The 57,671-nt window shown below is 57.7% G+C and carries 45 protein-coding genes and 3 tRNA genes (2 of these 48 cut by a window edge); 37 read left to right on the top strand and 11 right to left on the bottom strand.

Annotated elements, in window-relative coordinates; translation table 11 throughout:
• The 7 genes from clpP to CKO36_RS01975 form a co-directional block, all read left to right on the top strand.
• Positions 1-493, top strand: partial view of an ATP-dependent Clp endopeptidase proteolytic subunit ClpP gene (gene clpP, locus CKO36_RS02005; protein ID WP_200279804.1) — the 3' portion only. The gene continues 143 nt to the left of window position 1, outside the view; 493 of the gene's 636 nt are visible here — the last part of the coding sequence; the start codon falls outside the window, past its left edge; its stop codon occupies positions 491-493.
• Positions 494-767: 274 nt separating this feature from the next.
• Entirely contained in the window at positions 768-2,045 is a 1,278-nt protein-coding gene (clpX, locus tag CKO36_RS02000) for an ATP-dependent Clp protease ATP-binding subunit ClpX (RefSeq protein WP_200279801.1), read from the top strand.
• A gap of 187 nt (positions 2,046-2,232) precedes the next feature.
• Complete coding sequence (gene lon, locus CKO36_RS01995; RefSeq protein ID WP_200279798.1) at positions 2,233-4,695, top strand: endopeptidase La; 2,463 nt, start codon at positions 2,233-2,235, stop codon at positions 4,693-4,695.
• 379 nt (positions 4,696-5,074) lie between these two features.
• On the top strand, positions 5,075-5,347 hold the full coding sequence (locus CKO36_RS01990; RefSeq protein ID WP_200279795.1) for an HU family DNA-binding protein: 273 nt from the start codon (positions 5,075-5,077) through the stop codon (positions 5,345-5,347).
• 60 nt (positions 5,348-5,407) lie between these two features.
• A tRNA-Val gene (locus tag CKO36_RS01985) sits at positions 5,408-5,483 on the top strand.
• A 139-nt stretch (positions 5,484-5,622) separates the two neighbouring features.
• Positions 5,623-5,699, top strand: a tRNA-Asp gene (locus CKO36_RS01980).
• Positions 5,700-5,920: 221 nt separating this feature from the next.
• Positions 5,921-7,858: a SurA N-terminal domain-containing protein gene (locus tag CKO36_RS01975; protein WP_200279792.1), complete on the top strand. Its 1,938-nt coding sequence runs from the start codon at positions 5,921-5,923 to the stop codon at positions 7,856-7,858.
• Positions 7,859-7,863: 5 nt separating this feature from the next.
• On the opposite strand, the gene CKO36_RS01970 is transcribed toward CKO36_RS01975, so the two are convergent.
• Positions 7,864-8,640 (bottom strand): enoyl-ACP reductase FabI, encoded by a 777-nt coding sequence (locus CKO36_RS01970; protein WP_200279789.1) that lies wholly within the window; start codon positions 8,638-8,640, stop codon positions 7,864-7,866.
• Positions 8,641-8,820: 180 nt separating this feature from the next.
• On the opposite strand from CKO36_RS01970, the gene CKO36_RS01965 reads away from it, so the two are divergent.
• The 4 genes from CKO36_RS01965 (at position 8,821) to CKO36_RS01950 (ending at position 15,714) form a co-directional block, all read left to right on the top strand.
• Positions 8,821-10,956: an ABC transporter substrate-binding protein gene (locus CKO36_RS01965; protein WP_200279787.1), complete on the top strand. Its 2,136-nt coding sequence runs from the start codon at positions 8,821-8,823 to the stop codon at positions 10,954-10,956.
• On the top strand, positions 10,953-11,930 hold the full coding sequence (locus CKO36_RS01960; protein WP_200279784.1) for an ABC transporter permease: 978 nt from the start codon (positions 10,953-10,955) through the stop codon (positions 11,928-11,930). The genes CKO36_RS01965 and CKO36_RS01960 overlap by 4 nt, the downstream gene beginning before the upstream one ends.
• A 49-nt stretch (positions 11,931-11,979) precedes the next feature.
• Positions 11,980-13,404 (top strand): ABC transporter permease, encoded by a 1,425-nt coding sequence (locus tag CKO36_RS01955; protein WP_200279783.1) that lies wholly within the window; start codon positions 11,980-11,982, stop codon positions 13,402-13,404.
• Positions 13,405-13,560: 156 nt separating this feature from the next.
• Positions 13,561-15,714 carry an ABC transporter ATP-binding protein gene (locus CKO36_RS01950; RefSeq protein WP_200279782.1) on the top strand — a complete coding sequence of 718 codons (2,154 nt, stop codon included), beginning with the start codon at positions 13,561-13,563 and terminating at the stop codon, positions 15,712-15,714.
• 76 nt (positions 15,715-15,790) lie between these two features.
• On the opposite strand, the gene CKO36_RS01945 is transcribed toward CKO36_RS01950, so the two are convergent.
• Positions 15,791-16,060, bottom strand: a complete 270-nt coding sequence (locus CKO36_RS01945; RefSeq protein WP_200279781.1) for a hypothetical protein — start codon at positions 16,058-16,060, stop codon at positions 15,791-15,793.
• Between the two features lie 171 nt (positions 16,061-16,231).
• Between CKO36_RS01945 and CKO36_RS01940 the strand changes: the two genes are divergently transcribed.
• The gene (locus CKO36_RS01940) at positions 16,232-18,466 is read left to right on the top strand and encodes an HAD-IIB family hydrolase (protein ID WP_242469328.1); all 2,235 of its coding nucleotides are present in this window, start codon (positions 16,232-16,234) and stop codon (positions 18,464-18,466) included.
• Between the two features lie 54 nt (positions 18,467-18,520).
• Complete coding sequence (locus CKO36_RS01935; RefSeq protein ID WP_200279780.1) at positions 18,521-20,104, top strand: sodium:solute symporter family transporter; 1,584 nt, start codon at positions 18,521-18,523, stop codon at positions 20,102-20,104.
• Here CKO36_RS01935 and uvrA read toward each other — a convergent pair.
• Positions 20,101-22,959: an excinuclease ABC subunit UvrA gene (gene uvrA / locus CKO36_RS01930; RefSeq protein WP_200279779.1), complete on the bottom strand. Its 2,859-nt coding sequence runs from the start codon at positions 22,957-22,959 to the stop codon at positions 20,101-20,103. The genes CKO36_RS01935 and uvrA overlap by 4 nt on opposite strands.
• Positions 22,960-23,121: 162 nt before the next feature.
• On the opposite strand from uvrA, the gene CKO36_RS01925 reads away from it, so the two are divergent.
• From CKO36_RS01925 to CKO36_RS01910, 4 genes are all read left to right on the top strand, one after another.
• A complete protein-coding gene (locus CKO36_RS01925; protein ID WP_200279776.1) occupies positions 23,122-23,835 on the top strand; it encodes an SDR family oxidoreductase in 714 nt (237 codons plus the stop codon).
• Positions 23,836-23,940: 105 nt separating this feature from the next.
• Positions 23,941-24,015 (top strand) — tRNA-Val (locus tag CKO36_RS01920).
• 29 nt (positions 24,016-24,044) lie between these two features.
• On the top strand, positions 24,045-25,577 hold the full coding sequence (locus tag CKO36_RS01915; protein ID WP_200279772.1) for a glucosyltransferase domain-containing protein: 1,533 nt from the start codon (positions 24,045-24,047) through the stop codon (positions 25,575-25,577).
• A gap of 162 nt (positions 25,578-25,739) precedes the next feature.
• The gene (locus tag CKO36_RS01910) at positions 25,740-26,558 is read left to right on the top strand and encodes a ParA family protein (protein WP_200279769.1); all 819 of its coding nucleotides are present in this window, start codon (positions 25,740-25,742) and stop codon (positions 26,556-26,558) included.
• A 19-nt stretch (positions 26,559-26,577) separates the two neighbouring features.
• Here CKO36_RS01910 and CKO36_RS01905 read toward each other — a convergent pair whose 3' ends face one another.
• Entirely contained in the window at positions 26,578-27,501 is a 924-nt protein-coding gene (locus CKO36_RS01905; protein WP_200279767.1) for a chemotaxis protein, read from the bottom strand.
• A gap of 144 nt (positions 27,502-27,645) precedes the next feature.
• On the opposite strand from CKO36_RS01905, the gene gspG reads away from it, so the two are divergent.
• The 11 genes from gspG to CKO36_RS01850 all read left to right on the top strand — a co-directional run bounded on the left by gspG (position 27,646) and on the right by CKO36_RS01850 (position 36,979).
• Positions 27,646-28,083: a type II secretion system major pseudopilin GspG gene (gspG, locus tag CKO36_RS01900; RefSeq protein WP_200279766.1), complete on the top strand. Its 438-nt coding sequence runs from the start codon at positions 27,646-27,648 to the stop codon at positions 28,081-28,083.
• Positions 28,084-28,100: 17 nt separating this feature from the next.
• A complete protein-coding gene (locus tag CKO36_RS01895; protein WP_200279764.1) occupies positions 28,101-28,571 on the top strand; it encodes a GspH/FimT family pseudopilin in 471 nt (156 codons plus the stop codon).
• Between the two features lies 1 nt (position 28,572).
• Positions 28,573-28,986, top strand: a complete 414-nt coding sequence (locus CKO36_RS01890; protein ID WP_200279762.1) for a type IV pilus modification PilV family protein — start codon at positions 28,573-28,575, stop codon at positions 28,984-28,986.
• Between the two features lie 26 nt (positions 28,987-29,012).
• Positions 29,013-29,771 carry a prepilin-type N-terminal cleavage/methylation domain-containing protein gene (locus CKO36_RS01885; protein WP_338053402.1) on the top strand — a complete coding sequence of 253 codons (759 nt, stop codon included), beginning with the start codon at positions 29,013-29,015 and terminating at the stop codon, positions 29,769-29,771.
• Positions 29,772-29,878: 107 nt separating this feature from the next.
• A complete protein-coding gene (locus CKO36_RS01880; RefSeq protein ID WP_200279760.1) occupies positions 29,879-30,763 on the top strand; it encodes a type II secretion system minor pseudopilin in 885 nt (294 codons plus the stop codon).
• Between the two features lie 56 nt (positions 30,764-30,819).
• Complete coding sequence (locus CKO36_RS01875) at positions 30,820-31,920, top strand: PilN domain-containing protein (RefSeq protein ID WP_200279758.1); 1,101 nt, start codon at positions 30,820-30,822, stop codon at positions 31,918-31,920.
• On the top strand, positions 31,917-32,537 hold the full coding sequence (gene gspM, locus CKO36_RS01870; RefSeq protein ID WP_200279756.1) for a type II secretion system protein GspM: 621 nt from the start codon (positions 31,917-31,919) through the stop codon (positions 32,535-32,537). Before CKO36_RS01875 ends, gspM begins: the two co-directional genes overlap by 4 nt.
• Positions 32,538-32,580: 43 nt before the next feature.
• Complete coding sequence (locus tag CKO36_RS01865) at positions 32,581-33,252, top strand: hypothetical protein (RefSeq protein WP_200279754.1); 672 nt, start codon at positions 32,581-32,583, stop codon at positions 33,250-33,252.
• Positions 33,253-33,748: 496 nt separating this feature from the next.
• Positions 33,749-34,465 (top strand): hypothetical protein, encoded by a 717-nt coding sequence (locus CKO36_RS01860; RefSeq protein WP_200279751.1) that lies wholly within the window; start codon positions 33,749-33,751, stop codon positions 34,463-34,465.
• Between the two features lie 50 nt (positions 34,466-34,515).
• On the top strand, positions 34,516-36,198 hold the full coding sequence (locus CKO36_RS01855) for a hypothetical protein (protein WP_200279747.1): 1,683 nt from the start codon (positions 34,516-34,518) through the stop codon (positions 36,196-36,198).
• A gap of 76 nt (positions 36,199-36,274) precedes the next feature.
• Entirely contained in the window at positions 36,275-36,979 is a 705-nt protein-coding gene (locus tag CKO36_RS01850) for a sulfotransferase domain-containing protein (protein ID WP_200279744.1), read from the top strand.
• 24 nt (positions 36,980-37,003) lie between these two features.
• Here the strand turns inward: CKO36_RS01850 and CKO36_RS01845 are convergent, their stop codons facing one another.
• Positions 37,004-38,770 carry a hypothetical protein gene (locus CKO36_RS01845; protein ID WP_200279741.1) on the bottom strand — a complete coding sequence of 589 codons (1,767 nt, stop codon included), beginning with the start codon at positions 38,768-38,770 and terminating at the stop codon, positions 37,004-37,006.
• Positions 38,771-39,016: 246 nt separating this feature from the next.
• On the opposite strand from CKO36_RS01845, the gene CKO36_RS01840 reads away from it, so the two are divergent.
• Positions 39,017-41,236 (top strand): STT3 domain-containing protein, encoded by a 2,220-nt coding sequence (locus CKO36_RS01840; protein ID WP_200279739.1) that lies wholly within the window; start codon positions 39,017-39,019, stop codon positions 41,234-41,236.
• A 116-nt stretch (positions 41,237-41,352) separates the two neighbouring features.
• Here the strand turns inward: CKO36_RS01840 and CKO36_RS01835 are convergent, their stop codons facing one another.
• On the bottom strand, positions 41,353-41,892 hold the full coding sequence (locus CKO36_RS01835; protein ID WP_200279736.1) for a retropepsin-like aspartic protease family protein: 540 nt from the start codon (positions 41,890-41,892) through the stop codon (positions 41,353-41,355).
• A 210-nt stretch (positions 41,893-42,102) separates the two neighbouring features.
• Here CKO36_RS01835 and CKO36_RS01830 point away from each other — a divergent pair, with 210 nt between their 5' ends.
• The 3 genes from CKO36_RS01830 (at position 42,103) to CKO36_RS20230 (ending at position 45,835) form a co-directional block, all read left to right on the top strand.
• A complete protein-coding gene (locus tag CKO36_RS01830) occupies positions 42,103-43,329 on the top strand; it encodes a response regulator (protein ID WP_200279733.1) in 1,227 nt (408 codons plus the stop codon).
• A complete protein-coding gene (locus CKO36_RS01825) occupies positions 43,326-44,021 on the top strand; it encodes a sensor histidine kinase (RefSeq protein WP_200279730.1) in 696 nt (231 codons plus the stop codon). The genes CKO36_RS01830 and CKO36_RS01825 overlap by 4 nt, the downstream gene beginning before the upstream one ends.
• A 188-nt stretch (positions 44,022-44,209) precedes the next feature.
• Positions 44,210-45,835, top strand: a complete 1,626-nt coding sequence (locus CKO36_RS20230; RefSeq protein WP_200279727.1) for a diguanylate cyclase domain-containing protein — start codon at positions 44,210-44,212, stop codon at positions 45,833-45,835.
• Between the two features lie 23 nt (positions 45,836-45,858).
• Here CKO36_RS20230 and CKO36_RS01815 read toward each other — a convergent pair whose 3' ends face one another.
• The 5 genes from CKO36_RS01815 to tsaA all read right to left on the bottom strand — a co-directional run bounded on the left by CKO36_RS01815 (position 45,859) and on the right by tsaA (position 51,283).
• A complete protein-coding gene (locus tag CKO36_RS01815) occupies positions 45,859-46,959 on the bottom strand; it encodes a PAS domain-containing sensor histidine kinase (protein WP_200279724.1) in 1,101 nt (366 codons plus the stop codon).
• A 12-nt stretch (positions 46,960-46,971) separates the two neighbouring features.
• Positions 46,972-48,720 (bottom strand): SpoIIE family protein phosphatase, encoded by a 1,749-nt coding sequence (locus tag CKO36_RS01810; protein ID WP_200279721.1) that lies wholly within the window; start codon positions 48,718-48,720, stop codon positions 46,972-46,974.
• A gap of 39 nt (positions 48,721-48,759) precedes the next feature.
• Positions 48,760-49,065 (bottom strand): STAS domain-containing protein, encoded by a 306-nt coding sequence (locus CKO36_RS01805; protein WP_200279718.1) that lies wholly within the window; start codon positions 49,063-49,065, stop codon positions 48,760-48,762.
• A gap of 112 nt (positions 49,066-49,177) precedes the next feature.
• The gene (locus CKO36_RS20055) at positions 49,178-50,419 is read right to left on the bottom strand and encodes a methyl-accepting chemotaxis protein (protein WP_275957804.1); all 1,242 of its coding nucleotides are present in this window, start codon (positions 50,417-50,419) and stop codon (positions 49,178-49,180) included.
• Between the two features lie 36 nt (positions 50,420-50,455).
• Positions 50,456-51,283 (bottom strand): tRNA (N6-threonylcarbamoyladenosine(37)-N6)-methyltransferase TrmO, encoded by an 828-nt coding sequence (tsaA, locus tag CKO36_RS01795; RefSeq protein WP_200279712.1) that lies wholly within the window; start codon positions 51,281-51,283, stop codon positions 50,456-50,458.
• Positions 51,284-51,453: 170 nt separating this feature from the next.
• On the opposite strand from tsaA, the gene purL reads away from it, so the two are divergent.
• The 5 genes in view from purL to ftsX are tightly spaced (at most 30 nt apart) and all read left to right on the top strand, a layout consistent with a single transcriptional unit that may run on beyond the window.
• A complete protein-coding gene (gene purL / locus CKO36_RS01790; RefSeq protein WP_200279709.1) occupies positions 51,454-55,398 on the top strand; it encodes a phosphoribosylformylglycinamidine synthase in 3,945 nt (1,314 codons plus the stop codon).
• Between the two features lie 30 nt (positions 55,399-55,428).
• Positions 55,429-55,566: a hypothetical protein gene (locus CKO36_RS01785; protein ID WP_200279861.1), complete on the top strand. Its 138-nt coding sequence runs from the start codon at positions 55,429-55,431 to the stop codon at positions 55,564-55,566.
• Entirely contained in the window at positions 55,517-56,887 is a 1,371-nt protein-coding gene (ftsY, locus tag CKO36_RS01780; protein WP_200279706.1) for a signal recognition particle-docking protein FtsY, read from the top strand. The genes CKO36_RS01785 and ftsY overlap by 50 nt, the downstream gene beginning before the upstream one ends.
• 30 nt (positions 56,888-56,917) lie before the next feature.
• Entirely contained in the window at positions 56,918-57,586 is a 669-nt protein-coding gene (ftsE, locus tag CKO36_RS01775; RefSeq protein ID WP_200279703.1) for a cell division ATP-binding protein FtsE, read from the top strand.
• Positions 57,587-57,592: 6 nt separating this feature from the next.
• Positions 57,593-57,671, top strand: the beginning of a protein-coding gene (gene ftsX / locus CKO36_RS01770; protein WP_200279700.1) for a permease-like cell division protein FtsX. The gene runs 893 nt beyond the window's last position; 79 of the gene's 972 nt are visible here — the first part of the coding sequence; it begins with the start codon at positions 57,593-57,595; the stop codon falls past the right edge of the window.

Genomic DNA, 57,671 nt, shown 5'->3' with positions numbered 1-57,671 from the left:
TGACCACACCGCCAATCTGGTGGTGGCGCAGATGCTGTTCCTGGAGTCCGAGAACCCGGACAAGGACATTCATTTTTACATCAACTCGCCCGGTGGCTCGGTAACGGCCGGGCTGGCAATCTATGACACCATGTGCTTTATCCGCCCGGATGTCAGCACCATGTGCGTGGGCCAGGCGGCGAGCATGGGGGCCTTGCTGCTCGCCGGTGGTACGGCGGGCAAGCGTGTCTGTTTGCCGCATTCACGCATGATGATCCATCAGCCCTTAGGTGGTTTTCAGGGCCAGGCCAGCGACATCGATATTCACGCACGCGAGATTCTTAAGATCCGTGAGCAACTCAATCACATTCTGTCTCAGCATACCGGGCAGCCGATTGAGAAAATCGCTGAGGATACCGAGCGCGACAGGTTCATGAGCGCTGCAGAGGCAGCTGAGTACGGGCTCATCGACAAGGTGATCGACAAGCGCGAGGCAGCGGCAGAGAAGTCTTGAGTTACCGGGCGGTTTTCCCTATATCCTAAAACCTGTGGGGCATTGGTCGCGCGCCGTTCAACACTGCGGCCGGGTCGATGGCTTGGTTATTGGCTGGCAAGTCGTTATGATGACACGCCTGTGCTGAATTTCGCGCGCTCACCCCAACGGCGCGCTGAGGGTCAGCGTGCCGAGGGCGCGAACGCCCGCGCCAGCATTTTAGCCTGCGGACCGGGGCTTTTCACGAAGTTCATCGGGTCGAGGGCACCATTGGTTGGAGACGGTTTTTAAGCTTATGAGCGGAAACAGCCACGGCAAGCATGACGACGGAAAACTTCTCTACTGCTCCTTTTGCGGGAAAAGTCAGCACGAGGTTCGCAAACTCATCGCCGGTCCCTCGGTCTTTATCTGCGATGAGTGTGTTGATCTCTGTAATGACATCATCCGCGAGGAAATGCAGGAGACAGCGGACGAGGCTGCGAGCAAGCTGCCCAAGCCGCGCGAGATTAACGACAGCCTCGATCAGCATGTGATCGGCCAGGAATTTGCCAAAAAAGTGCTCTCGGTAGCGGTGTATAACCACTACAAACGCATGGAGCTGTCCGGCGGCAAGGATGAGGTGGAGATCGCCAAGAGCAATATCCTGTTGATTGGCCCGACCGGCTCCGGCAAAACCCTGCTGGCCGAGACCCTGGCCAGGCTGCTCAATGTCCCCTTTACCATCGCCGATGCCACCACCCTGACCGAGGCCGGCTATGTGGGCGAGGATGTTGAGAATATCATTCAGAAACTGCTGCAGAAGTGCGACTACGATGTCGAAAAGGCGCAGACCGGCATTGTTTACATCGACGAAATCGACAAGATTTCCCGCAAAGCCGATAACCCTTCCATCACTCGCGATGTTTCCGGCGAGGGTGTACAGCAGGCGCTGCTGAAGCTCATTGAGGGCACTATCGCCTCGGTGCCGCCGCAGGGTGGGCGCAAGCATCCGCAACAGGAATTTTTGCAGGTCGATACCTCCAATATCCTGTTTATTGTCGGTGGCGCCTTTGCCGGCCTCGATCGCATTATCCGCAATCGCTCCAAGACTGGCGGCATCGGTTTCTCCGCTGAGGTGCACAGTCAGGATGATGATCGGCAGATGACTGAACTGCTCAACCTGGTGGAGCCTGAGGATTTGATCCGCTACGGACTGATCCCGGAATTCGTCGGCCGGTTGCCGGTGATGGCGACCCTGGAAGAGCTCGACGAAGAGGCCTTGGTGCGTATCCTGACCGAACCCAAGCACTCGCTGTACAGACAGTACAAGCGCCTGTTTGAGATGGAAGGCGTGGACCTGGAGTTGCGTGAGGATGCCCTGCGTGCCATTGCGCTCAAGGCGATGGAGCGCAAGACCGGTGCACGGGGACTGCGCACCATCATGGAACAGGTGCTGCTCGATACCATGTACGATCTGCCGTCCATGGATAACGTGCGCAAAATCACCGTGGATCGCTCGGTGATTGTGGGCGAGAATCCCCCCTTCATCCTCTACGAAGGCGGTGAACCCACGCAAATGGCGGCCGGTGATTGATCTTCCCCGGGATGACCCCCACTGGATAGGCATCCAGACGCTCTCCTGACAGCCCCTTAGCAGTGGCTGTCGCGCGGCGGGCCCGTGGTCACTGGCCAGTCGCCAGCAAAGAACCCCCCAGGCCGGCTGGTCTGGGGGTAATCCCGGCCTGCTTCCCACGGCGAACACAACAGCGAGAACCACTCCGATGGCGAAGACTCCTGCTCCCCCCAAATACTCGACCCAGGTTCCCTTGGATGTGGCGGTGCTGCCATTGCGCGATGTCGTGGTGTACCCGCATATGGTAATTCCGCTCTTTGTTGGGCGCGAAAAATCCATTACCGCGCTCGATGCGGCCATGACCAGTGACAAGCAAATCCTGCTGGTGGCGCAAAAACATGCGAATGTCGATGATCCAGGGGTCAAGGATCTGTATCGCATTGGCACCTTGGCCAACATCCTGCAACTGCTAAAATTGCCCGATGGCACGGTGAAGGTTTTGGTGGAAGGCAACCACCGCGCCGAGGCCACCAAATATGTCAGCACCGACGATTACTTCGGCGCCGTGGCCATGCCTTTGCTGGAGCCGCTCGAAGCCGATGAGCGTGAGCAGGAAGTGCTAATGCGCTCGGCGGTGTCGCTGTTTGACCAGTATGTCAAGCTCAATAAAAAGGTGCCGCCCGAGGTTCTGACCTCGCTGGCCAGCATTGATGAGCCCGGTCGCCTGGCTGACACCATGGCGGCGCATATGGCGCTCAAGCTTGATGAGAAGCAGCGCGTGCTGGAGATGGTCAACATCCAGGAACGCCTTGAGCATCTGATGGGCCTGATGGATGCCGAAAACGACATCCTGCAGATGGAGAAGCGGATTCGCGGCCGGGTGAAAAAGCAGATGGAGCGCAATCAGCGCGAGTACTATCTGAATGAGCAGATGAAGGCGATTCAGAAGGAACTCGGCGATCTGGAAGACGCGCCCAACGAGCTGGAAGATCTCGGTAATCGTATCAACGCTGCCGGTATGCCCAAGGATGTGCATGAGAAAGCGCTGGGCGAACTCAACAAGCTCAAGTTGATGGCGCCGATGTCAGCTGAGGCCACCGTGGTGCGCAACTATATCGACACCCTGGTGTCGGTGCCATGGAAAAAGCGCACCCGCATTCGCAATGATATTCGCGTGGCGGAATCGGTGCTGGATGCTGATCACTTTGGCCTTGAGAAAGTCAAGGAACGCATTCTCGAATATCTGGCTGTGCAGCAGCGCGTGCGCAAGCTCAAGGGACCGATTCTGTGCCTGGTGGGACCGCCTGGCGTGGGCAAGACTTCACTTGGGCAGTCCATCGCCCGGGCGACCAATCGAAAATTCGTGCGCATGTCTCTGGGAGGGGTGCGTGATGAGGCGGAAATTCGCGGGCACCGGCGCACTTACATCGGCGCCTTGCCTGGCAAGATTATTCAGAACCTGGCCAAGGTTGGTTCGCGCAATGCCTTTTTCCTGCTCGATGAAATCGACAAGATGGCGATGGATTTTCGCGGCGATCCGGCCTCGGCGCTGCTGGAAGTGCTCGACCCGGAGCAGAACCACACGTTTAACGACCATTATCTGGAAGTCGATTTTGACCTCTCCGAGGTGATGTTCGTCGCCACCGCCAATACACTCAACATTCCTCCGGCACTGCTCGATCGCATGGAGGTCATTCGTCTGTCGGGCTACACCGAGGATGAAAAAATCAACATCGCCGAGCGTTATCTGATTCCCAAGCAGATGAAGAATAACGGCCTCAAAGACACCGAGCTGTCGATTCGCGAGGCTTCGGTGCGGGATACGGTGCGCTATTACACCCGTGAGGCCGGGGTGCGCAATCTGGAACGCGAGCTGTCCAAGCTGTGTCGCAAGGTTGTGAAAGAAGTGCTGCTTAAAAAGCGCGATTCTGCCGTTGTCATCACGCCCAAGAGCCTGGAGAAATACCTGGGCGTGCAACGCTTCCGCTTCGGGCGCGCCGATGAGCATGACCGCATCGGTCAGGTGACCGGCCTGGCTTGGACTGAGGTCGGTGGCGAGCTGTTACGCATCGAAGCCGCTCTGGTGCCGGGCAAAGGCAAGTTCAGCTATACCGGCCAGCTCGGCGATGTCATGCAGGAGTCGATTCAGGCCGCGCTCACCGTGGTGCGCAGCCGTGCCGAATCACTGGGTATCAAGGAGGATTTCCATGAGAAATTCGACTTGCACATCCATGTGCCGGAGGGTGCCACCCCCAAGGACGGCCCCAGCGCAGGCGTTGCAATGTGTACTTCCATGGTGTCGGCACTCACCAAAGTGGCGGTACGCTCATCAGTGGCTATGACAGGAGAAATCACCCTGCGCGGCGAGGTGCTACCAATCGGTGGATTGAAGGAAAAGCTGCTAGCAGCGCATCGCGGCGGTATTGAGTTGGTGCTCATCCCGCATGAGAACGAGCGTGACTTAGTGGAGATTCCCAAGAACATCAAGCAGCATCTCGAAATCCGCCCGGTGCGCTGGATCGATGAGGTCTTTGAGCATGCGCTGATTGAGACGCCACGCCCGACGCTGAGTCATGATGGCGTCGCCAAGAGCGAGCAGCAAGAGGCGGAAACGCCGCCGCCATCGGCGGACGATAAGCGCCGGTCAGATGGCGCCCGCACGCGACATTAGTCATCAGGCGCCCGGCGGGCGAAGCTTGAAGCCTCCTGAATGCATTCATAAAAGCCGCCGCTGTGGTTCATTTTCTGTGCGGGGGCGGTGCGTCCGGAACGGAATGAGCACACGCGGCTTTTGCGACGGATGCCACATAACGACTTTTTTTCATCAGTTATTGCCCCGCTTGCGGCTTGACAGCTTGCGGTGAACTCTACAACAATCGCCACCTTCAGTCGGGCGGCGCGCTTCGGATCGCCCGGCTCAACCGGCCGTCCTGGCGGGCTGGCAGCTTTACCCTCTGACGCTGAGACTGCAGTCGTGCAAGCGACCTGGTCTGAGGGGGTGTTGCAGCGGCGAGAGGGGCTACGGAAATGGCAACAGTAACGGGGGAAGCATGAATAAATCTGAACTAGTCGATACCATGGCCGAAGCAGCAGATATTCCCAAAACAGCGGCGGCCAAGGCGCTGGATGGGTTGATTGATGCGATCACAGACACTCTGAAGAAGGGTGAGACTGTATCCATCATTGGGTTTGGAAACTTTACCGTGAAGGAGCGTGCCGCCAGAACCGGGCGCAACCCCCAGACCGGAGATAGCATTCAGATCGCCGCATCGAAATCGCCCTCATTTAAGGCTGGCAAAGCACTCAAGGATGCGATAAAATAACTGTCTTTGCAGAGCAGCCTTAACTGAAGCAATTCAGAGCCTCTGCAAGCCCATGCGATCGGGTGCTTAGCTCAGCTGGGAGAGCATCGCCCTTACAAGGCGAGGGTCGCAGGTTCGATCCCTGCAGCACCCACCACATATTCGGTTATTTGTGCAGTGGCTGGCTTTTGCTAACAAAATTTTTGTGGTAAACTGGTTCAGTTGATTGTGAAAATACTTGGCTAAAGCCAAGCAGCACTAAACCAAGTTAAAAAGTTTCGGTTTAACAAGTTTTAGGAGTGGTAGTTCAGTCGGTTAGAATACCGGCCTGTCACGCCGGGGGTCGCGGGTTCGAGTCCCGTCCACTCCGCCAAATAGAAACGCGCTACTATAAGCGCACAGGCCAACCCTGATTCACTCTCATGATTCAGCGCGGCTCTCGACGAAAAAATTGCGGGGTATCCTTCATCGGGTACCCCGTTTTTGTGTCAGCTGTTTTTGTCTCCGGCGTGCCATCCGCTCACGCCGTCCAGTACAGCCCCTTTATCCTACGCGCTGTGCCAACAGCGCCCCGCACGAGCTAAACATCACGCCATGCTTCTTGAGATTCGTGAACGCGCTCAGGGCTGGATGGCTTGGGCCATCGTGATCCTGATCAGTATCCCCTTCGCGCTGTGGGGAATTCAATCCTACCTGGGCGGCGGCGGCGAGCCGGTGGTGGCCAGCGTCAATGGCGCCGAGATCACCGAGGCCCAGCTGAATCAAAATGTCCAACGCACCCGCATGGATATGCGCGCGCGCCTCGGCGATGCCTATGACCCGGCACTTTTTGAAGGAACCGGCCTGCGCGAGCGGGTGCTGAATCAAATGATCGAGGCGCAGGTGATGCTTGATGCTTCACAGCGCCTGGGACTGCGGGTGGCGGATGCGGTGCTGCGCTCAGCCATTGCCCAGGAGCCGGCCTTTCAGAAAGACGGCCGCTTTGACAAGGCCACCTATGCGCAAGTCCTGCAATACCAGGGGCTGACGCCGGCCATGTTCGAACAGAGCCTGCGCCGCCGCTTGTTGGACACGCAACTGGAGCGGGTGGTGCAGAGTACCGCCTTTGCCACTCAAACCGAGGTCAAGCAAAGCCTGCGCCTGATGCATCAGCAGCGCGACATCCGCTACATCAAGCTTCCCCACAGCGATTTTGCACCCAGCGAGCCGCCAGATGAGGACGCCCTGCACGCCTACTATGAGCAGCACCCGGATGACTTTAAGTCACCCGAGCAGGTCAAACTGAGCTATATCCTGCTGTCACCGGAAACGCTGGGTGCGGATCAGCCGGTCAGCGCAGCGGATCTGCACGCGCTTTATGAGGAACGCACCGAGACACTCAAAACCCCCGAGCAACGCACGCTGCGCCACATCCTGATTGCACTGCCAGCCGATGCCGATGAGGCCGCCATTGCCAAGGCCCGCGAGCAGGCGGCTGAAGTTCGTGAGCGCCTGCTGGCGGGTGAGGATTTTGCCACCCTGGCGGGCGAAGTCTCGGATGACCCGCTCTCGGCTGATCAAGGTGGTGATCTGGGCCAGATCGAGCGGGGTATGCTTGATCCCATTGTTGAGCAGGCCGCCTTTAGTCTGGACGTCAATGAGCTGAGCGAGCCGGTCCGCAGCCGTTTCGGCTATCACCTGCTGGAGGTGACCGCCATTGAGCCCAGCCAGGTGCCACCCTTTGACGAGGTGGCCGATGAGCTGCGCAAAGAATTACAGAGTCGCTCCGCCGAGGGCGCTTTTTACGACTATGCCGAGCGTTTGGCGACCCTGAGTTACGAGGTGCCTGACAGTCTGGTACCGGCCGCCGAGGAGCTGGGCCTGACTGTGCAGCAGAGCGACTGGCTGGATCGCAGCGGTGGCGAGGGGATCTTTGCCAATCCCAAGGTGATGACAGCCGCCTTCAGTGATGATGTGCTGAATCTGGGCAACAACAGCGAGCTGCTCGAACCCGATCCCCAGCAGCTACAAGCCCTGGTGCTGCGTATTGATGGGCATCGCCCGGAAGCCCTGCGTCCTTTTGAAGAAGTACGCGATGACATCGTCACCATCCTGAGCACACGCCAGGCGGCTGAGGCCGCGTTGGAAGCGGCCCAAACCCTGGCCGAGCGCCTGCGCCAGGAGACCACTCCAGTAGCGGAAGCCGTCGAGGTGGCCGGCACCAGCTATACGGTTGAGGCTCCCGGCCTGCTTGAGCGTCAGTCGAGTGAAGTTCCCAGTCCGGTGCTGCGTGAAGCCTTTCTGCTGCCGCGTCCGATGGATGAGCAGCCAAGCATTGGCACCCTGGCCGATGGTGCCGGGGATGCCTTTGTGATCCTCGTCTCTGCCGTGCAGGACGGCCAGGATGAGGCTTTAGGGGCTGAGGTCAGCGCCGCTGAGTCGCGCGCACTCGCACAAAGGATCGGTCGTGCCGATTTCAGCCATTTCGTGAGCGGACTCGAAGCCAGCGCCAAGATCGAACGCAAGGCGCTGGCGTCTGAGTCCGCCGATTGATGGCCTCAGCCTAAGCCCAGGATGTGGTAGCCGGTATCGACGTAAAGCACGTCGCCGGTGATACCGGAGGCCAGATCCGAGCACAGGAAAGCTGCGGCATTGCCGACTTCCTCAATGGTGACATTGCGCCGCAGCGGCGTGCGTTCCTCGACCTGTTTGAGCATGGAGCGAAAGTCTGCGATACCGGCGGCGGCGAGGGTGCGAATCGGCCCGGCGGAGACGGCATTGACGCGGATGCCCTCGGGGCCAAGCGAGGCGGCCAGATAACGCACATTGGCCTCCAAGCTGGCCTTGGCCACCCCCATGACGTTGTAATTCGGCACCGCGCGCACCGCCCCCAGGTAGCTCATGGTGACCAGGGCGCCTTGGCGCCCAGCCATCAGTGGCCGGCCAGCCTTGGCCAGCGCCGCCAAGCTATAGGCGCTGATGTCATGAGCGGTGCTGAAGCCTTCCCGGGTCACGGCATCGATGTAGTTGCCTTCCAGCTCTGCCTTGGGCGCAAAGGCAATGGAATGCACGATGCCATCAAACCCATCCCAATGGCCGGCCAGCTGTTCGAAGCAGCGATCAATCTCCGCATCGTTGGCCACATCCAGCGGCAGCACGATGGATGACTCGCATTGCGCGGCCAGATCGGCCACCCGGCTGTGTAGTTTCTCGCCCTGGTAGCTGAAGGCCAGCTGGGCGCCCTCGCGGTGCATGGCCTGAGCCACGCCCCAGGCGATGGAGCGGTTGCTGGCAACGCCGGTGATCAAAAAGCGCTTATCGGCTAAAAATCCCATAATCTTGTGTCTCTGATTCTCTGCTGTGCGGTGGTTGAGGTTCAGCGCTGGTCAGTTCGCCTCAGTGATGCGATCATTGGGCGCGTGAAACCAATCCCTCACATTACCCAAAGTCCGTCGCGGAGAAAAGCGCCAGCACGGAAATCACTGGCTGGTGCACTCAGGTTGCCGGTGCTGCTGATGTCGCTCAGTCTCGGGCTAAGCGGCTGCGGTGATGGTGCCTGGAACAATCCCTATCCGGCCAGCGAGGCGCGCGCGAAGACCGTCTACAGCGCCTTCACCGAGCAGCCTAAGCATCTCGATCCGGTGCGCGCTTACAGCAGCAATGAGTATGCCTTCATTGGGCAGGTCTATGAGCCGCCGCTGCAATACCATTTTCTCAAGCGCCCCTATACTCTGGTGCCGCTAACCAGCACCGCCATGCCTGAGGTGCGCTATTTCGATGCCGAGGGTGCGCCGCTGCCCGATTCGGCCCCGGCGGATCAGATTGCCTTGAGCGAGTATCGGATTCGGCTGCGCCCTGGTATCCATTACCAGCCGCATCCGGCCCTGGCGCGTGATGCCACCGGGGCGTCGTATCTCTACCATCACCTGACGCCGGCTGATCTGCGTGGCATTGAGGATCTCGGCGATTTCGCCCAGCAGGGCACCCGTGAGCTGATTGCCGAGGATTATGTCTACCAGATCAAGCGTCTGGCCGCACCCTGGTTGCATTCACCCATCGCCGGACTGATGAAAAAGCATCTTCTGGATTTCGCTGAGCTGAGCGAGCGTCTGGCAGAGGCGGCGCCGGCGCCGGTCGATGGCGTCCGGCCTTTTGTTGATCTGCGCACGGTGCCTTTTCGCGGCGCCGAGGTGCTCGACCGCTACAGTTACCGCATTCACATCAAGGGGCGTTATCCGCAATTTCAGTACTGGCTGGCGATGCTGTTTTTCAGTCCCATGCCCTGGGAGGCCGAGGCCTTTTATGCCCAGCCGGGGCTGTCGGAGCGCAACATCACCCTGGACTGGTATCCGCTTGGCACCGGTGCCTTTATGCTGAGCGAAAACAATCCCAATTTGCGCATGGTGTTGGAGCGTAATCCGCACTTTCATGGGGAAACCTACCCGAGCGAGGGTATGGCGCAGGATCGCGCTGCCGGTCTGCTGGAGGATGCCGGACAACCGCTGCCGCTGATTGACAAGGCCATCTACGCCCTGGAAAAGGAAAGCATTCCCTACTGGAATAAGTTTTTGCAGGGTTACTACGACAGCTCTGGCATTGCTTCAGATGCCTTTGATCAGGCGATTCAGTTCAGCGCCGCCGGTGATGCGGAATTGACCGAGCCTCTGCGCGAACAGGGCATCCGCCTCGCCACGGCGGTCAATACCAGCATCTGGTACATGGGTTTCAATATGCTCGACCCGATCCTCGGTGGCGATTCAGAACGCGCACGCCTGTTGCGCCGCGCTATTACCATCGCAGTCGATTTCGGTGAATACATTTCCATTTTCGCCAATGGGCGAGCGCTCCAGGCCCAGGGGATGATTCCGCCGGGTATTTTTGGCTACCAAGAGGGGCGCGCGGGACTGAATCCCTACATCTTTGATTGGCACCAGGGACGGGCTGAGCGCAAATCCATTGCGGCGGCCCGCGCGCTGCTGGCCGAGGCGGGTTATCCTGACGGACGCGATCCCGACACCGGCCGCCCGTTGACGCTCTACTACGAGGCCATGGATGCTGGCCCGGATGGCAAGGCGCGGCTGAACTGGATGCGCAAGCAGTTCAACAAGTTGGGCATTGAGCTGGTGGTGCGCGCGACGGATTACAATCGCTTTCAGGACAAAATGCGCGAGGGCACCGGGCAAATCTTCATGTGGGGCTGGAACGCCGATTATCCGGATCCGGAGAATTTCTTCTTTCTGCTCTATGGTCCCAATGCCAAGGTGGATGGCGGCGAGAACGCCTTTAATTATCGCAATCCCGACTTTGACCGCCTGTTTGAGCGCATGCGGGTGATGGACGATGGCCCGGAGCGGCAAGCGCTGATCGACGCGATGACCGAGATACTGCGTCGCGATGGGCCGGTGGCTTTTGGCTTTTTCCCCAAGGCCTACAGCCTGTATCACCAGTGGGTCGGCAATGTGAAGCCGAATCTGATGGCGAACAACACCCTGAAATACCGCCGCCTGGATCCGCAGCAGCGCGCCGAGCAGCGTGTGGCCTGGAATCCGCCCGTACTTTGGCCGCTGGGCCTGCTGGTCCTGCTGTTGCTGCTGGGGGCGCTGCCGGCTTGGCAGATGGCGCGCCGGCGCGAACGGAGCCGCGCGCTATGATGGCTTACATGCTACGGCGGGTGGCCTATGCGCTGCCGATTCTGATTGGGGTGAATCTCATCACCTTCGCGCTCTTTTTCGTCGTCAACTCACCCGATGATATGGCACGCATGCAGCTTGGCGACAAGCGGGTGACCGAAGAGGCGATTGATACCTGGAAGGCCGAGCATGGCTATGATCAGCCCTTGTTCATCAATGCTCAGGCGGGCGGTTTGGGCGTGCTGACCCAGACGATTTTTTTCCAGAAGTCGCTCAAGCTGTTTGCGTTCGATTTTGGCGCCTCTGACAGTGGGCGCGACATCGGCAATGATATTGCCCAGCGCATGTGGCCGAGCCTGGCCATCGCGGTGCCGGTGCTGCTGCTGGGGTTGGCGCTGAATATCAGCTATGCGCTGATGATTATCTTTTTTCGTGCCACCTATGTTGATGTTGGCAGCGTGGTGCTGCTGGTGGCCATGATGTCCATCTCCAGCCTGTTCTATATCATCGGTGGGCAGTTTCTGATCGGCAAGCTGCTGCATCTGGTGCCCATCTCCGGCTATGACACTGGGTTTGAGGCAATTAAGTTTTTGATCCTGCCGGTCATTGTCAGCGTCATCGCCGGTATTGGAACCGGCACCCGGCTGTATCGCACCTTTTTTCTCGAAGAGATCAATCGTGACTATGTTCGCACCGCGCGTGCCAAGGGGCTGCCGGAGCGGGTGGTGCTGTTTCGTCATGTGTTGCGCAATGCGCTCATCCCGATTCTGACCGGCGTGGTCGCGGTGCTGCCGCTGCTGTTCATGGGCGCGCTCATTACTGAGTCCTTCTTTGGCGTGCCGGGGCTGGGCAGCTACACCATTGATGCCATCAGTCGCCAGGATTTTGCCATTGTGCGTGCCATGGTGTTCTTGGGTTCCGTGCTCTATATTCTGGGACTGATATTGACGGACATCTCCTATACGCTGGTTGACCCGCGGGTGCGGTTGTCATGACGGCGATGGCTGTGGGCTGGGTGTGGTTGGTCGGAGGAGGGCGCTGGTCATGCTAGTGGTGCTCTGGACCGATGCGCTGATCTTTGTGCTGATCGCGGTGGTGCTGGGCTTTGCCTTCCATGCGACGCGGCATCCGCATCTGCGCGTGCCCTGGCAGCAGGTGGGACGCTCGCGGGTCGCGGCAGGCGCCCTGGTGGTGCTGAGTGTCTATGTGGCAATCGGGTTGCTGGATTCGGTGCATTTTCATCCGCGTCTGGAGGCTCAAACGCCTGCGGTAGGGGAGGCGAGCCAAGAGACGCCGACGTATTCAACTCAGGTGATCTCGCTGCTTGATCTGTGGCTGCAACCGCTGCGCGAGCAGGAGGAAAAAACCTTCTCGGCGCCTTTTGCGACTCATCTGTTCGTGAAAGAGGCAATGGAGCAGCCGGATGGCTCTGTGATCCGTGCCTATCCCAGACTTGAGCATGGCGGCGCCCATCTGACTGATCCCGCACGGGACCGTGCGCCTGATATTCTGCTATCCACGTTGCTGGGGTTGGTGCAGGGGCTGATTGCCTGGACGGGCTTTCTGCTGATGGTGCTGGGCCTCAGCGCTTGGCGTGCGCGCGAATCCTTTGCGCAACGCGTGTTGCAGCTGCGCCAGGAGCCGACCCAGGCGGCGTGGCGGGTTGCCGTCTGGACTCTGTTGGTGATGCTGGTGCTTGGCTTTATTGCCGCTGAGCTGGCGGTGAAATATCACATCCTGGGGACTGACAAGGTCGGTGAGGATGTGTTTTATCAAAGTCTGAAAAGCATTCGCACCGGGCTGGTGATCGGCACCCTTACCACGCTGGTGATGCTGCCGGCGGCGGTGATTCTGGGCATTATGGCGGGCTATTTTCGTGGCCTGACCGATGACATTATTCAGTACCTTTACACCACGCTGAATTCCATCCCCGGCGTGCTGTTGATCGCGGCGGCGATTCTGATGCTCCAAGTGTATATGGCCAACCATGGCGATGAGTTCAACAGTCTGGTCGAGCGTGCGGATCTGCGGCTGCTGTTTTTGTGCATTATCCTGGGGGTGACCAGTTGGACCGGGCTGTGCCGGCTGCTGCGTGGCGAGTCACTTAAGCTGCGCGAGGCCGACTATGTGCAGGCGGCGATTGCCTTGGGTGTGCGCCATTCGCGCCTGATTGCCCGTCATATTCTGCCCAATGTGCTGCATATCGTAATGATTACCCTGGTGCTCGACTTCAGCGGCCTGGTGCTCGCTGAGGCGGTGCTGTCCTATGTCAACATCGGCGTTGATCCGACCATGAACAGCTGGGGCAATATGATCAACAGTGCTCGCTTGGAGTTGGCGCGCGATCCCATCGTTTGGTGGTCACTGGCGGCAGCCTTTGGATTTATGTTTACGCTGGTGCTGGCGGCCAATCTGCTGGCTGATGTGGTGCGGGATGCGTTTGATCCACGCTTGAGGGGGACGGCATGAGTGGGTTGGTGGTTGCGTTTGATGGCGGAGGGGCTTCCGGCTCCGGGCCGGGTTACACTCCCGGGGGGCGCCGTGAATACGTCCCTGTAGGCTTGCGATCGCATCCCTGCGATCGAACACCCCCGAGTGCGCAACCCGGCCCGGAGCTCGACACTGATGGTTGAGCAGGCTGGGGCTGAACGGGGCGTGGCTGGGCCGGAGGCTGGGGCTGCTGGGGCTGCTGGGGCTGCTGGGGCTGCTGGGGCTGCTGGGGCTGTGCTGGAGGTGCGTGGGTTGCGTACTCAGCTGGGTGGTGCGGCGCGGCCAGTGACGGTGGTCGATGGCATTGATCTGCGCATTGCCCCGGGTGAGACTCTGGCGTTACTGGGGGAGTCTGGCTGCGGTAAGTCGATGACGGCGCTGTCGCTGATGCGCCTGTTGCCGCTGGGCGGGCGTATTGTTGCGGGTTCGGTGTGTTTGGGCGGGCATGAGTTGCTGAGTCTGCCGGAGCGCGAGATGCGCATGTTGCGCGGCGGGCGCATGGCGATGATCTTTCAGGAGCCCCAGACCTCGCTGAATCCGGTGATGCGCATTGGCGCTCAGGTGGCCGAGGCGGTGCGCGTACATGAAGACATGGACCGCACGCGCGCCTCTGCATGGGTCGCGGATCGGGTGCAGGAACTGCTGCGCGCGGTGGGGATTCCCGATCCAGAGCGCCGTGCCGAGGACTATCCGCATCAGCTCTCCGGCGGCATGAAACAGCGGGTGATGATTGCCATTGCGCTGGCTGGCAATCCCCGTCTGCTGATCGCCGATGAGCCTACGACGGCACTTGATGTGACCATTCAGGCACAGGTGTTGCAGTTACTCAAGCGTGTGCAGCGCGACACCGGCATGGCGGTGCTGCTGATCACCCATGATTTGGGCGTGGTGGCCGAGACGGCTGAGCGGCTGGCGGTGATGTACGCCGGGCAAATTGTCGAACAGGCCAGTTGCGCCGAGTTTTTCGCGGCGCCCGCGCATCCTTACAGCCGCAAATTGCTCGAAAGCTTACCCACGGCGGCCAAGCGCGGGGGGCAACTGGCCATGATTCCAGGTCGGGTGCCGGCGCTCGATCAGTCCTTCGCGGGTTGTCGTTTTGCGCCGCGCTGCGATCGGGTGCTGGAGTCGTGCGCGACGACCGAACCCGACTGGCAGGCTGTCAGTCAGGATCAGCAAGTGCGCTGTTTGCTGTGGCGCGCGGGGCCGTCGTCGGGAGTCGCGGCGGCATCGGCTCAAGCGGCTGATGTTGCGCAGCCTGGCGAAACGGCCATGGCGCCGGCCCCGGCCTCGGCACTGGCCCCGAAATTGGGGGCAGAGCCGCTGTTGCGTACCGAAGGGCTCAAGGTCTGGTTCCCGATTCGCCGTGGGCTGTTCAAGCGGGTGGTCGGTCATGTCCGGGCTGTGGATGGAGTGGATCTGACCCTGAACGCTGGTGAGACGCTGGCGCTGGTCGGCGAGTCCGGCTGCGGCAAGACCACAGCCGGTAAGGGATTACTGCGGCTTGAACAACCCACCGGCGGGCGGGTGACCTATGGCGGACAGGATCTGGCACAGCTCGCACCGGCGCGCATGCGCCGCTTGCGCAAGGATTTGCAGATCATTTTTCAGGATCCCTTTGCGTCCATGAATCCGCGCATGCTGATTGGCGACATTGTCGGCGAGGGGTTGCAGGCGCTGGGCATTGAGCGTCAGGCTGCGCGCCGGCGCGAGCGGGTGGCGGCATTGCTGGAGCGGGTCGGTATCGGTGCTGAGGCTATGACGCGCTATCCGCATGAGTTCTCCGGCGGTCAGCGCCAGCGTATCTGTATTGCACGAGCGCTGGCAGTGGAACCAAGAGTGATCGTGTGTGATGAGCCAACCAGTGCGCTGGATGTGTCCGTGCAAGCACAGATTCTGAATTTGCTGAAATCCCTGCAACAGGATTTTGGTATCAGTTATCTGTTCATCACCCACAACATTGCGGTGGTGTCCTATCTGGCCCAGCAAGTGGCGGTGATGTATCTCGGACGCTTGGTCGAACAGGGGCCGGTTGCGGATATTCTGGGGAACCCGCGTCATCCCTATACCCAGGCGCTGCTCTCGGCCGTGCCCAGTATCGACCCAGACAGTGGTCGCGAACAGGTGCGTCTGAGCGGTGACATGCCATCTCCGGCGCAGCCGCCATCCGGCTGTTATTTTCATCCGCGCTGCCCGGTGGCGCGGCCGGAGTGCGCCCAAGCCTATCCCGAGGCGGTGCATCTGGATGCACAGCATCAGGTGAACTGCCTGCCGGAGATCGTCGGGGCTTAGAATTTCAAGCGCACTATGATCCGCCCCGTGATCTGCACAGGGATCACTCCGGCCAGGCGGGCGCTCTTGGCCACCATCAAACCAACGGGGGCTTTGGGCTTACCTTTGGTATGCCTGGGTTGAATTCACGCGAGTCGTCAAACTGTGGGAACATTTTGTCGTGCTCGATCAATAGGTCAAATATGGTTTTCGCATGTTCAAGCGGAAACCCCTGGCGGGTGTCGTCCCGGTTGTCGATGATGAGTTCGTTGAGAAAGTCACGTCCTGCGCGGGTGCCCCAGAGTTCATCGATCTGTTTCAAATGGGGGTATTGTTGGTAAAGGCGACTGGTGTCTGTTGTTGGCATACTGTTCGCTCCTGCTGTCAGCTTACCGGGTGTTGGCTGAAAATTTGCCGTAGCAAAGGAAACGGGCGGCTCTAAGTTTGTTAGACTTTCCCCAATGCTGAGGTCCGCGCCGCCAAGGCGGCAGCTGCACTTGCCAAAGCTTTTTGCACGACCATCGTTCTCCGTACCATTATGAATGCTGAAGCGTCATCCCGCTACATTGCCTTACTCAGTATCCACGGGCTTTTTCGCGGCCACAACCTTGAGTTGGGGCGCGATGCCGATACTGGAGGGCAGATTCTCTATGTCATTGAGCTGGCCCGGGCGCTGGCCAGACGTTCGGATGTGGCGCAGGTGGATCTCTTCACCCGACTGGTTGATGATCCGGCCGTGAGTCCGGATTATGCCGTGCCTATCGAGCCGATTGGCGATGGCGCGCGCATTGTGCGTATCGAAGCTGGGCCGACCGAGTATCTGCCCAAGGAGCAACTCTGGGACCATCTTGACGGTTTTGCCGACAATGCGCTGAATTTTCTGCGCGAGGCCGATCAGCTGCCAAGTCTGATTCACTCGCACTATGCTGATGCCGGCTATGTTGGGGTGCGGCTGTCGGCCCAGCTGGGCGTGCCACTGGTGCATACTGGGCACTCGCTCGGGCGGGTTAAGCGGCGCCGGCTGTTGGCCTCGGGTGTCAAGCAGGATGTGATCGACACTCGTTACAACATGACCCGGCGCATCAATGCCGAGGAAGAAACCCTGGGGGCTGCCAGCCTGGTCATTACCAGCACCACCCAGGAGATTGAAGAACAGTACGGTCTGTACGATCACTATCAGCCCGAGCGCATGACGGTGATTCCACCGGGGACGGATCTGGAGCGTTTTCACCCTCCAAGTGGAAATGAGCAGAAGGCGTCGATCCGTCAGGAGCTGCTGCGCTTTTTGCGCGAGCCGAACAAGCCATTGATCCTGGCCCTGTCGCGTCCGGATGAGCGCAAGAACATCGCCATGCTGGTTGAGGCCTATGGCGAATCGGCCGAACTGCAACAGACCGCCAATCTGGCCATTATTGCCGGCAATCGCGATGATCTGCGCGACATGGACAGCGGTGCGCAGCAGGTGCTGACCGATATTTTGCTGCTGATCGATCTTTATGACCTGTACGGGCGCGTGGCTTATCCCAAGCACCACAGCGCGGATGAAGTGCCCCTGCTGTATCAGATCGCCGCAGCTTCGCGCGGGATCTTTATTAACCCGGCGCTGACGGAGCCCTTTGGCCTGACGCTGATTGAAGCGGCGGCCAGCGGTTTGCCCATTGTCGCCACTGAGGATGGCGGTCCAATCGACATCATTGGGCATTGCAACAACGGTATTCTGATCGACCCGCTCGATAAGCAGGACATTACCAAGGCGCTGCTCAAGGTGCTGTGCGATGCCGGGCGTTGGCGCAAATTGGCCAAAAACGGCATCGCCGGGGTGCGCAAGCATTATGCCTGGAGCGCCCATGCCGAGAGCTACCTCCAGGCCATTGATCCGCTGCTGGAAAAAGTCCAGCCACCTCCGCAGGCACCGCTGTCGCGGCGGCGGATTCTCTATCATGACCGTGCCATCTTTACCGATCTGGATCAGAATCTGCTCGGCGATCCGGACTCCCTGGCCGATTTTATCCGCATTTTGCGCGATAACCGCAAATGCGCCACCTTCGGTATCGCCACCGGCCGCCGGCTGGACTCGGCGCTAGCGATCATGCGCCGTTATGGCATCCCGCGCCCGGATGTCTTGATTACCGCGCTGGGCACCGAGATCTACTATGCGCCGCAGTTGACCGCAGATGGTTCCTGGACCCATCACATTGATCATCTGTGGTATCCGCGTCGGGTGCGCGATCTGCTCTCGGAGCTGCCAGGCATCAAGCGTCAGCAGAAGTCCGAGCAGAGTCGTTTCAAAGTCAGCTTTTTCTATGATGCCGAGCATGCACCATCGCTGGAGGAAATCGCCAGCCTGCTGCATCAGGCGGATCTGAATGTGCATACCAACCTGTCCTTCGGGCAGTTTTTGGATGTGGTGCCGGCGCGCGCCTCCAAGGGACTGGCCTTGCGCTATGTGGCTGATCAGTGGGGTATTCCGCTGGAGCACTGCCTGTGCGCTGGCGGTTCCGGTGCCGATGAGGACATGATGCGTGGCAATACCCTGGCAGTGGTGGTCGCTAATCGCCACAATGAGGAGTTGTCCAAGCTGGTGGATGCCGAGAGCATTTACTTTGCTCAGGAGCCCTTTGCCGCCGGTATTTTGGAGGCGCTTGATCACTATGATTTCTTTGCGGCCTGTCAGGTGCCTCCGACAGCTGAAGCTCCGGTGGACTCCGCGCCAGTGCCGAAGACCTCGTCCAGTGCTAACACGGAGGCTGCTGCCCCATCCAAGGATGCTTGATCGAAGTGCGATCATGATCGCAGTGCGCTCATGCCAGGCTTGAGGTGAGTTCGGATGGATGGCGTGAGTCTCAGCCAGATTGCACTGACGGGCGTCGATTTGGCGGTGATTGGCGGCTACTTCCTGTTGGTGGCCCTGATCGGCGTGCTGGTGGCACGGCGCACCCATGACGATCAGGACCTGTTTCTGGCCGGGCGGCGGCTGCATTGGGCGCCGGTTGGGCTGTCGCTCTTTGCTTCCAATATCTCCTCCACCACCCTGATCGGTCTGGCCGGCGCGGCTTACAGCTGGGGGCTGGCGGTGGCCAATTATGAGTGGATGGCGGCGCCCATTTTGGTGGTGATGGCGCTGGTGTTTATTCCGCTGTATCTCAATGCGCGGGTTGGCACAGTGCCCGAGTGGTTGGAGCATCGCTTTGACCGGCGCGCGCGGCAGTATTTTTCCGCACTGACGCTGATCTCCAATATCCTGGTCGATACTGCTGGCACCCTCTTTGCCGGTGCCCTGGTGCTGGCGAGTCTGGTGCCCGGGCTGGATTTGTTCAGTGCCGCGCTGCTGCTGGCGGCGGTTGCGGCCAGCTATACTGCTGCCGGTGGGTTGGCGGCGGTGGTGTATACCGATGTGCTCCAGGCCATTTTGCTTATCATCGGCGCCTGTCTGGTGACCTGGCTCAGCTTTGCCGAACTGGGATTCGACTGGAACGCGCTGGTTGCGGCCACTCCGCCTGAGCGGCTGCATCTGTTCCTGCCACTAAACGATCCCAATCTGCCTTGGCTCGGTACCCTGATCGGTGTGCCGGTGCTGGGCTTTTACTTCTGGTGCACCAATCAGTTCATCGTGCAGCGGGTGCTGGGCGCGCGCAGTATCGGCCATGCCCGGGCTGGGGCCCTGTTGGCCGGACTGCTCAAACTGCCAGTGCTTTTTATTATGGTGCTGCCGGGGGTGATGGCCATTCAGATTCTGCCTGGCCTGGAACACGGCGATCAGGTATTTCCGGCGCTGATTGCCGAATTGTTGCCGGTGGGGCTCACGGGTCTGATCCTGGCCGCGCTGGTTGCGGCCCTGATGTCGAGTATTGATTCCACTCTAAACGCTGCGGCCACCCTGCTGACGCTGGATTTCATCAAACCCGCTTGGCCTGGGCTGAGTCCAACGCGCACGGCTTGGATTGGTCGCCTGGCCGTGGTGCTCTTTATGCTACTGGCGGCGGCGATTGCGCCGCTGATCGGCCATTTCGAGGGACTCTTTCATTATCTGCAAACCGCGCTGTCCTATCTGGTGCCACCGGTGGCGGCAGTCTTTGTGCTGGGGGCCTTTGTGAGTCACGCCGGGCCACGCAGCGCGCTGGCGACGCTACTGGGTGGGCATCTGATTTCGGCGGTGCTGTTCGTGCTCTGGCTGCTGGACATCCTGGCGCTGCATTTCACTCTGGTGGCGGGGGTATTGTTCGCGCTGAGCGCGGGGATTTTTCTTATCACCCGCTGGCGCTGGCCGCTGGAGGCAACCCAAGCCGGCTCGGCCGGCTGGTCGCCGCACCTGTCCCGACCCGAGGCTGGGACAAGCCTGTGGCAGGATTATCGGGTGCACGCTGTGTTGCTGCTGATGCTCACGGTCGCGCTGGTGTGGAGCTTTCGCTAGCCTGATGGGGTGCTATGCGAGTCGCCTTGATGAGCCGTGGCAGCGAGCAGGGGCTGTAGAAAGCGTCCGGTATGCGAGGCGTCACAGGCGGCAATGACCTCAGGCGGGCCGGCAGCGACCAGCTGACCGCCGGCATCGCCGCCTTCGGGACCCAGGTCGATGATCCAGTCAGCGGTTTTAATCACATCCAGGTTGTGCTCGATGACGATGACAGTATTACCACGCTCGCACAAGTGATGCAGCACGGCCAGCAGTTGTCTGACATCCTCGAAATGCAGTCCGGTGGTGGGCTCATCGAGAATATAGAGGGTGCGCCCGGTGTCGCGGCGTGACAATTCGCGGCTGAGTTTGATGCGCTGCGCCTCACCGCCGGATAGGGTGGTGGCACTCTGCCCGAGCGCGATATAGGACAGACCAACGCTCATCAGGGTGTCGAGTTTGCGCTTGAGCTTGGGCACCGCCGCGAAGCAGTCCCGCGCGGCCTCAACGGTCAGGTTCAGCACCTCATCAATGGTGCGACCTTTGTAGCGGATCTCCAGCGTCTCGCGGTTGTAGCGCCGCCCGGCACAGACCTCGCAGGGCACGTAGATATCCGGTAGAAAGTGCATTTCCACCCGAATTAAGCCATCGCCCTTGCAGGCCTCGCAGCGTCCCCCTTTGACATTAAAGCTGAACCGTCCCGGCCCATAACCACGCGCGCGTGACTCAGGCACGGCGGCAAACAGCTCACGGATCAGGCCGAAGAGTCCGGTGTAGGTGGCGGCATTGGAGCGCGGGGTGCGCCCGATGGGACTCTGGTCGATCGCAACCACCTTGTCGAAGTGCTCAAGCCCCTGGAGTTCCCGGTAGGGTGCTCCCTGGAGGCGAGCGTGGTTGAGCGCGCGCGCCAGAATGGGATACAGGGTGTCGTTGATCAGAGTTGATTTGCCCGAGCCGGACACGCCAGTAATGGCACACAAGGTGCCGACCGGAATGGCGATGTCGAGGTTATGCAGATTGTTGCCCTGCGCGCCCAGCAGTCGCAGCCAGCGCTCCTGTGCGGCGATGCGGCGCTGCGTGGGGATCTCGATGCGGCATTTGCCGCACAGATAGCGCCCGGTCAGGGAGTCCGGATGGGCCATAATCTCCTGCACGGTGCCTTGGGCAACAATCCGCCCGCCCTGAGCACCAGCGCCCGGTCCGAGATCGACGATGTAATCCGCTGCGCGCATGGCTTCCTCGTCATGCTCGACCACAATGACCGTATTGCCAGTGTCGCGCAGGCGGCGCAAGGTATCGAGCAGGCGGGCATTGTCGCGCTGATGCAGGCCAATGGATGGCTCATCAAGAATGTACATCACCCCCATCAGCCCGGCGCCGATCTGACTGGCCAGGCGGATACGTTGCGCCTCGCCGCCCGAGAGAGTGTCGGCGCCGCGCGCCAGGCTGAGATAGTTCAGGCCGACATCCACCAGAAAGCGCAGGCGCTGGACAATCTCGCGGATAATGTTCGCGCCGATCATTGCCCGCTGACCGCTGAGTTCGAGGGTCTCAAACCAGTGCAGGCAGGTGCGAATGGGCCAGGCGGACAGTTCCGGCAGATTACAGCCCTGAATACGCACATGACGCGCCGCAAGATTCAACCGGCCACCAGCACAGGCTGGGCAGGGCTGGTGCGACAGATAGCCGGCCAGCTCCTCACGCACCAGGCTGGAGTCGGTGTCACGATAGCGTTGTGTGAGCATGGGCAGCACGCCTTCGAACACCCGCAGCCGCCCCGCGCCGCGCTCATGCGGCCGTTTGAGTTTTAGCTTGTCCTCACCCGTGCCTCGCAGCACTTGCGCGCGCACTGGCGCAGGCAGGTCATGCCATGGGGTGTTCAGATCGAAGTCGAGATGCGCCGCCAGTGCCTCCAGCATGCGAAAGGAATGGCGGTTGTTGCGATCCCAGCCCCGAATTGCACCCGCAGCCAGGCTCAGCTCGGGCTGCTGCACCACCTTATCAGGATCAAAAAAGACCTCATGCCCCAGGCCGTCGCAGGTCGGGCAGGCGCCGGCGGGATTGTTAAACGAGAACAGCCGCGGCTCCAGTTCGCTTAAGCTGTAGCCACAGCTTGGGCAGGCAAAGTTGGCTGAGAAGACCGTCTCCGGCGCCTCGGGCGCATCCATGTGTGCCAGTCGCACCCAGCCGCCGGAGAGTGCCAGCGCTGTTTCCAGCGACTCAGCCAGGCGCTGGGCGCGATCCGCGCGTACTCGAAAGCGATCCACCACCACTTCGATCTGGTGCCTGGCCTTGGGGGTCAGCGGTGGTGGTGCATCCAGCTCGCACAGTTGGCCGTCGATGCGCGCGCGCACAAAACCTTGGGCGTTCAGTTCCGCGCACAGTGCTTGAGCATCGCCCTGGCGAGTGGTATTGATGGGCGCGAGCAGCATGAGCTTCTCGCCCTCGGGTCGCGCGAGGATCTGATCGACCATCTGGGTGACTGTTTGTGCCGACAGCGCTGTGCCATGCTCCGGGCAGTGCGGGATGCCGACGCGCGCAAACAGTAGGCGCAGATAGTCGTGAATCTCGGTGATGGTGCCGACCGTCGAGCGCGGATTGTGCGAAGTGCTTTTTTGCTCAATGGAGATCGCCGGCGACAGCCCCTCAATATGATCAACATCCGGCTTTTCCATCAGCGACAAAAACTGCCGCGCATAGGCCGACAGCGACTCGACATAGCGCCGCTGCCCCTCGGCATAGAGCGTATCGAACGCCAGCGAGGATTTGCCCGAGCCGGACAGGCCGGTTAGCACCAGCAGGCGATTGCGCGGCAGGTCGAGGTCGATATTGTTCAGGTTATGGGTGCGGGCGCCGCGAATGCGGATCTTGTCCATGGAATTTTACGGCTCCAAGCAGGGTCTGACGCGTGACCACAGTCAGGCACCGGGGCGTGCAGGCGGCCATGATTGCACTGCTCCCGGTGCGGGGCAACCGCAGAACTCCGAATACCGTGCTGCTATACTTTTTAACGTTCTATTAGCTTTGGGAGACCGTCTATGGATATTAACCCTGTTGCCGTCGTGACCGGCGCCTATCGCGGACTTGGTCTGGAAACCTGCCGTCAGCTTGCGGCGCGCGACTATCGCGTGATACTGACCGCGCGCCGCGAGGCCGAGGGCCAGAGCGCCGCCGGCAAGCTCGCTGCCGAGGGACTTGACGTGCGCTTTTTCCCGCTGCATGTCACTGAGGAACCTTCGGTGCTCGCGCTGCGCAAATATCTGAACAAGGAGTTCGGCCGCATCGACGTGCTGGTCAACAACGCTGGCATCTTCCCCGATCCCCCGCCTGGCACGCCTGGCTCAAGCATTTTCGACGCCGACCTCACCGATCTGCGCAGCGCATTTGAGACCAATACCCTGTCTGCCCTGCGCCTGTGCCAGAGCCTGATTCCACTGATGCAGGGGCGCGGCCGGGTGGTCAATGTCTCCTCCGGCATGGGCCAGCTCAGCGATATGAACGGCTATGTGCCCGCCTACCGGCTGTCCAAGACTGCACTGAACGCCGTCACCCGCATCTTTGCCGACGAACTCAAAGACACCGGCATCAAAATCAACGCCGTCTGCCCCGGCTGGGTGCGCACCGAAATGGGCGGCGCCAATGCCACCCGTTCCATTGAGGAAGGCGCCGCAGGTATCGTCTGGGCCGCCACCTTGGCGGATGACGGCCCCAGTGGCGGCTTTTTCCGCGATGGCCAGCCGATTCCCTGGTAAGCAGCCGGTTTTGTTTTGGTCGCCAGTGTGAGTCGCGTGCTCGTATTTGACCAAGTCACCAGCAGCCACTATATTAACGGCTAGCCACCAGATTGGGGTGCATTAGGGCGCGTAGCTCAGTGGGAGAGCACTGCCTTCACACGGCAGGGGTCGCTGGTTCGAAACCAGCCGCGCCCACCATTTCTTCCTTCTCCTGTCGAACTTCGGGGATGCGGGCTTCTGAACAACCTGGAAGGCTGCACAAATTGAAGTTGCTCGATTCAAGCCGAATTTCCGTTGCCACTCAAAGGGCATTGCTTGCCTCTTTTGCGGCACAGCTGTTGGTTATTTTGCCAATCGCTCTTGCGGGCCGCTTATATATGGATGATCTTATGCGCGCTGCCGATGGTGAGCGTGCTTGGTCTGCCGCCGGTCGCCCGCTGGCCGATCTTCTGTATTGGTTGGCAAATCTTGGTGATCCGGCGGTCAATGTTTTTCCGCTGTATCAAGTGATCAGTGCCGCTTTGGTTGCGCTTGCTGCAGTGCTGTTGGCTAGACTGCTCGGTGTGCGTCAGCCTGCATTGGTTGCGGTCGCGACTTTCCCCCTTGGTGCACAACCTTACTTCTTGCAAAATTATTCTTATGCCTTTGATGCGCTCACGATGAGCGCGGGGTTGCTTTCTGCTGTTGCGGCGGCGTACTGGATATGTTCGCAGGGGGGAGGACGACCCATCATTTTTGGCAGTCTGGCTTTGTTTGCCGCGCTAACTCTCTACCAGCCAGCGTTAACAGCCTATATGCTAATAGCTGTTACTGTGCCCTTGCTCAACCAAGCAGAGGATCGCAACCGTCAACTAATCTCCGCAGTAGCTGTTGGCGGGATTGCTGTATTGATCTATCACTATGCTGTGCCGATCAGTAACAGCTACCATGCCAATAAGCTTGTCTTGCTTCAGTGGTCTTCATTCGTGCCAAGTATAGTGCATAACTTAGAAGAATACTGGCATCTCTTAATGGCCCATTGGCAGGGATCTTTTGTTGGGTGGAACATTGCTCTAATCTTTTTTTTAAGTATTATTCTAAGCGCTGTTCCTATCGCTAACCGAAAAAACTCCAGCAAAAAAATACAATTTGAGACAATATACAGTCCAGTCGCACTTGTTTTTTGCGTTGGCTTGTCATACGGTGCGCTACTTCTGATGGAGAAGCCAATCTATGTTCCTCGAGTGTTCATTGGTGTTGGTGTGGCGATTACTTTGATGAATCTAGTGATTGTCAGGCAGGTGTCGATTTTGAGATGCAAGTGGATTCGCGGGTTTCAATGGATACTGGTGATTCCCGTGTATTCTCTGGCCTATGCTTTTCTGAACGTTTCCTTCGCTTATGGCAATGCGAGCGCAGCCCAAAAAGATTTTGATCTGGGATTTTATACAAGATTAATACATGATTTAGGCGTTTTGGACCCACATCAGGAGGCTGATACAATCGGTTTTATCGGAGCAGGTCCAAAAAGTCCAACACTGCTGAACAGCGAAAAAAAATTCCCCATTCTTGGCTCTTTGGTTAAGAGTCATGTCAATAATAATTTTTACTGGGGATCTTACCAATTGCGCCATTATGGGATTGATCTTAAACAGGCTGTGGTTGCAAAAGCCATGCGTGAGCAAATTACTCAAGGCGAACTCAAGCCAGCAATTGACAGAAGAGATTATGAAATTTTTCTTCTCGATCATGCTATGGTGGTAAACTTTGCTGTGCGCTAAGCTAAATCTTAGCATGACAATTGTGTTTTATATTCGCAAAAAGACAAAGTTTAGCATGCAGATGATTGGCTTTATTTGTGATGAGCCACATGGATATCCGCACGCGTTTCGACTGCGCCCGGACCTCGGTGAGCAAAAGCGGTTGATGATTCTGGAGGTTCAATGGAAATTTGGACTGTTGCCAACCTGAAAGGCGGGGTTGGCAAGACCACGACGGCCGTGTCGCTTGGCGGACTGCTGGCGGCTTGGGGGTTTCGGACCTTGATGGTCGATATTGATGCACATGCATCGCTGTCGGCCTATTTCGGCTATGATCCGGATCAGCTCGAATTGAGCTGCTATGACTTGTTTTTGGCGACAACCGAGCGCCGCACCATTGATATCCGTCAGCTGATCTTTTCGACCAACACCCCGCGCCTGGATTTGATTCCGGCCACGACGGCCCTGGCCGGACTCGATCGCCAGTCCGGGCGACTCAATGGGCTGGGCTTGGTGCTTAAGCGTGCTTTTCCTGCCCTGGAGGGCAGTTACGACTACATTCTGATCGACTGTCCACCTGTACTCGGTATTTTGCTGATCAATGCCCTGGCGGCTTGTGACAGGCTAATTATACCGGTGCAGACGGAATTTCTGGCCCTTAAGGGGCTTGAGCGCATGATGCGGACCATGGACATGGTGCTGCGAGTACGCCAGAGTCCGTTGCGTCATACCATTGTGCCAACCTACTTCGATCCGCGTTCGCGCTCATCCATTGACAGCCTGGCGGAGTTGCGTCGAATGTACGATGCCCACCTGTGGAAAGGCCATATACCAGCGGACAATCGTTTGCGAGATGCCAGCCGTTCCGGTGTGCCGCCGGCTTTTTTTGATCCGCGTTCGCGGGCGGTGGTGGCTTATACCGACCTGCTCGAAACCCTGCGACGTGAATCGCCTAACTCGCCGGTGGCGCCGTCACGAATATATCCACCAGCGGTAAGCTGAATACGGACGCTTGATGGTTTCAGCTGCCACCCCGTGCCTTAATGTGTTCAAGTACCGCGCGCGCTAAGTCATCAGGATGGTATTTCTGGATAAACTTATTGGCCCCGGTGCGTTTGATCATATCGACATTGAAAACACCGCTGATGGATGAGTGCAGCAGAATATAGATGCCGTTGGTACGCGGATTGGCGCGGATTTTTGTGGTGAGTTCGTAGCCATCCATCTCTGGCATTTCGATGTCTGAGATTACCATTAAAAAGTGTTCGGCAATGTTAATGCCGTCCGCAATCATCTGCTCGATTAACTCCAGTGCCAAGCGCCCGTCGTTGACCAGGGTGCACTCAATGCCAAGCTGTTCCAGGGCACGTCGGATCTGATTGCGCGCCACCGAGGAGTCATCAATGACCAGCACCCGGCACCCCTGGGCGACTGTTTCCAATAGCAGCGGATCGGACACAATGGTGCTGGCTTGCACAACCTGGTCAAGCACTTTTTCTACATCCAGGATCTGAATCAGTTCGTTATCCACCAGAGTTACAGCAGTGGCGTAGGTGTCGCGGCCGAGTTTGCTGGGCAGCTGCTGGACCTGATCCCATTGGGTGTGGATGATGCGCTCGACCCGGCGGATCAAAAAGCCGTGCACGGAACGATTGTATTCTGTGATGATAATGTGTCCCTTTTCCGGCGCTTGCAGCGCTGGAAGTTTCATGGCCAGTGACAGATCCAGAACCGGCATGGTATGACCGCGCAGGGTTGCGATCCCCAGTACCAGCGGATGCGAGCCGGCCATTTTGGTCAGGGTTTGCGCAGGCACAACTTCTTGGACCTTAAACACGTTAATTCCGTACAGTTGCGGATGGTCGAGCCGGAACAGCAGGAGTTCCAATCGGGTGCCGGCGACGCGGTTGCTTTCAACGGAAGAGCCGTTTTGAGATTGAGCCATGACGATCACGTACAGAGTTACGGGTTGGGAACGGGTTGTAAACGAGTTGCCGGGCGATGCAGGCGCGGTCGATGCTGCCGCGCGTCTCACCGCTTGGGTTACAATAACGCTTTTCCATGTGCAAGCAATACTTGAGGATTCATTATGAGTCATGTTAGACGCGCACCTCGCCGCTGGGGTCGCGGCTTTACCCTGGTGGAGCTGTTGGTGGTGCTCGCCATTCTCGGCCTGCTGGCCGGTCTGGTCGGGCCGCAGGTGATGAAATTTCTTGGCAGCTCTAAGACCAAGACAGCCAGATTGCAGATCGAGGATCTGTCCGCCACGCTTGATCTCTACCGTCTTGAGCTGGGCCGTTACCCCAGCACGGCTGAGGGGCTGGAGGCTCTGGTCAAGGATCCGGGCAACTTGCCCAACTGGAACGGCCCCTATCTGAAAAAGGCCTCGGTGCCCAAGGACCCCTGGGGCAATGACTATCAGTACCGCTCGCCGGGTGAGCATGGTCCTTTCGATATCGTCGCCCTGGGGGCTGATGGCCAGGAAGGGGGTGAGGGTGACAATCAGGACGTGAAGAACTGGGAGTGACAGGCAGGCTAGGCGGCATGCCGTCTCGATTCGCTGTGTTTCGCGGGCGCGGCTTTACCCTGGTGGAGTTGTTGGTCGTGTTGGCCATTGCCGGGCTCATGATGTCGCTGACCCCGCCGCTGATTTCGGCGGCGCTGCCGGGTGTGGAACTCAAGGCAGCCGCGCGTCGCACGGCCGGCGCCCTGCGTGTCACGCGTGAGCGGGCGATCAGTTCCGGACAGGATCAGGCCTGGGTGCTCAATATCGATACCAAGCGCTATCAGATTGCGGGCACACAGCGCGACGGTCGCCTGCCGGATGGTCTCAAACTCCAACTGGTGGCGGCCGAGCGGGAAATGCTAAGCGATCAACAGGGTGGCATTCGATTTTTCCCGGACGGCAGCTCAACCGGGGGGCGCGTGATCCTGTCGCGCGGTGACAGCGGCTATCAGGTCGGGGTGAACTGGCTGACCGGACGCATCCTGATTGCAGACTGGGAGAATGACTGACATGCGGACATCTGCGGAGTCGTCAAGGCTCCAGCGCGGCTTTTCCCTGCTGGAAGTCATGGTGGCTTTTGCGATTTTAGCGCTCTCGCTGGGCGTGCTGATGCAGATCTTCTCCCGCAGCATGAACGCCACAGCACTCAGCAGCGATTACTCGCGGGCAGCAGCAGTGGCCGAGGCGCGGCTTAACGCCGTTGGCGTGGATATTCCGCTGGTCGAAGGGGTCTATAGTGGGGAGCCGGAGGACGGTATTGATTGGGTGGTCAATATTGAAGCCTTTCCGCCGCCTATTTGGGCCGCAGATAATCCAGTGCTGCAAGCTTATCTGGTTCGCGCAGTTGCCAGTTGGCCCGGTACAGGGGCTGGGCACGGGCGTCGCGTGGAGTTACAGACCTTGCGCCTGGGTGAGATCAACTGAGAAACCGAGCAACTGGGATAACCTGAGTGCGCACATCTGACAGCCAACCGGCTCCGCAAGCCCAGGGAGCCGCTCAAGCTCGGGCTGGCGTGCATGGCTTTACGCTGGTTGAATTGCTGATCGCGCTGGTGATTTTGAGCGTCATCACCCTGTTGCTTTTCTCCGGCTTGCGCCTGGGATCGCGTGCTTGGGAGAGCGTCGAAACCGTCTCCGAGCGGCTGGCCGACCTGCGTCTGGCGCGCAATTTTATTGAGCGTAGTCTGCGGCAGGTGCGCAAGGTTGAACTTAGGGTTGAGGGACAGAAGTTCCTAGTTTTCTCGGGTCAAACTGATCAACTTGAATTCGTTGCGCCACTATCAAGCCATGTGGGAGTGCCTGGACTATACATATTGCGTCTGACGCTTGAAGATACTGGCGATAATACAAAACGCCTCGTCCTGACGCGTTGGCTGTTACACCCCGATGTGCTTAACGGCACAGACAATGCTCCAGCCTGGCAGCCGCTAACAGAGGCCTCCAACTTCGGTTCCAATGGCGATGCGTTGGACCGTGACCTCGCCGCTGGTGCTCAAGGGCGAACCCTGTTGTTGCCGCAGGTGGGTCACTTCGTCATGTCATATTATGGTCTCCAGCGCGGGGAACAGGTTCCAGGCTGGTACGACGAATGGCTTGACCAAAGCGAACTACCCTATCGAGTGCGCCTTGATCTGAGCACACCCGAGCAAAACTGGCCGGTCGCCTTGATATCGCTACCGGGACCCGGTGTTTTGGTAGAGGGGCGCTGATGACACTACCTAGACACATGGCAAACCGGTTGGCGCAGAATGGGATTGCCCTAGTATTGGTGCTCTGGGTCCTGTCCTTGCTGACTATTATGGCCTTGAGTCTTACCATGACCCAACGCAGTCAGAATGCGCTGACGCAGAACCAGCTCGATAACGCACGCTTTCGGGCTCTTGCTGATGGTGCCGTGCATTTAGCCGTTTTCAATCTGCTGTCACAGCCTATCCAATTCGCTGAAGCAGAGTGGCTGTGGTTGCCGGACGGGGCAGCACATAATATTCAGCTTGGTGGGAGAGATATTGAGGTCTGCATTTTCAATGAGGCATCGCGAATTGACCTTAACCAGATCAGTGGTGACCAATTTACAACTTTACTGGAACTGGCCGATGCGCCGCCGGAGGATGTTGATACCCTGGTTGGCGCGGTCCTCGACTGGCGTGATACAGACCAATTCACCAGCTTGAATGGTGCTGAGGACGATGATTACCGAGCTGATGGTTATAGCTATGGTGCCGCCGATCAAAACTTTGAAAGCCTTGACGAGCTTTTACAAGTGCGTGGTATGACTCAGACGTTGTTTCGCGAATTAGAGCCCGATCTGCGTGTTGGTGTCGGTGGTGGATCTGGAGGCAGATCTTCAGGTCCTGTGTTTGGCGGTTCGAACCCAGACAGTGGCCGGTCAGTTGCTTTCGCGCCACAGTTTGCTTCGGCACGTGCGCTGGCTGCAATGAAGAACTTGGCTATTGAGGATGCTGAATTGTTAGTTGCCGAGCGTAATCAAGCACAGATACCCGGGGCTAAACGGTCACAAACGAGTGATCGTGGAGGACCTTTTTACCGCATCCGTGTCACATCCCTGTCAGATGATGGGTTCGGGCGCGTTATCGAAACATTGGCACGAGTTGCACTCAGGGATACACCACCGTTTGATATTATCTGGCGCCGTGAAGCCTTGATGGTAGTTACTCCAAATGTAGCACCGGAAGTTCAGTAGTTTTATGATTTTTTTACCTTGAAATGTTGATCTAATTTGAATTTTATTTGAAATTCATGAGTATCTCTAACCGCTTAACCTTCTTGCGCTTACCAAGCCTGAGTGATACCTCCATAGGTCTTTTGCTTGGCCGCTGGTGGCAAGTATTTTTTGACTGTCTACCAAACCGCGTACAACATTGGCTCATGCAGCGCCAGGCTCCTACCTTAGTTGTTAGCCTGCTGGGACATGACGAGGCTCTATTGTTGTGTCAGTTGGGGCATGATCGTACTCCCATTACCAGGCTTGCCGCACAAGCTGATGCAACGCTCGATACTCTAGTTCCTAAACCGCGCAAAGGCTGGCGCGAAACTATCGTTGAGTTACCGGCGCCTAATGTGCTCATCCGTTCGGTCAGGCTACCTGTTCAAGTCAAAAACAACTTACGCCAGGTTGCCGGCTATGAAATTAACCGTCTCACGCCCTTCGATGTTCAACGTGTCTACTATGACGTGATGGGCATTGATGGGCAGGCGCGCGGCAGCAGCTTACTTGAGGCCAGGCTTGCCATCTGCCCTCGGGAGCAGGTGACCCCCTGGCTAGAGCGATTGCATCGGTTTGGTTCAACGCCCGCGCGACTGACTTGGCAGGGAGCTTGGGATGGCGCTAATTTGCTACCTCCCGAAGCGCGTCCTCGCCGGGGCAATTTTGGGTTGCTCGTCAACAGCGTTTTAATGCTTGTTGTGCTGGGGCTGATAGCTGCGGTGATGTTTACACCATTGTGGCAAAAGAACCGTGAGCTTGAACAACTTAACCACGCACTTAGGGGCGTGCGGATTGAAGCTGAGCAGGTACCAGCTCTTCGGGAGGAGCTTGAGTTAGCCCGTGCTGGCAGCGTCGCGGTGCTGGATCGTAAAGCCACGCAGCCACGCATGATTGACCTGCTGCGCGAACTTACTGATCGCCTTCCAGATCACACTTGGGTGCAGACCATCAACTTCAGCAATGACGAAGTCGATATTCGTGGCGAGTCAGATCAGGCCACTGAGTTGCTGAACGTGCTGGAGCAGGCACCAGGAATTACCAATGTCAGCTTCCGCTCACCTGTAATGCAAGTGTCAAATACTGGCAAAGAGCGCTTTCATATTGCCTTGCGCTACCGAAGACCTCCAGCATGACGCACCGCATTCCGAAGAATCGTCGTTGTTTGCTTGTTTGGGGATTGCCTGCCGCTATTTTGCTCGGCATCGTTCTTGCTGTGTTTGTCCCCTGGTGGCAGCGCATGGCAGATTTAAACTTACATATCGACCGCTCGGGTAGGCAAATTGTTCAATATCAACGTATTGTTGCAACATTGCCAAGTCTGCGCGCAGAGCTAGAACAGGTTCGTAAGCGCGACGATACTAAGGCCTTCTATTTTGCTGCAAAGACACCCGCGCTTGCCGGAGCTGAACTGCAAGGCCAGGTGCAGGACATCATCCGTACTGCTAGCGCCAGACCAGTGAGCACTCAGATCTTGCCAGTTGATGCCAACGAAAAGCCTCCACGTATTCGCGTTCGGGTGCAGTTTCAGGGGTCAACTCAATCCCTTCGTGATATTCTGTTTAGCATTGAGGCGGCTCGCCCGTTTTTGTTTATTGACCAGATGTCCCTGCGCAGCGCCGCATCGAATGTTCCATTGTCCCCAGTTAACCAGGCGCGGGCAGCTAGAGGCAATCCACAAAGGCCGCCACGTGAGCGCGACGAGCTTACCGTACGGCTGGACATCTTTGGCTATATAAAAGGTGGAGTATGAAATCAATTGCCGTGCTCGAGTACCCCTCCAGTGAATTCTACGCATGAGAATCTGGTTTGGCGGCGTCGGCATCCTGCTGATTGGCGTGCTAGCCTTACAATGGGTTGGCTGGGAGGAACGCCTAAAAGTTAGTCTTAACGCGGATGATGATGCTCAGTCTCCGGCTCCTGTCGTGGCTACGCTGCCGAATGCTGCCGATCTCCTTACACCGCCGCCGCCGCGTGAAGAATATTCGTCCGTAATCGAGCGATCCCTGTTCCTGCCTGATCGGCGGATACCGGAGCCGCGCCCTGCTGAGCAAGCGCCGCAGCTGGAGCCGGAAGCGGTGGATGATAGCGCTTTGGCAGGACTTGATTTCAATGCCGTGCTGCTGAGTGAAGATGTATCGCTCGGCTGGGTCCGCCTGCCACCCAAAAACGATCTTCGGCGACTGCAAAAAGGGGATAAAATTCAACAATGGACAGTAGCTGACATTAGCAAAGACAGTCTGCTGTTGCGTTTCCAGGACGCGGAGCGGCGGTTTATGCTGCGCGACTATGCTCATGCACCTCCGCCCATTCCACCTACACGCATGCCCCCACCTTCGTCAACCAACCGACAGCGGATGGATGGGGGCTCACCTCAGCAGGTGGGACGTCCGCCGTTAGGGGGCAGCGATACACCAGCTCTAAAGCCCAAGCTGCCACCTCGAGGGCCAAGCTTTGGGCCGGGCTGACTCAATCAGTTTGCCTGCCTGGCTACAGGACAACTTGCGGTTTTTAAAAATGCCAAAAGTGAACAGCAGGGTAAAAAGCCGTTTCGTTTTTGTGTTTTTTTTCATCAGGCCTGCCTTGGGTTGATGAAACAAAGTTAGTTTTTGGTTGAGGTCAATGGTATTGATGTCCGTCAATCTGAATCCAGGTTGCGTACAATGGCTTTGGTGTCGCGTTGCACGAACTTTTCTATAAGGTTTTTGGCAGCTGCGTTGTTTTTTTGCAACATGGCTTTGAGGCTTGTTGCGGCTTGCGAGGCATCACGTCGAAGCATACCTTCGTATTTTTACTTAACAAGATCCTGCTGTTTTCCTATACTTAGTCAGCCGCATTGTTGTATCTCTGCATGCTTGTTGCGAAAACCACTACGGCGTTGTAAAATAGTGTTGACAGGCGGCGGTTCAGCAGCTAGAGTTGACTTAAACCAATCAGTACGAACGCCAATTCTGACATCAAAATATGCTTTCTAGCGATCCAAAAATGACCCGCGAGGCTTTCCTGCATCAAGGGATTTTACTAAGCACTCGAGCTAAAGTGGCCAATACAGGTTTAGTTTACAACTGGCCCTCAAAGCAAGGGTTCCGCCATTGTTTCGCTGCTGGTGGCCTGCTGTCTGGCAGGCAGGTTAAGACCATTTTTGGCCCCTTACTTCAAGTGGCAGCGATCTTATGCATCGTGTTGAGCGGGCAGGTTGCGGGCAGCACGGCAGAAGCAGATGGTAGCTCACATGAGCCAGTTTTTGGACCAAGCGCGGAAACGAGCGTTGAGATGGGCGAGCGTGTGCAAGCGATGCGTCCACAACCGAATGTGCCGACAGATCCTGTCTCGGCAGCCTTGCTGGATCGAGTCCAGGCCTACTGGGCTGCATTGGTTGAAAAAGACTTCGATGCTGCCTACCAGTACCAGACACCCGAATACAGGAAAGAGCACTCAGCAAAGGAATTTGCGAAAAGCTTTGGTCCCTATGCCACTTGGTATGGTATTGAGCCAATCAAAATCGACTACACCAACGACAGTGTAGCGATAGTCGGCTTTCTGCTTGATCATAGCATCATTGATATGAGCCTCGATCAGCCAATCAGATTTGAGCGCTACATCAAGGAAACATGGGTTCGAGAAGGAGGGGAGTGGTGGCATCAACGCCAATCAGTTAAAATGCCGGGCATGGCTCGGTAGTCCCCGGGCAAAACAACCTCAATTTTTTAATCCGCAAGGAGAAATCGACGATGACACAGATTAAGAACGCTCGTTTGAGCACGGCAGTCACGGCGGCAATGGGTAGCGCCGTACTCGCATGCGCCCCGATGTCTGGGCAAGCCCAAGACGCGAATGCCCCAGCAGGTTTTTCTGCTACCCAGACTGGTCAGGTCATGATCGTCCCGTATTACACGGTAAATGGCAGTTGGAATACGTCTATAAATCTGACTAATACCTCAGATAGCGCGCTGATTGTTAAGGTTCGTTTTCACGAAGCAGTGAACAGCCGCGATATTCGTGACTTTAATGTCATGATGTCGCCAAAAGACGTTTGGGCAGGATACGTTACTAGTGGTGGTGACGGAAATCCTCCTGTGTTTAATGTTGCGAGTGGTGAAGCCTCATGCACTACGCCGGAAATTCCGCCTGCACCCGGCGGTGTCGCGCTTGATAGCTATGCTTACACTGGCTCAAATAGTGACGGCGGAAGTCAAGACAACTCTCGGATGAACGAGGGTTATATCGAATTTTTGGTGATTGGTGAATGCCAGCCAGGTGAAGCTTGCCTTGATGATGACGACGGCATTGGGTACCTGATTACTCACGTAGATGGCATTCCAAGAAATTGCGAAGAGGCTCGGAATAGATCTGTTGCAGCACCAGGCGTAGACTTTCCGTCCCCGGTGCTTGGAAACGGTCCAGCTGCTGCTACTACTTGGGGAAGCAAAAGCGGAAATCCAGAGTATGCGGATCCTGTGCTGGGTTGGGGGCCTGTTCGCAGCCCTGCTCCATTAAAAGGTAATGTTACTTATGTAAACTCGATCCGGGGTTCCGGTTCTGGCACCGAGGCGCTCCATCTCGATAGCGTCGCTGACCCAACTGTAAGTTTAGTGACTGCCCAAAGTACCAATTGGTTCTTGGAGCCGACGATCGCAACTATGCCAGCAGGACTGTGGAACGTGACTGGGCTTAATGAGCTTGAAGAGCGTATCACTTGGTCAAATGTATATAACGAATGGGCGTCAAATCCAGCGAACAACGCTTATACAGACTGGGTCGTCAATTTCCCGACTAAAGGGTATCATGTCGATCAAAACTGTAATACAGTGCAGGCTAACAATAATGCATGGCGTAACGATGGTTCTACCATTGCCAACTGTGACGCGGATACGCCGTCTAAGTTTGCTCAGGACAATGACACGACAACCATCAGCACTACACCTCAATACACCGCAGCCGATTCGACCGGCCTGCGCATGTGGCCTGTAGACGCACAGCTTGCTCCATTCAACAAGTTGTTTAATGCGGACGGTGATGGAAAATCATTGGTAACCTATCAATTTATGGCTTACGACCGTGAAGAAGGCAAAGGGTCATCTGGGCCTGTCTTCTCGCCAAGTCCAGCAGTCACCGTTGAAATGCCATATGAAACGAATGTAATTCGCTTTGTTGAGGATGCGACTACTGATCCACTGGCATCGAACATCAGCTCTTATCTTGATGTGTACACTGCTGTTGGCGATCCCAATGCTACCTTTGGCTGGGTAGATATTGATTTCAGCCAGTCGGCTTATCCAGATACCAGTGGGGTAATGTTCGACGGACTGCCTGTTTACGGCTTTGCACTTAAAGTGCGCCAGCCGAATGGTGCGCCTCACCAAATCGGTCAAATGATGAATCATGGTTACGGCTATAAAGCTGTGACCCCCTAAGTAATCACCGGCTTTATGTTCTGACACTTCCAGCCGGCCCTCTTTGGGCCGGCTTTTTTGTGCCCTGTTGTTTTAAATGTTCAGAGTGCTCGGTATCGGTGCCCAAAAGGCCGGAACATCTTGGTTATATGAGATGCTTCTGCGCCATAGTGCTATCAGCTTTCCACAGGGAAAGGAGGTGCACTTTTGGAATCACCCTGCCACTCTCAGTCGTGCGCTAATACAGGACTACTTGCGAAAGTTTTCTGACCCAGAGCATATTGAGGGAGAAATCACTCCTGCGTATGGGACTCTGAATGCAGGTCGAGTGCGCCTGATTCATGACTGGCAACCACGCTTACGTCTGCTGTTTGTTATGCGCAACCCGATTGAACGGGCATGGTCATCGGCATTGATGGCACTCAAGCGTGCTGAGCTTGAGTTTGGCGAAGCATCGGAGCAGTGGTTTATTGATCATTTTCGGTCGCATGGATCTTTAGCCCGTGGTGATTATCTGCACACTATAAAAACATGGCAGAACGCTTTTGGTGCAGATGCGCTGCTGATTTTGCAATATCAGGACATCGCCCTGGCGCCGCGTACACTGCTAGATCGGGTGGCTGAACATATTGGGATCGATCCAAATGGATTCAATGCGCTATCAGATGAGATGCTAAGGAAAAAAGTATTTCAGGGGATAGACGAAACGATCCCAGATGCACTGCGGGGTGTTTTAGAGGCAATTTATCGACCGCGCATCCATGCGCTGGAACGATACCTTGGCGAATCGCTCCAGTGGTGATTTATTGGTGCAAACAGTAACCTGTTATTCCCATTGTTTAAGTCCATTCATTTCGGATTGCCGCTCAAAAGCCTTTTGCCAAGCCGGGAGACTAGCAGCATAGCGTTGGAATTGATCGGCATACCGACCTGCTTGCTGCTTATCGATTTCCTGTTGATCTGTTGTCGATTGAAGGCTACTTAGCAATTGTTGGTTTGTAGCAAAAAGTTCTCCGCGCCATGGACTTTGAGGAGAAACGGGTGTTTCACCTTTGGGAGTTTCTGCGGTGACGGCAGAGAGTTCCGAACGCGTAATCGCAAATTGTATGGCTGCACCTTGTTGTTGTTCTTGCAGAAGCATGCTGGCAATTCGTGTGCTTAGTTTTCCTTCGGTTGAAAGACCAGTGATGGTATTGGCTAATAATTGCATACGCTGAGCTGCGGTAATCTCAGCAGGAGCGGGAAGCAAGTTTATCCACCGTTCCAAGGCCTCAGCTGCGTCTTTGGTTGGCACGGCAAACTTTGGACCAAATTGCCATGTACTAGTGCTATCAAGACGATGTTCCAAGGCAAAATTCAAGCGCATGCCGAAATCCTGCGGATAGAGGAAGCGTAAGAGTGCACCAAGCAAAGAATCCTCATTACGACCACGCGGTAGCACTGGAGGAATTAAATCGCTTAAATCCAGACCCGCGCAGGTGGTGTGGTGAAAGTGCGAGCCGTTTAGGAGTTCAGGTCTTTTCGGAACGCTGATTGCGCAGCGTGGAGCATTGCGAAACCGGCGATAGCTTTCTGCGGACAAGACCAGTGCTGGTGCATCAAGGCGAAGACGATAAAAGTATTGCTGGTCATTGATTGAACCGGTGTCGCCGAGAAAACCGTTACGCGTATAGCGAATGCGGCCAGGACGTGCGTAGGGGTGTGGAACAGACTCAATCATGCTGCTCTGCAAGCAACTTGACTCAAGTTGGTTGTTGTTGTTTACGCGTATGGCTGTAGCGATCGGTTGTCCAAGTACGGCACCATGAGCAGCGATAGGATCAAGCTCAGTGCGTGTCAATACACTTTGGGCGGCACTGACATTAGGCATTGGGAGAGCAGCACGGCCAGATAGCCCAAACAACGGTTCGGATTGCGCATCAGGCCAGCGCCACGCGTTGAGTGTGGCATCGTCATCCACCATCAAAATACGCTCACCAGCATGCCGTAGGAAAGCCAGGTTGTATAACCTTCCGTGACTTGGTTGGTCGCGATTGTCGGGATACTGCGGATCAAGCAACCAGTGCAACGCTTCACTATCCTCCGGTGCTTGTTCCACTAGGCTGGCCAACCAAATCTCTTGCTGCTCAAAACCAATATACTTTAGTGTCAATTGCTCGGAGAAATTCTCCACCAAAGCGGCATTAGTGCTGCGATGCTGTGCTCTCCGGGAGTCCTCAAGGATTTCAATTGGCCATGGGTGATTGAAGGTCTTGGCATGCTCTGCGCAGGAGTTTAGCAGCCGATGTAAGGCGTCGGGGCGATCGCAGGTGCGGATGCAGAGTGTGAGAGGTTTAGGTTTTCGGGCAGCGCTAGCTGAATTAGAATCAAGCTGAGCTAAAACATCATCGGCACTATACAACAAGCCTCGTGGAATCAGCTGCCCCAGGCTTTCTTCTAACGTGTGCGGCTGCCCTTGAAGATTCGGAAACCGGCTTACAATGACGGCAGCGTGATCTGAGAGCGAGCGAAAGACTTTCAGATAATCCAAAAACGATTGCCAACGAATATCTACAGCCGCAACCGCTCCGGTATCCAAACGAATTAACATCATTGAACGATCGTCAATGGGTTGAATGGCACAGTCGGCTAGTGCGTACAAGCGGGGTATTGAGGCTGCCATAATTATAGATTCCAATCCGGTTTCAAGGTTCCACGCTTGCTTAAAGCTAAACCAACTTGCTAGCGCGATCGATTTCGTGGTTGGCACTGAAAGAGTATAATACCATCCGTCAATGGCTTTGTAGTGTAATTATCGCAAGATGATGTCCGAAAGCAACGTGTCACAGATTAAATTTGTATGAATCACATGAACGAAAATCTACAAATGACCCTTTCGCCATGGTGGAAACAGCGGGGTTGGCGGGTAGCTGTTGGGTTACTGTTCATTATGCTAGTCAGCCTCTATTTGCGCGGTGACAGCTTGACGCATTGGCTAGATAATAAGAACCGGTTCTTTTTTCAGAGTCAACAGATCCCCCTATTGCTAGGTGTTGATGGTTATTACTATTTGGATATTGCCAGGGAATTGCAACAGGGTAATTATCAGCCACTCGATCTGAGACGGGGTGTGCCGCAAGGACTGGAACGTTCGACTATTGCGCCCTTGGCTTCGGTTTTAACGGCAAGTTTGGCTAATTTATTTGCGGTACCGCTCGAATGGGTGGCTATTATTTTAGCTCCTGTGCTGGGAACCCTTCTGGCTGTTCCAGCTTTTCTACTTGGGCGTGCTTTTGGGTTGCGGGCTATGACACCTTGGTTAGAAGAATCTAGGCGCTATGATGCGGCAGCTGTGATGGGATTAGTAACAGCGCTGTTTACTGTGCTTTCGCCCTATATGCTTTCTCGTAGTATGCTCGGTTGGTACGAGACTGATCCTCTGAATGTAAGCTTTGCAATTATGGCAGCTTTTTTTGCGCTCTATTATGGCGATGTGCGGCATAAAGGAACTCGATCCTTATGGTTTGCTGGATGGGCGGTGACCTTGCTGTTATTTTATTGGTGGTGGCAAGCTGCTGTTGCGGTATTAGTGCTTGCCGCAGGGCCAATGTTGATTGCTTTCTTTATCATGGGTTGGCGAACGCGAGAAGCATTATTGGGATCGCTTTTCATGCTAGGGTGCGTGGTGATAGCTTTAATATTTTTCCAAGGTGTTGATGCACTAACACCGACTGGTCTTGTGCAACAGTTTTTCAGCCTGTTGAACTTCATCACGGGTGATGATGCTCAAGGGAGTTTTCGCTCAGTATCTGCGGATGTTTCCGAGCAGCTAACGGTTTCTGTTGAGCGCTTTATGGAGAATACAACTGGAGGGCTCATACCTTTCACACTGGCAATTGGCGGATTGTTAGGACTCGCTGTTACAACTGGTTACAGAGTATTGTATTTGACAGCCCTATTTTTTGTGACGGCCTTATCTGTAACCGGCGTTCGATTTATGATTTTTGCTGCCCCCCTGTTTGGTTTAGGTATAGGTTTTATTGCCTTTTCTTTGTGGGGCATGAAATTGCGATTGCTTTGGCGAGCAATGGCGATCATTTTAATATCCTTGGGGATTGCCTGGTGGACGGTGCCTGTAGCAGAGAGTTTTGACAGTCAGGTCCCCCGGCGTAAGCCAGCGCTGTTCGATGCAATGCTGGCCTTGCGGCAACAAACGCAGGAAGATGCGGTTATTTGGGCCAGTTGGGGACACGGACACCCACTGGTTTACTATGCAAATCGCGGTACAATTGCGGACGGTGGTTATCATCCAGCTGCGCTGCGATATGCATTGAATTTTCCATTGACAGTTAGTGATCAACGGCTCGCTGCGAACTGGATGGGGTTTGTGGCTGCTCATGGTTTGCCTGGCTTGATTGAGGCTAATGCCCTATTTGGCAAAAATGAACAAGATTGGTCTGCAGGGATGGCGCGTTTGCAAGCGTTACTAGCTAAAGGGGTAAATGGTGCACGCGATTTGCTGTTAAGCGAAGATGGGATTGAAAAAAATGTGCTTGAAAAGCGGCTAGCGTTTTTATTTCCAGGGGCTAGGCGTCCGCTGTATTTAATGCTGGATGAGCTACTGTTGACTGAAGATTGGTTTGGATTTGGACAGTGGGATTTTAAACAACAGGTTAGCCCGCATCAGGAGTATCTCATATTGCATGATGTTAAACCTGTGAGACCAGCTCTGCTCAATGCTTTGAGTTCAATCGGAAAGGCTCAAATAGACATGGGAGAAGGAGAAGTCCGCTTTTTACACGGAAAAATGGCGCTGCGCCAGATTACACTGCTCGGCCCTAGTGGCTTAAAAGGCCGAAATTTTTCAGATAATGCAGAGAATTCTGTCCATATCGTTACGGATGCCAGTATAGGGGTGTTGGCTGGCAAAAGTGAGTCAGCCAGTTTATTGAATCAATTATTTTTTGAGCTTAATGGAAAATCGCCTTACTTTATGCTAAAGCAGGTGTTGCTGCCAATTTATTCAATTTGGCAGGTAACGCCAGAGAGTAGCTCTTTCAATGTGCAAAAAAACACTTAATATTAAGTGTTTATGAGATCGAGCAAACCTGGCAATCATCGAATTCAGCGATTTCGTGCAAGCGCTTTGAAGTAAAATCAGAGGTTTACGAATTAACGCGTTTTAATGGTATTTATTCACAACGGTGCCCGTAGCGTCAGCATTCCATCACGCTGCAGCAACTCAACGCGCCGCAGAAAAGTCATTCCAAGCAGCACCTCATGCCCCTCCATTCTGGGCATGACGATCGCATGGATGTTTTCTGCATGCAGTGCACCGATGTCGAGGCGGTCGATGCGGGTAGTCCAAATATCGACAGTGCCATTGGCGGTTTTACTGCGTCCACCAGGGCGCAGGGGCAGACCCAGCTCGCGGGCAAGTTCAAGTGGTAGAGCAACGGCGCTGGCGCCGGTATCGATTAGAAAAATCACGGGTTCGTCGTTGATGGCGCCAGGGGCAACATAGTGTCCAAGACGATTGCGCTTGAGGCTCACCTGGGCTTGGCCATGGGGATCGGCGGCGCTGATTTTAAGCTGGCGGTTGGGGTTCTGTTCGCCCTCAATGTATTGATGAAAGAACAGACCGAGCAGTGCGAGTCCTACAACCCAGGCAGCAAACAACATGATATTACCCAGACGTGAGGGTAGATCATCCCGGTTGGGCAGCGGGTCTGTCATAACGGTTCCATGGTTAAATGCTACTGTTTCAACTATACTTTTAGCTGCTTTCAGGCGCTAATACTCTACATCTAAGTCCGCGCTTGCCCTTCTCCGCACGCTGAGCGCCCTGTTTTGGTGCGCTATGGTAATGATGCCTGCGGTCCGCGTCTCGGCTTTATACTCGTGACCGGTGTCAAAGAATGTAGACCGGTTCGATATAGTACTTCCATGAACTTGATGAAAAAAAACGTGCTGGTGGTTGATGACTACCAGAGCATGCGCAGTATGCTGCGGCGGATGCTGGCGGCGATTGGCTTTGAGCATATCATTTCGGTGGGAACCGGAGAGGAGGCGCTGGCGGCGTTGCGCGCGAAGCGCTTTGATATTCTGGTGTGCGACTACAATCTGGGCGATGGTATTGACGGGCAACAGCTGTTGGAGCAGGCTCGTGCCGAGGGCGTGATGACGCTGAGCACTGTTTTTGTAATGGTGACGGCGGAAAGTTCCAACGAAATGGTCATGGGGGCACTGGAGTTTGCGCCCGATGCCTATGTTTCCAAGCCCTTTACCAAAGACCTGCTCAATGCCCGGATTGGGCGCGCCTTGCGCCGGCGCGAGCCACTGGTGCCAGTGGCGCGGGCGCTGAAGACCCAGGGTCCGGCTGCGGCACTGGAGGCATTGAATCCGCTGTTGGCGGAGCGTCCGGGCAATCGTCTGGAACTCTTGCGCATTCGCGCGGAGCTGGCTTTTACCAAGGGCGATCTGGAGCTGTCCGATGCGACCTGCTGTGAGGCGATGGAGGAGAATCCGCTGGCCTGGGCGCTGACGCAGCGCGGCCGGGTCGCCGAGGCACGCAGGGATGTGACAGCGGCCGAGTCGTTTTATCGAGAGTCGATGACGCTGACGCCGCATTTCATGGCTGCGCATGATCGCCTCGCCGCCCTGTGTCGTCAGCAGGGGCGCACGGAGGAAGCCCTGAGCGTGCTGCGCGCGGCGCTGGAGCGTTCACCTAAATCGCTACAGCGCCAGCGCAACCTGGCCCAGGTGGCAGCCAAGCTGGGGCAATACTCGCTGGCGCTGCCGGCCTGGAAGCGCTCCATTGCCATCGCGCGGCAAATGGGCTTACCCGATGCGGCGGATTATTTAGGGTTGATTAAGGGGCTCGTGGCCCTGGGAAATTTTCGCGAGGCCCGACAAAGTACGAAGCTGATGAGGCGGCGCTGTAGCGACGAATTGCAGCTGGACTATTGGGAAATGGCGGCCAGGTTTTGGTGTCTGATGCCCGAGGACGCTGCGGCACTAAGCGCGTTGTCAGAGGCGCTTGATGCCTTGCTCCAGCGGGCGCCAGTACCCAAGCGGGCCGGTTTGGCACTGGCCGAGGCGGTGGCGCACCGCAGTGAGATCGCGCACTACCCAACGCTGGCGGTGCTGTACGCGCAGGAGGATGACGCATGAAGGAATTGGATTTTAGCACGGTGCTGGCCATTGGCATCCACGATATGAAAAATTCCCTGAACCGGGTGATCACCGCAGTCGATGAGCTGGTCGAAGCCGATAGCGGGGAGACGTGGCGCGATTCCGATGCCGTGGCGCAGCTCCAATACGAAGCGCGGCGGATGAAGGACAATCTGACCAAGATGCTAACTATCTACCGCAATGATCACGGGCTGTATCAGCCGGATTTTGCTCCTGTCAACCTGTATGAGCTGCTTGAGGACTGCTGGCTGAACAACAAACCGCTGATGGATTTGCGCGGTTTGCGCTGTCGCATCGAGTGTGCCGAGGATCTGCGTTGGACGCTTGACCAGTATCTGGTGGCCTCTCTCATTGAGAATGTGCTGACTAACACCATGCGCTACACCAAGGGGGAAATCTGCCTGAGTGCCAGGGTGGTGGATGATAGCCTGAGGCTGACGCTGGAAGACGACGGTCCCGGCTTTCCGGCCACCATGCTGGGACAGCGTTCCTTGCACGATAGCGTTAAGCCGGATGCCAAACTGGGCAACACCGGCTTGGGGCTGCATTTTTGTGCCATGGTTGCTAATTTGCACCATGCGCCGGACGGTCAGCGTGGCTGGATTGAACTCAATAATGACGGTTGTCTGGGTGGCGGGCGCTTTTTGCTCAGGTTGCCGGCCCTGATGTAGGGCCGCGCAGGTGGGCAGGTCGGTGCTGTCACGGCGCGCTGGCAGTATAGCTCAAATCAAGGTAGGATCGGTGGCGGTTGACGTGGAATGTATTGGAATCATAGCGTTGACATAAGCTCGGATGGCCGCATGCCGGAGCGTTTGCACATTATCGGCGATCCGAATTGAAAAGTCTACAGTAACACCTTGTGAAAAGCCAGGATTACCGAATACTCATCGTCGATGACGAACCGGCTAATGTCTATCTGCTTTCGCGGATGCTGCGCGGTAGTTACCGTATTGTTGAGGCACGCAGCGGGGAAGAAGCCCTGGCTGTGGCCCATGGTCCGGACAAGCCGGCGCTGATGCTGCTTGATGTCATGATGCCGGAGATTGACGGCTTCGAGGTCTGTCGGCGGCTCAAGGCCGATGATGAGACCAAGGACATCATTGTGATTTTCGTCACGGCCATTGGTGACAGTGCCGCCGAAGAAGTCGGGCTGAACCTGGGCGCGGCGGATTACATCACCAAACCAATCAGTCTGCCGATCGTGCGGGCGCGGGTGCGCAACCAGATCAACATGCGCCTGAAGGCCGATATGCTCGAGGGTATGTCGTATATCGACGGTTTGACGCATGTCTATAACAGGCGCAAGTTCGACACGCTGCTGCAAAAAGAATGGCAGCGTGCGCGCCGCAGCGGCAAACCGCTAGCGCTGATTATGATCGACTTCGATCACTTTAAAGCACTGAACGATCACTACGGGCATGGTGCCGGTGATATTTGTCTGCAACAGGGTGCGGCTGCACTCGGAAGTGCGCTCAAACGTCAGGGCGATTTGCTCGCGCGTTACGGCGGCGAGGAATTTGTCGCCTTGCTACCCGAAACCGATCTGGAAGGGGCGCACCGGGCCGCCGAGGCGATGCGCACGGCGGTAAAGGATCTGCATCTGATTCATCAATACTCCTCAGCGGCGGATCATGTCACCGTGAGCCTGGGAGTGGCAGCGGCGCAAGCCGATGAGACGCATTCGGCTTCGTTCCTGCTGGAACTGGCGGATCGTGCGCTCAATCGTGCCAAAGCGGCCGGTCGCGACCAAACGATGGTTATGGATGCTGCCCTGGAGCACGAGGTGAACGTCGCCAATCTAGCGGCTCCCGAAGCCTCGACCGATACCCTGGCCACCAAGGATCCAGATCAGAAGCCACCGCTCGCTGTATCCTCCGGTGCTCAGGCATCGGGCCCGGCTTTTGTGCCGGAGCGGCGCCGTTATGGGGCTGATCCGGGTGCCCAATCGCAAGCTGAAAAGGTATTGGGCGCACTCAGTGAGTTTTACCGCTGGCCTCTGACCGCTGAGTTGCAGGCCGAGCTTGACAGCCTGTTGGATACCACCAACGATCTGCTCATACGCGTGCAGGCCGAATGCGGTTCGGGCGCTGCGCCGTCACCCAGCGAGACACACCCAGCCCAGACTCAGTCCACGATATCGAATGCGCATGACTGCAAACATTTTGATCGCGATGAGTTAATGCAACGCATGGGGGACGATCAGGATATTGCCGCTGTGACCATTGAGCAATTCCTGGCCGATGTTCCCTTGCGGTTGCAGGGTCTGCGCGCGGCGCATCAGGCTCAGGATGTCGAGGCGCTGCGCTTTAAGGCGCACAGCCTCAAGGGGCTGGCCGGAGCGGTTTCAGCGTTACGCTTGCAGCATCTGGCCAAATGCCTGGAGCAGGAGGCGTTGCATTTGGCTCCGGCCTCAGCCTTGGTGGATCAGATCGAACAGGAATATGTCTTGCTTGAGCCCTTGCTGCGCGCCGTGCTGGAGGACTGAGCACCATGCGGCAGCGGCAGGCACTAATGGTCAAGTTCGACTGGCGCACCTGCTGAACGCGTATTTTGCGGCAATTCGACCCAGAACAGAGTGCCGCTTTCTGCGGTGCTGTGAACCCCGATGCTTCCACCGACAGCCTCGGTGATCAGTTTGGCTGAATAGGTGCCCAGTCCGCTGCCACCGACCTTGTTGTGGGTGACGTATTTGTCGAACAACTGCGGTTGAATCCCCTCGGGGATAGAGCCCTGGTTGTGAACTTCAACCCGGGTAACATTGGGGCCGGGCGCGACATTCAGGCTCACCCGGGCGCCAGCCGGGGAGGCCTCGAAGGCATTTTTAATCAAATTGGCAAAGAGGTTGTAGTAGAGCAGGGGCTCACCGTGCAAGTGGTATTGATCCTGAGCCCGCACCGCTTGGCCGTTTAGCATCAGCACGCTGTGCTGTCCCTGGTGGGCCGAGGACTTGGCGCCGTCCGCCAGAACCCGCGCCAGCAGCTCTAGCAAATCGAGGCGTTTGCCCTGCAACGGGTAGGTGCCCGCTTCGAGCTTATAAAGATTCAGCGAAGCCTCGATCATCTCAGCCATGGTGTGTGCCGAACGCTCGATGATCTCCAACAGTTCATTCTGCTCAGCAGTCAGATTGCCGTCATCGCGCAGCAAAGCCGGGATATTAATAATGGCATTCAGTGGGGTGCGCAGATCATGGCGCATCAGCCGCTCAATGTCCTCGCGCATGCGTTCGTTACGCGTGCGCTCGGTGATGTCCATGATAAAGGTGACCTTACGCGGCTGCCCGTCATTGCCCTCAATAAGGGTCGCATCCGCGATGATTTGTCGCGTGGCACCATGGCGATCAACTACCTCCCATTCGCCGCGTACTTCACTGTGACCCGCGATGAAGCGGTCATGCAGTTCAGTCATCAGGGCCTGGTTATCGGGCGGGACCACCAGGGTAAAGTGCTGGCCGAGTAGTTCCGCTGCACTGTAGCCGTAGAAGCGGCAATAAGCCGGGTTGACAAACTCAAACATCCCTTGCGCATTGGTAATGCAAATGCCCACGGGAGTGGCCGTGATGACTTGCAGCATGCGCTGACTAAGCGCAATGGAAGGGGAGGGGGCAGTCATGATGCGTTGGTTTCAGGGCAAAGCGTGTTGAGCCGCCGATGGCAGGGCATAGAGAGCCTCAACCTCAGTGCCATTGTGGTCGTAGCGAACCGATTCGCACAAATCACGGACTAATTGTATGCCGCGTCCCCAGGGCTGGGATGCATCGACCTGCAGGCCGTGGCTGTGCTGTTGCGGGTCGAAGCCCGAACCACTGTCGCGCAGCCGAATGCGTATCCGATTTTGTTGTTCTGTGCCACCGGGCTCATAGCTGAGCGTGAGTCTGATCCATCCTGGCGTGGGTGCCGCCAAGCGTCGCGCGCGTTCACGGTAATAGCGCTCGAAGCCATCGGAGGTTGACTTGATGCTGGATTCAAGCCTCAGTATTCCGTGTTCAAGTGCATTGGTGTAAAGTTCGGTGACGATGGTTTGCAACGTGCCAAGGTGCTCATGTATCCCGTATAGCAGCCCCTGTAGCTCAAGAATATCCTTAAGTGATGGCATGGCTGCAAGTCGCGCGTCGGCCAGCTCAATGGACCATTGCCAGGCCGATTGTTCAATGTGGGCGGCCGCAACGCGCGGCATGCTGCTGACCGGACTGTCAAGCGGGATTTCCACAATGGTAATGTCATCGAAAGGTTCACCACAGCAGAGCTCATCGAGCGCAGCCAGCAGCGTATCCATGATGGGAGTGGCGTTTTCCCATTGCTCGAGCGCTGGGTGAAAACCCACGTCTTCAAACATCTGCCCATCAGCGCTGGTGACAGTCTCCAGCAGCCCGTCGCTCAGCAGCAGCAGACGATCCTGGGAGTCCACCTGCAACTGGTTGATGGTGTTGCACTCAGGCAGCGGATGCAGGATGCCAAGTGGCAACGTATGGGAGGCCAGTTCAACCAGTCCATCACGGGTTCGCAGCCAACCGCTTGGCATACCGCCGTTCCACCAGCGCAGCGTCTCGCCGGTGTGCGAAATGGAAACCAGCCAGGCGGCCATGAAGCGATCCGCTGGCAGTAACTGATGCAGCTTACGGTTGATCTCAAACAGCAAACTGTTGTCATCGGCCCCCTTGAGTGTCATGGAGTGAAAAATATCCGACACCGGCAGCGCGCCGATGGCCGCCGCGAGACCGTGGCCGGTGAAATCGGCAATCAGGATGCGCAAGCCTCCATCGGGCAGGAATTGCGATAGCACCAAGTCACCACTGAAAGTAGCGGCGGGCCGCTGCACATACTGATACCGCTCAGTGGCCACGTTGCGGGTGTTGACAACGCGGCTGAACAGGCGCTCGGCGAGCTTTTGTTCTTCCTGCTCTTTTTCGATCAGAGCCGACAGGGTTTGATTCTTGGCAGCGATGGCACGCTGCAGATCGCGCACGCGCTCCATGGCGCGGATGCGGGCCTTGAGAATGCCAAAGCTGAATGGTTTGGACAGGAAATCATCGCCGCCGGCCTCGGTACATTGAATCAGGGATTTTTCATCCCGCAGGGCGGTGAGAAAAATAACTGGTATGAACTGATGACTGCTGCGGGCTTTGATGATGCGCGTGGCTTCGAAACCGTCCATGCCCGGCATCATCACGTCCATGAAGATGATATCCGGTTGCTCAGCATCGAATTGCTGGATCGCTTCCTCACCGTTGTGGGCTTCGATGGCCTCGAAGCCCTCGCGGTGGAGCATCTGCACGAGCAGGCGACAGTTGACCGGCTCATCATCAACGATCAGTGCTTTGCCGCGCGAGACCTCTGCGGTTACAGCGGTGGCTTGTGGGAGGGAGTTAGCCATGTGGGAGAAGCGTTCAACGTATGGTGCCCGACACTAATATTATTCCAGGTTGAACAGCTTCTCGAAGTTTGCGATCTTCAGCACTCGCCGCACGTCCTCACCGCATCCACGAAGTGTCACGGCTGCATTGTTACCGCCGGCATGCTCGCGCAGCAGTAGCAACATGCCAAGCGCAGAGCTGTCGAGATAGGAGGTGGTGGCCATGTCAACGATGTAGCTCTTACTGCCAGGCGGAATGTCGCGATAGGAATCGCGAAAGGCTTTATGTTGCGCGAAGTCGAAGCGGCCATCGATTTTAACGGTGACTTGCTGTTTTGCTTCATCAATGTGTCGGGTGACGCTCATGGTGTCTCCAAATAGCTCAAGCGAATTGCTGGTCGAGTCTCACGGACCCCAGCCCAAAAAATGTTAACGGAATAGTCTACGCTGATGTGCGAAGCTTGTGGCGGATCGGCGCTTAAAAGAGTTCAAGTTCGCCGGCGGCCATGTCCTGTTGGCTGACCGCGCGGTGAGCGGCATCGGCGACTTCGGCACGCAGCGCTTCGAGCCGCGCCTTGGCCGCATCGACCTGTTCGCCGCTTTCGTCATGCTGGGCCATTGGCAGCCGGTTGAGTTCATTGACGAAGCGATCCAGGAAGTTAATTCGCTTGTCGGCGCGTTCCAGTACCTGGCGGGCGATGTCCTCAAACTGGAGCAGACGTAGACCGGAATTGACATTTTCGCGCAGCTGATCAACCACCAATCCCATTTGGTCCAGGCCAGCATTGACAGTTGCGTTCAGTTGTTGAACCTTGTCAGACATCTCGTCCATCTTGCCTTTGGCGTTGATGGAGGTGCTCATATCCTGCGAGGCCATCCGCCCGACGATGTCGCGGGTGATGGCAAAAATCCGCTGCGACTGCTGGACCTGTCCGCGAATCTCCTCGTTGAACTGGGCCGAGTCCTGCGAGAGCTTGCGAATTTCCTGCGCCACCACGGCGAAGCCGAGACCGGCCTCGCCAGCGCGCGCGGCCTCAATCGCGGCATTGAGCGCCAGTAGGTTGGTTTGCCGGGCGATGCTGCTGGCGCTGTCGAGCAGGGTGAAAATGCCATCCATCTGGGTCGACAGGTCATCGACCTGATGGGCCACTTCGATACTGTGCTTGCCCATGTCGATCAGTCGCGCGACATTTTCATTGAGCAGATTGCTGTTTTCCAAAAGAAAATCGTTGATGTCGAACGTCTGCTCCTGGTCACCGGCGAGGTCGGCACCACTGCCCTTCATCAGTGTGTTGACCAGCCCCTGTTGGGCTTCGGAGGCTTGCAGCATGCCGGAGAAGCTGTTTTGCAGATCGCTGACGGCATTGGAGATTAAACCCAGCGTTTGCTGGACCATGTCGCGCAGTTCGGTTACCTCGGCCTTAATCAGGTGATCGACCGCGACTACCAGCTCCCAGATTTCATGATCCCAGCGCCGGGCCTTGGTTAGCACGGCAACTTCCGTGCATGCAGAGGAAGCCGTGGATGCGTTTAGCTGTTGCGTTGACGATGATTTTGGCAATAAAGCGGAAATAACCCAGGCGGTGGTCAAAATGAGTACGCCAAGCCAGGCGGGCACCCAAGTTGGAACAATCAGTGTTTGCAGCAGCAGCAAACCGGCGATGATGAGTGCTGCGCTGAAAGGACGCAGTTGCTCCCAATTGAGTTTCGGTGTTTGCAAGGGGTTCTCCATTAGCGTTTGCACTGCACCCGTCGATTACACCCGAGTATAGCCCGATGGGCGCTGCTGCGTGCCGGCGATGATGCGGGTCACCAGGGCATGCCCGGTCGCAATTTTCCATTGGATATCACAGCCATGCAAGCGCATGGCGAAAACATTGCGTTCCGGGTAGCGATCCATATAACCGGGGCGGGGGTCGAGTCCGATAATTTGCTCAATCAGTGCCTGTAATTGTAACCGGTTCTCCGGGTCAGCCTGGCTGAGTTCCCGCTGGGCCTGGGGGCTAAAGCGCACGGGCCAGCGTGCCTCCTGCGGAGCCTGGGCAAAGCCCTGACTGGCTTCCGGCACGGCATCGGCATAGGGAACATAGGGCTTGATATCCAGCACCGGCGTGCCGTCGAGCAGATCGACCCCGCCCAGGTGCAAGACCAAACCACTGCGCTCGCGTACACGTCCATGATACTCCACCGCTGACAGGCCGATGGGATTGGGTCGATAGGGCGCGCGGCTGGCAAAGACACCAACCTTGGCTCGTCCCCCCAGACGCGGCGGGCGTACCATGGGCTGCCAGCCAGCCGTCAGACAATCCTGATGGAAGACAAACAAGAGCCACAGATGCGAGAAGCCCTCCAGTCCGCTGCAAGCCTCATCACGATCATAGGGTGGCAACAGTTCCAGACGTGCCTGAGCTGCAGGCGCCAAGCGTGCCTGTCGGGGGATGCCGAATTTGTCATCAAAGGGCGAGCGAATGTACCCGATGGGGCGAAATTGAAAATCGCTGTCGCGCGGGTCAGTGGCGGCGGGTTCTGGAATGGATGCCACCGCATGGGACTGGGAGCCGGTGTGGGTGTTGGTTGGGGCCATGAGCATCAAACAGCAGCGAGGGCAGCGGGAAGGGGTCAGGCGGATTTCGGTGTCGCCCCGGAGTGGTAATCAGCTTAAGATGGTTCAGTGTAACCGATGGGGCGGGCGCATGCGTGGCACGCTGACGCGCGCTCCACATCAAATGAGACCATGCTACAAGGAATCCCGCCATGCTTTGTCTGCGCGGCGCCCCGGCGCTGTCTGAATTCCGCCTGACGAAACTGCGCGAACGCCTGGAGCGTGCCGGTCTGGGATCGGTGCAGCTCACGGCCGAGTATCGGTATTTGGTGCAGTTGGCCGAACCCGATGACACGGCCCCCGCACTCGATCAGCACCGGCTGACACAACTGCTCGACCCGCATGGGTTGACTGCCGCCGAGGAACCCGCCGGGGTGCCAGTGCTGGTGCTGCCACGCCCCGGCACTCAGACCCCCTGGTCCAGCAAGGCGACCGAGATTGCTCGCCACTGCGGGCTGGAGTCGGTCAAGCGCATCGAGCGGGGCACGGCCTTTTATCTGCATACCGATGCGGCAACCGCTGCACCTCTGGAAGCCGAGTACCTGAGCCGCGCGGCTGCATGGTTGCATGATCGCATGACCGAGGTGGTGCTGCTCGATCCGGCCGGGTTCGATACGTTCTTTGCCCAGTCGGGCGCACGCGCCTTGCAGCGCGTTGATCTGAGCGTCAATGGCCATGATGCCCTGCGAATGGCGAATGCGCAGCTCGGACTGGCCCTGTCAGACGATGAAATCGACTATCTGGTCGCCAGCTTCACCGCTCTGGGGCGCAATCCCAGTGATGTTGAGCTGATGATGTTCGCGCAGGCCAACTCCGAGCACTGTCGCCACAAGATTTTCAACGCCGACTGGATCATCGACGGCCAAGCGCAGCCGCATACCCTGTTTAACATGATTCGCTACAGCAGCGAGGCCGCACCACGCGGGGTGCTGTCGGCCTACAAAGACAACGCAGCGGTCATCGCCGGCTGGCCGGCTCAGGGCCTGGTGGTCTGTACCGATGACGGGCGCTACCGTGAGCATCCAGCGCGGCTGGAGATTCTGCTCAAGGTCGAGACGCATAATCACCCCACTGCCATTGCGCCGCATCCGGGTGCAGCCACCGGCTCCGGCGGCGAGATTCGCGATGAGGGCGCAACCGGGCGTGGTGCCAAGCCTAAGGCCGGGCTGTGCGGCTTCGCGGTGTCGAATCTGCGCATTCCCGACTTTGAACAGCCCTGGGAGCAGGACTGGGGGCGCCCGGGGCGTATTGTCTCGGCGCTGGAGATCATGCTCGACGGGCCGATCGGTGCGGCGGCCTTCAACAACGAATTTGGCCGTCCCAATTTGGCCGGATTTTTCCGTACCTTCGAGCAATGGGTGCCGACGGCGGCGGGCCATCAGGAGCTGCGCGGCTATCACAAACCCATCATGCTCGCCGGCGGCGTTGGGGCCATTCGCACCGGTCAAGTGGCCAAACAGGAATTCCCTTCCGGCACGCCGCTGGTGGTGCTTGGCGGCCCGGCCATGCTGATTGGCCTCGGTGGCGGTGCTGCCTCCAGCATGAGCAGCGGCGCCTCGGCTGAGGCGCTGGATTTCGCCTCGGTGCAGCGCGCCAACCCGGAGATGCAGCGCCGCTGTCAAGAAGTCATCGACCGCTGCTGGACACGCGGCGAGTTTAACCCGATTCTGTTTATTCATGACGTGGGTGCCGGTGGCCTGTCCAACGCCTTGCCAGAGCTGGTCAAGGATGGTGGCTGCGGTGGACACTTCAGCCTGCGCGCCATTCCCAGCGCCGACAGCGGGCTGTCCCCCATGGAGCTGTGGTGCAATGAGGCTCAGGAGCGCTATGTGCTCGCTGTTGCCGCCGAGCAGCTCGATGAATTTGCTGCTATCTGCGCGCGTGAGCGCTGCCCCTATGCCGTGGTGGGCTATGCCAGCGCTGAGCCGGAACTGCGCCTAACCGACACCCATGTTGATGACACGCCCATCGACATGCCGCTGGGCCTGCTGTTCGGCAAGCCGCCAAAAATGTGTCGCGAAGTCACCCGGCTCCCGCCGCCGCACCGTCCGCTGACGCTGGCCGGAATCGACCTGCGCGCCGCGCTGGAGCGCGTGCTGCGCCTGCCGGGGGTGGGGTCAAAAAGTTTCCTTATCACCATTGGTGATCGCACGGTGACCGGGCTGGTGGCACGCGATCAAATGGTCGGTCCCTGGCAGGTGCCGGTGGCCGATTGCGCGGTGACCCTGACCGACTATCAGGGCTATACCGGCGAGGCCATGGCCATGGGCGAGCGTCCTCCGGTAGCGCTGCTCGATGCGGCCGCCGCCGCGCGCCTGGCAGTGGCTGAGGCGCTGACCAATTTGGCCGCCGCACCCATTGCCGATCTGGGCGAGGTCAAGCTCTCGGCCAACTGGATGGCGGCGGCCGGGCATCCGGGCGAAGATGCGCGGCTGTTCGATGCCGTGCGCGCCATTGGCATGGAGCTGTGTCCGCAGCTGGGGATTGCCATCCCGGTCGGTAAAGACTCCATGAGCATGAAAACCGTCTGGGAGGTCGCGGGCACCGATGGCGCCTCTGAGCAGCGCGAGATGGCCGCGCCCCTGTCGCCGATTATTTCCGCCGTCGCGCCTGTGACCGATGCGCGCCGCAGTCTGACCCCCAAGCTGCGTCGCGATCAGGGCGACACCGAGCTGCTGCTGATTGACCTGGGGCGCGGACAGCAGCGCCTCGGCGCCTCGGCGCTGGCACAGGTCTATCAGCAGCTCGGCGAGCGGGTGCCGGACCTGGATGATCCGGCGCTGCTGCGCGGCTTCTTTGCCGCCATTCAACAGCTGAATCAGGACGGCCGCCTGCTTGCCTATCATGACCGCGCCGATGGCGGCCTGCTGGTGACGCTGTGCGAAATGGCCTTCGCCGGACATTGCGGACTGGAAATTGATCTCACCGATGCCCTGGGGGCTGAGGCAGCGGACGAGCAGGTGTTGGCCGCGCTCTTTGCCGAGGAACTCGGCGCCGTGGTGCAGGTGCGCACCAGTGACACCGACCAGGTGATCGCGCAGCTGATCGCCGCCGGCCTGTCGGACTGTGTCCATCGCCTGGGGCGGCCACAGCTGGACCCCTGGATTCGGCTGCGCAGCGGCGAACGCGAATGGCTCCAGGCCGACAGTGCCGAATTGCAGCGCCTGTGGTCTGAGACCAGTTGGCAGATGCAGCGTTTGCGCGACCATCCCCAGTGTGCCGATGAGGAATTCTCCCGCATTGGTGAGGAAGATCCTGGCCTGATGGCCACGCACCTGAGTTTTGACGCGCAGGAGGATGTCGCCGCGCCTCTGATCAACACCGGCCGGCGCCCGCATCTGGCGGTACTGCGCGAGCAGGGTGTCAATGGTCAGCTTGAAATGGCCGCCGCCTTCGATCGCGCCGGCTTTGCCTGCATTGATGTGCACATGTCCGATCTGCTCAGCGGTCAAGTGAGCCTGGCCGATTTTAGCGGGCTGGTGGCCTGTGGCGGCTTTTCCTATGGTGATGTACTCGGTGCCGGTCAGGGCTGGGCACAGACCATTTTGTTGCATCCGCGCGCGCGTGAGGAATTCGCCACCTTTTTCGCGCGTCCGGATACCTTCGCCCTGGGGGTCTGCAACGGCTGTCAGATGCTCTCCAGCCTGCGCACGTTCATCCCCGGTGCGGAGCACTGGCCGCGTTTTGCCCGCAATCGCTCCGAGCAGTTCGAGGCGCGCTTGAGTCTGGTCGAGGTGCTGGAGTCGCCCTCGGTGCTGCTCAGCGGCATGGCCGGTTCGCGCCTGCCGATGGCCGTGGCGCATGGCGAGGGCCGGGTGGTGTTTGGCGCTGAGGCCGAGCAGCAACAAGCCCAGACGCTGGTTGCGTTGCGCTATATCGAAGCCGACGGCACCCCGGCCGAACGCTACCCGGCCAACCCCAATGGCTCTCCCCAGGGCATCACCGCCCTGACCACGCATGATGGCCGGGTCACCATCATGATGCCGCACCCCGAGCGCCTGTTCCGCAGTGTGCAGCACTCCTGGCATCCGCCCGGCTGGGGTGAGGATGGGCCTTGGTTGCGGCTGTTTCGCAATGCCCGGCTGTGGGTGGGCTAGCCGCCGATGCATCTGCTAGCATAAGGCGTTATGAATCCCGTGCTGGACAGATGCGCCTGTAAGGATTATCAGGCCGCATCCCGCACGGACACCACTTTGCCGGAAGCCTTTGTAAGCCATGTTCGGATTTGGGAAGAAAAAGCACAAACAGGATCAAGCGGCGGCTGACGCTCAGGCGGAAGCGCCACAGGATCCGGCGCTGGAGACAAGGTGCACTGCCGGGTCTGACGCGGCTCCGGAAGCTAATAACAGCCCTCCGGAGCCTGGCAAGAAAAGCGGATTTTTCTCCCGCTTGCGCAGACGCAGTGCTGATCAGGCCGAGGAGCAGACACCGACTGAGCCTGCACCCAAAGTATCGTCTGAACCCGCACCCCAGGCACCGGCTAAACCTACACCCAAGGCACCTGCCGCGCCCAAAGCCACCAAGGCACCAGCCCAGGCTGTGCCAGCCCGTCCGCCGGAGCCGGCTGCATCAGCGGCGCCTGAGACACGTGATGAGGCAGAGGCCACCCGCGCCAGCCTGCTGGCGGCAGCTGCCGCAGAAGCCGCAGCGGCAGCCGCCAAGCCGCAGAGCGGCATGTTTAGCCGCCTCAAAACCGGACTGAGCCGCACCCGCGCTATTCTGAATGCGGACATTGGCGATCTGGTGCGCGGTCGCAAAGAAATTGACGAAGACCTGTTGGAGGAACTCGAAACCCTGCTATTGACCGCCGATGTTGGAGTGCCGGCGACCACCCGCATCATTGAGGATCTGTCCGCGCGGGTGCAGCGGCATGAGTTGGCTAGGCCGGCGGCTCTGGTGGCAGCGCTGCGCGACGAATTGCATGGCATTTTAGACCACAGTGCCGCACCCGTGCGCCAACCCAGCGCCGGGCATCCACAGGTGATCCTGATGGTGGGCGTCAATGGTGTTGGCAAGACCACCACCATCGGCAAGCTGGCCAAACGCCTGCAAGCCGAGGGCAACAGCGTCATGTTGGCCGCCGGCGATACCTTCCGCGCGGCCGCTGTCGAGCAGTTGCAGACCTGGGGCGAGCGCAATCAGGTGCCGGTCATCAGCCAGGGGCAGGGCGCCGATTCCGCCTCGGTGATCTTCGATGCCCTCCAAGCCGCGACCGCGCGCGGCATTGATGTGCTGATTGCCGATACCGCCGGGCGTCTGCACACCAAGAGCAACCTGATGGAGGAGCTGCGCAAGATCGCCCGGGTTATGCAAAAAATTGATCCGGATGCCCCACACGAAGTTCTGCTGGTGGTGGATGCCACCACCGGGCAAAACGCCCTGCACCAGGCGCGCGAATTCAATCGCGCCCTGGCCATCACCGGCATTGCACTGACCAAGCTGGATGGCACTGCCAAAGGCGGCATTCTCTTTGCCTTAGCCGATCACCTGCAGATTCCGATTCGCTTCATTGGGGTCGGCGAGCAAATTGATGATCTGCGCTATTTCGAGCCGGATGAGTTCCTTGATGCCTTGCTGTCACCCTAAGCCTGAGCGGCACCCACAGCGGGGGCGCCCGTGATCCGTTTTGAGCGCGTCTGGAAACGGTTCCCGGAGCGCGGCGATGCGCTTAAAGATCTGAGCTTCGAACTGGCCAGCGGTGAAATGGCCTTTCTGACCGGCCATTCCGGTGCCGGCAAGAGCACTCTGCTGCGTCTGATTGGGCTGATGGAGCGTCCCAGCCGCGGGCAGGTGCTGGTCAACCGTATGAATCTCAGCGACTTGCCGCCGCGCAAAATTCCCCATCATCGCCGCCAGCTGGGCATGATCTTTCAGGATCATCATCTGCTGCCCAATCGTACGGTGTTTGAAAATGTCGCCCTGCCGTTGGTGGTGGCTGGCATGACGCGCAAGGAAATTGGCAAACGGGTGCGTGCGGCCCTTGATCAGGTCGGTCTGCTGCGTTTTGAGCGGGCGCTGCCCATCACCCTCTCCGGTGGCGAGAAGCAGCGCGTGGGCATTGCTCGCGCCGTGGTTGCGCGTCCGCCGGTGATTCTGGCTGATGAGCCCACCGGTAATCTCGACCCGGAGCTGTCGCGCGAAATCTTTGCGCTCTTTGAGCGCTTCCATGATGTTGGCGTCACCTTGTTGATCGCGACGCACAATATCGACATTATTGAGCGCATGCCATACCGCGTGATGCGTCTGCACGATGGTCGCCTGGAGGCCGACAGTGGTGGCTGGTAAGCGGCGATGAAAAAACCTCTACGTTCTCGCGCCCGGCAACAGCGATCCTTGTCAGTGCGTCTGGATGCCTGGTTGGGGCATCATC

The sequence above is a fragment of the Rhabdochromatium marinum genome (assembly GCF_016583795.1).
Lineage (GTDB): Bacteria > Pseudomonadota > Gammaproteobacteria > Chromatiales > Chromatiaceae > Rhabdochromatium > Rhabdochromatium marinum.
Note: the sequence above shows the minus strand (reverse complement) of the source record. Positions and strands in the feature narration are given on the sequence as shown.

What these genes read in the sequence shown, in the direction of transcription:
- CKO36_RS01850 (WP_200279744.1), top strand. Translation starts at nt 36,275, where the DNA reads ATGTTCAGAGTGCTCGGTATCGGTGCCCAAAAGGCCGGAACATCTTGG.
- CKO36_RS01950 (WP_200279782.1), top strand. Translation starts at nt 13,561, where the DNA reads ATGGTTGAGCAGGCTGGGGCTGAACGGGGCGTGGCTGGGCCGGAGGCT.
- CKO36_RS01905 (WP_200279767.1), bottom strand. Translation starts at nt 27,501, where the DNA reads ATGGCTCAATCTCAAAACGGCTCTTCCGTTGAAAGCAACCGCGTCGCC.
- CKO36_RS01805 (WP_200279718.1), bottom strand. Translation starts at nt 49,065, where the DNA reads ATGAGCGTCACCCGACACATTGATGAAGCAAAACAGCAAGTCACCGTT.
- gspM (WP_200279756.1), top strand. Translation starts at nt 31,917, where the DNA reads ATGACGCACCGCATTCCGAAGAATCGTCGTTGTTTGCTTGTTTGGGGA.
- gspG (WP_200279766.1), top strand. Translation starts at nt 27,646, where the DNA reads ATGAGTCATGTTAGACGCGCACCTCGCCGCTGGGGTCGCGGCTTTACC.
- CKO36_RS01955 (WP_200279783.1), top strand. Translation starts at nt 11,980, where the DNA reads ATGCTAGTGGTGCTCTGGACCGATGCGCTGATCTTTGTGCTGATCGCG.
- tsaA (WP_200279712.1), bottom strand. Translation starts at nt 51,283, where the DNA reads ATGGCCCCAACCAACACCCACACCGGCTCCCAGTCCCATGCGGTGGCA.
- CKO36_RS01785 (WP_200279861.1), top strand. Translation starts at nt 55,429, where the DNA reads ATGAATCCCGTGCTGGACAGATGCGCCTGTAAGGATTATCAGGCCGCA.
- uvrA (WP_200279779.1), bottom strand. Translation starts at nt 22,959, where the DNA reads ATGGACAAGATCCGCATTCGCGGCGCCCGCACCCATAACCTGAACAAT.
- CKO36_RS01875 (WP_200279758.1), top strand. Translation starts at nt 30,820, where the DNA reads ATGAGTATCTCTAACCGCTTAACCTTCTTGCGCTTACCAAGCCTGAGT.
- CKO36_RS01840 (WP_200279739.1), top strand. Translation starts at nt 39,017, where the DNA reads ATGAATCACATGAACGAAAATCTACAAATGACCCTTTCGCCATGGTGG.
- CKO36_RS01835 (WP_200279736.1), bottom strand. Translation starts at nt 41,892, where the DNA reads ATGACAGACCCGCTGCCCAACCGGGATGATCTACCCTCACGTCTGGGT.
- CKO36_RS01880 (WP_200279760.1), top strand. Translation starts at nt 29,879, where the DNA reads ATGACCCAACGCAGTCAGAATGCGCTGACGCAGAACCAGCTCGATAAC.
- CKO36_RS01825 (WP_200279730.1), top strand. Translation starts at nt 43,326, where the DNA reads ATGAAGGAATTGGATTTTAGCACGGTGCTGGCCATTGGCATCCACGAT.
- CKO36_RS01935 (WP_200279780.1), top strand. Translation starts at nt 18,521, where the DNA reads ATGGATGGCGTGAGTCTCAGCCAGATTGCACTGACGGGCGTCGATTTG.
- CKO36_RS01960 (WP_200279784.1), top strand. Translation starts at nt 10,953, where the DNA reads ATGATGGCTTACATGCTACGGCGGGTGGCCTATGCGCTGCCGATTCTG.
- ftsY (WP_200279706.1), top strand. Translation starts at nt 55,517, where the DNA reads ATGTTCGGATTTGGGAAGAAAAAGCACAAACAGGATCAAGCGGCGGCT.
- CKO36_RS01860 (WP_200279751.1), top strand. Translation starts at nt 33,749, where the DNA reads ATGCTTTCTAGCGATCCAAAAATGACCCGCGAGGCTTTCCTGCATCAA.
- CKO36_RS01940 (WP_242469328.1), top strand. Translation starts at nt 16,232, where the DNA reads ATGAATGCTGAAGCGTCATCCCGCTACATTGCCTTACTCAGTATCCAC.
- CKO36_RS01815 (WP_200279724.1), bottom strand. Translation starts at nt 46,959, where the DNA reads ATGACTGCCCCCTCCCCTTCCATTGCGCTTAGTCAGCGCATGCTGCAA.
- CKO36_RS01965 (WP_200279787.1), top strand. Translation starts at nt 8,821, where the DNA reads ATGTCGCTCAGTCTCGGGCTAAGCGGCTGCGGTGATGGTGCCTGGAAC.
- CKO36_RS01830 (WP_200279733.1), top strand. Translation starts at nt 42,103, where the DNA reads ATGAACTTGATGAAAAAAAACGTGCTGGTGGTTGATGACTACCAGAGC.
- CKO36_RS01810 (WP_200279721.1), bottom strand. Translation starts at nt 48,720, where the DNA reads ATGGCTAACTCCCTCCCACAAGCCACCGCTGTAACCGCAGAGGTCTCG.
- CKO36_RS01970 (WP_200279789.1), bottom strand. Translation starts at nt 8,640, where the DNA reads ATGGGATTTTTAGCCGATAAGCGCTTTTTGATCACCGGCGTTGCCAGC.
- clpX (WP_200279801.1), top strand. Translation starts at nt 768, where the DNA reads ATGAGCGGAAACAGCCACGGCAAGCATGACGACGGAAAACTTCTCTAC.
- CKO36_RS01855 (WP_200279747.1), top strand. Translation starts at nt 34,516, where the DNA reads ATGACACAGATTAAGAACGCTCGTTTGAGCACGGCAGTCACGGCGGCA.
- CKO36_RS01890 (WP_200279762.1), top strand. Translation starts at nt 28,573, where the DNA reads ATGCGGACATCTGCGGAGTCGTCAAGGCTCCAGCGCGGCTTTTCCCTG.
- CKO36_RS01945 (WP_200279781.1), bottom strand. Translation starts at nt 16,060, where the DNA reads ATGCCAACAACAGACACCAGTCGCCTTTACCAACAATACCCCCATTTG.
- CKO36_RS01895 (WP_200279764.1), top strand. Translation starts at nt 28,101, where the DNA reads ATGCCGTCTCGATTCGCTGTGTTTCGCGGGCGCGGCTTTACCCTGGTG.
- CKO36_RS01865 (WP_200279754.1), top strand. Translation starts at nt 32,581, where the DNA reads ATGAGAATCTGGTTTGGCGGCGTCGGCATCCTGCTGATTGGCGTGCTA.
- CKO36_RS01845 (WP_200279741.1), bottom strand. Translation starts at nt 38,770, where the DNA reads ATGATGTTAATTCGTTTGGATACCGGAGCGGTTGCGGCTGTAGATATT.
- CKO36_RS01925 (WP_200279776.1), top strand. Translation starts at nt 23,122, where the DNA reads ATGGATATTAACCCTGTTGCCGTCGTGACCGGCGCCTATCGCGGACTT.
- CKO36_RS01915 (WP_200279772.1), top strand. Translation starts at nt 24,045, where the DNA reads ATGCGGGCTTCTGAACAACCTGGAAGGCTGCACAAATTGAAGTTGCTC.
- lon (WP_200279798.1), top strand. Translation starts at nt 2,233, where the DNA reads ATGGCGAAGACTCCTGCTCCCCCCAAATACTCGACCCAGGTTCCCTTG.
- purL (WP_200279709.1), top strand. Translation starts at nt 51,454, where the DNA reads ATGCTTTGTCTGCGCGGCGCCCCGGCGCTGTCTGAATTCCGCCTGACG.
- CKO36_RS01910 (WP_200279769.1), top strand. Translation starts at nt 25,740, where the DNA reads ATGGAAATTTGGACTGTTGCCAACCTGAAAGGCGGGGTTGGCAAGACC.
- CKO36_RS01990 (WP_200279795.1), top strand. Translation starts at nt 5,075, where the DNA reads ATGAATAAATCTGAACTAGTCGATACCATGGCCGAAGCAGCAGATATT.
- CKO36_RS01975 (WP_200279792.1), top strand. Translation starts at nt 5,921, where the DNA reads ATGCTTCTTGAGATTCGTGAACGCGCTCAGGGCTGGATGGCTTGGGCC.